Origin of the sequence: Longirhabdus pacifica, from assembly GCF_004115085.1 — a bacterium.
Classification (GTDB): Bacteria; Bacillota; Bacilli; order Paenibacillales; family DSM-105158; genus Longirhabdus; species Longirhabdus pacifica.
On record NZ_QXJP01000030.1, the window covers coordinates 1 to 41,194 of the forward strand.

General features: G+C 37.2%; 29 protein-coding genes, 1 pseudogene and 1 riboswitch. Of the genes and pseudogenes, 5 read left to right on the top strand and 25 right to left on the bottom strand.

Features of this window, described 5'->3' with window-relative positions; translation table 11 throughout:
• Positions 1-211: 211 nt before the first annotated feature.
• From D1Z92_RS15915 to D1Z92_RS15925, 3 genes are all read right to left on the bottom strand, one after another.
• On the bottom strand, positions 212-928 hold the full coding sequence (locus D1Z92_RS15915) for a hypothetical protein (RefSeq protein WP_128896674.1): 717 nt from the start codon (positions 926-928) through the stop codon (positions 212-214).
• A gap of 92 nt (positions 929-1,020) precedes the next feature.
• Positions 1,021-2,541, bottom strand: coding sequence for a PH domain-containing protein (locus D1Z92_RS15920; RefSeq protein WP_128896675.1), 1,521 nt, complete (start codon positions 2,539-2,541; stop codon positions 1,021-1,023).
• Entirely contained in the window at positions 2,528-3,013 is a 486-nt protein-coding gene (locus tag D1Z92_RS15925) for a PH domain-containing protein (protein WP_128896676.1), read from the bottom strand. The genes D1Z92_RS15920 and D1Z92_RS15925 overlap by 14 nt, the downstream gene beginning before the upstream one ends.
• A gap of 477 nt (positions 3,014-3,490) precedes the next feature.
• Between D1Z92_RS15925 and D1Z92_RS15930 the strand changes: the two genes are divergently transcribed.
• Positions 3,491-4,396 (top strand): DMT family transporter, encoded by a 906-nt coding sequence (locus D1Z92_RS15930; protein WP_128896677.1) that lies wholly within the window; start codon positions 3,491-3,493, stop codon positions 4,394-4,396.
• A gap of 173 nt (positions 4,397-4,569) precedes the next feature.
• On the opposite strand, the gene D1Z92_RS15935 is transcribed toward D1Z92_RS15930, so the two are convergent.
• Genes D1Z92_RS15935 through D1Z92_RS15945 form a run of 3 tightly spaced genes read right to left on the bottom strand, consistent with a single transcriptional unit; the run spans position 4,570 to position 10,522 of the window.
• Complete coding sequence (locus tag D1Z92_RS15935; protein ID WP_128896678.1) at positions 4,570-5,520, bottom strand: proline dehydrogenase family protein; 951 nt, start codon at positions 5,518-5,520, stop codon at positions 4,570-4,572.
• 12 nt (positions 5,521-5,532) lie between these two features.
• Positions 5,533-9,369, bottom strand: a complete 3,837-nt coding sequence (locus D1Z92_RS15940; RefSeq protein ID WP_128896679.1) for an amino acid adenylation domain-containing protein — start codon at positions 9,367-9,369, stop codon at positions 5,533-5,535.
• 16 nt (positions 9,370-9,385) lie between these two features.
• Positions 9,386-10,522, bottom strand: coding sequence for an acyl-CoA dehydrogenase family protein (locus D1Z92_RS15945; RefSeq protein WP_128896680.1), 1,137 nt, complete (start codon positions 10,520-10,522; stop codon positions 9,386-9,388).
• A gap of 399 nt (positions 10,523-10,921) precedes the next feature.
• On the opposite strand from D1Z92_RS15945, the gene D1Z92_RS15950 reads away from it, so the two are divergent.
• The 3 genes from D1Z92_RS15950 to D1Z92_RS15960 all read left to right on the top strand — a co-directional run bounded on the left by D1Z92_RS15950 (position 10,922) and on the right by D1Z92_RS15960 (position 16,538).
• Positions 10,922-12,118: an MFS transporter gene (locus D1Z92_RS15950; RefSeq protein ID WP_128896681.1), complete on the top strand. Its 1,197-nt coding sequence runs from the start codon at positions 10,922-10,924 to the stop codon at positions 12,116-12,118.
• 383 nt (positions 12,119-12,501) lie between these two features.
• On the top strand, positions 12,502-13,947 hold the full coding sequence (locus tag D1Z92_RS15955) for an amino acid permease (RefSeq protein ID WP_128896682.1): 1,446 nt from the start codon (positions 12,502-12,504) through the stop codon (positions 13,945-13,947).
• Positions 13,948-14,429: 482 nt separating this feature from the next.
• Complete coding sequence (locus D1Z92_RS15960; RefSeq protein ID WP_164931665.1) at positions 14,430-16,538, top strand: HelD family protein; 2,109 nt, start codon at positions 14,430-14,432, stop codon at positions 16,536-16,538.
• Positions 16,539-16,662: 124 nt separating this feature from the next.
• On the opposite strand, the gene D1Z92_RS15965 is transcribed toward D1Z92_RS15960, so the two are convergent.
• Both D1Z92_RS15965 and D1Z92_RS15970 read right to left on the bottom strand, forming a co-directional pair.
• Positions 16,663-17,952 carry an MFS transporter gene (locus D1Z92_RS15965; RefSeq protein WP_128896684.1) on the bottom strand — a complete coding sequence of 430 codons (1,290 nt, stop codon included), beginning with the start codon at positions 17,950-17,952 and terminating at the stop codon, positions 16,663-16,665.
• Between the two features lie 384 nt (positions 17,953-18,336).
• Positions 18,337-19,617, bottom strand: a complete 1,281-nt coding sequence (locus tag D1Z92_RS15970) for an NCS2 family permease (RefSeq protein ID WP_240666783.1) — start codon at positions 19,615-19,617, stop codon at positions 18,337-18,339.
• A gap of 356 nt (positions 19,618-19,973) precedes the next feature.
• A riboswitch (purine riboswitch) is annotated at positions 19,974-20,073 on the bottom strand.
• Positions 20,074-20,284: 211 nt separating this feature from the next.
• Between D1Z92_RS15970 and D1Z92_RS15975 the strand changes: the two genes are divergently transcribed.
• The gene (locus tag D1Z92_RS15975; protein WP_128896686.1) at positions 20,285-20,656 is read left to right on the top strand and encodes a hypothetical protein; all 372 of its coding nucleotides are present in this window, start codon (positions 20,285-20,287) and stop codon (positions 20,654-20,656) included.
• Positions 20,657-20,798: 142 nt separating this feature from the next.
• Here D1Z92_RS15975 and guaA read toward each other — a convergent pair whose 3' ends face one another.
• From guaA to D1Z92_RS16050, 17 genes and pseudogenes are all read right to left on the bottom strand, one after another.
• Positions 20,799-22,334: a glutamine-hydrolyzing GMP synthase gene (gene guaA / locus D1Z92_RS15980; RefSeq protein ID WP_370741315.1), complete on the bottom strand. Its 1,536-nt coding sequence runs from the start codon at positions 22,332-22,334 to the stop codon at positions 20,799-20,801.
• Positions 22,335-22,552: 218 nt separating this feature from the next.
• Positions 22,553-24,832: a DUF4129 domain-containing transglutaminase family protein gene (locus tag D1Z92_RS15985; protein ID WP_128896688.1), complete on the bottom strand. Its 2,280-nt coding sequence runs from the start codon at positions 24,830-24,832 to the stop codon at positions 22,553-22,555.
• Positions 24,816-25,982 (bottom strand): DUF58 domain-containing protein, encoded by a 1,167-nt coding sequence (locus D1Z92_RS15990; protein WP_164931666.1) that lies wholly within the window; start codon positions 25,980-25,982, stop codon positions 24,816-24,818. The genes D1Z92_RS15985 and D1Z92_RS15990 overlap by 17 nt, the downstream gene beginning before the upstream one ends.
• 5 nt (positions 25,983-25,987) lie before the next feature.
• Positions 25,988-26,968: an AAA family ATPase gene (locus D1Z92_RS15995; RefSeq protein ID WP_240666782.1), complete on the bottom strand. Its 981-nt coding sequence runs from the start codon at positions 26,966-26,968 to the stop codon at positions 25,988-25,990.
• A gap of 521 nt (positions 26,969-27,489) precedes the next feature.
• Positions 27,490-27,663 carry a hypothetical protein gene (locus D1Z92_RS17390; protein WP_164931664.1) on the bottom strand — a complete coding sequence of 58 codons (174 nt, stop codon included), beginning with the start codon at positions 27,661-27,663 and terminating at the stop codon, positions 27,490-27,492.
• A gap of 347 nt (positions 27,664-28,010) precedes the next feature.
• The gene (locus tag D1Z92_RS17395; protein WP_164931667.1) at positions 28,011-28,187 is read right to left on the bottom strand and encodes a hypothetical protein; all 177 of its coding nucleotides are present in this window, start codon (positions 28,185-28,187) and stop codon (positions 28,011-28,013) included.
• 230 nt (positions 28,188-28,417) lie between these two features.
• Complete coding sequence (locus D1Z92_RS16000) at positions 28,418-29,611, bottom strand: polysaccharide deacetylase family protein (RefSeq protein WP_164931668.1); 1,194 nt, start codon at positions 29,609-29,611, stop codon at positions 28,418-28,420.
• A 272-nt stretch (positions 29,612-29,883) separates the two neighbouring features.
• Entirely contained in the window at positions 29,884-31,893 is a 2,010-nt protein-coding gene (locus D1Z92_RS16005; protein ID WP_128896691.1) for an ABC transporter permease, read from the bottom strand.
• Positions 31,868-32,641: an ABC transporter ATP-binding protein gene (locus tag D1Z92_RS16010; protein ID WP_128896692.1), complete on the bottom strand. Its 774-nt coding sequence runs from the start codon at positions 32,639-32,641 to the stop codon at positions 31,868-31,870. The genes D1Z92_RS16005 and D1Z92_RS16010 overlap by 26 nt, the downstream gene beginning before the upstream one ends.
• A gap of 327 nt (positions 32,642-32,968) precedes the next feature.
• Positions 32,969-33,136 (bottom strand): annotated as a pseudogene (locus D1Z92_RS17895) (histidine phosphatase family protein); the annotation flags it as partial.
• Between the two features lie 31 nt (positions 33,137-33,167).
• Positions 33,168-34,181: a sensor histidine kinase gene (locus D1Z92_RS16020; RefSeq protein ID WP_128896693.1), complete on the bottom strand. Its 1,014-nt coding sequence runs from the start codon at positions 34,179-34,181 to the stop codon at positions 33,168-33,170.
• A complete protein-coding gene (locus tag D1Z92_RS16025) occupies positions 34,178-34,876 on the bottom strand; it encodes a response regulator transcription factor (RefSeq protein ID WP_128896694.1) in 699 nt (232 codons plus the stop codon). Before D1Z92_RS16025 ends, D1Z92_RS16020 begins: the two co-directional genes overlap by 4 nt.
• A 154-nt stretch (positions 34,877-35,030) precedes the next feature.
• A complete protein-coding gene (bcp, locus tag D1Z92_RS16030; RefSeq protein WP_128896695.1) occupies positions 35,031-35,498 on the bottom strand; it encodes a thioredoxin-dependent thiol peroxidase in 468 nt (155 codons plus the stop codon).
• A 63-nt stretch (positions 35,499-35,561) separates the two neighbouring features.
• On the bottom strand, positions 35,562-36,740 hold the full coding sequence (locus D1Z92_RS16035) for an MGDG synthase family glycosyltransferase (RefSeq protein ID WP_128896696.1): 1,179 nt from the start codon (positions 36,738-36,740) through the stop codon (positions 35,562-35,564).
• A gap of 457 nt (positions 36,741-37,197) precedes the next feature.
• Positions 37,198-37,977 carry a YheC/YheD family protein gene (locus D1Z92_RS16040; RefSeq protein WP_164931669.1) on the bottom strand — a complete coding sequence of 260 codons (780 nt, stop codon included), beginning with the start codon at positions 37,975-37,977 and terminating at the stop codon, positions 37,198-37,200.
• A gap of 303 nt (positions 37,978-38,280) precedes the next feature.
• A complete protein-coding gene (locus tag D1Z92_RS16045) occupies positions 38,281-39,798 on the bottom strand; it encodes a fibronectin type III domain-containing protein (protein WP_128896698.1) in 1,518 nt (505 codons plus the stop codon).
• Positions 39,799-40,165: 367 nt separating this feature from the next.
• On the bottom strand, positions 40,166-41,194 hold a 1,029-nt coding region (locus D1Z92_RS16050), incomplete at its 5' end, for an S-layer homology domain-containing protein (RefSeq protein ID WP_164931670.1).

Genomic DNA, 41,194 nt, shown 5'->3' on the forward strand with positions numbered 1-41,194 from the left:
AGAAGAATCTTGTTGGACTCGCTTGCGATTCAGTTTTCAAAGTGCAAATGTTGTGTGTTGCTATTTGCTTGTTTTGCTTGTTTTAGCGCCGCCTCAACAGCGACTTAATCAATATATCATATACCATTTGCTAATTGCAAGTATTATTTTTATTTTTTATTCATTTATTTTTATTTCCATAACTATTAGGACTAAAGTTGTTCATGTTCAATCACTCTGAGTAGTAGTAAAACGTCAACGTACTTTCTTCATGATGCGTCTCAAGATCATAAACGTTATAAACATCGTATGTCCACTTCACATCTATGCTTTTTTCTTTTTCAGTATGGTAATGCCCAATTGCAAAAATAACATCAAAAGTATCGTCGGTAGCGTCTAGTACAGCATTCTCGTATTTTACATCCGCTTGTGTAACAAGGTTTATATCGCTATTATCAAATATCTTAAATCTAGGGGATTTTTGCATGTACTGACGACTCCATTTTACTGATCTGATTGCATCACCAGGTTGTATATACGCTTCTATTGTTATATCCCCCTTAGAACCAATTTTGAAATTAGAGCTATTATCACTAATTACCTTATTGTCTGTATACGTTTTTTGAGATTGAATGTAAAGTTTGGTCATAAAATCACCACCACTACTATCCAGTGCTGAGGGACCACCAATGTATCTTCTTACTACCATTTCTTCATAAATGGTACCTATACTAGTATAGTAGGATATTTTATATACTTTATCCGAATAAACACTGTTTGAACCGTGTATCGGCGGGATTTCGTAGCTTTCCATTTTTGTAGGCTCCAGTACTTTTCCGTACCAAGCTTCCGTATCATTCGTATCAGAATATTTTATGTTTACTACTATAAATAAAAATAATAATAAAGCTGTTAATGAAAAAAGTTTGACCCAGTTTTTCGCACTCATATAAAACCCCCATTTTACAAATATACTTCAAGATAATTTTATATGAAAAATCACTGATGAACTAAATTAACTTTTTTATTTATCATCACCTTTTAGTTATTTTCACCCTTCTTAGACAACCAACCTCTCATTTCTTGAACGACATTTTCATCCACATGTTTCAGTAAGAAAGCTTTTTTCTTCTTATTCGATGTGACAGCAATACGAAAGCTTGCTAACTGTTTTTTAGCCTGCATCGGTGTTTGAAGCATACTATTCCATTGTACTTTATGTTTGCATATGAGCACTTTATTCTTCGTTAGCAAGTTATATCGCTGTAAACTTAACTGCTGATCATTTTCTATTTTCCATCCTGTATGCTTATAGTCTAACCAACTAGAAAGCACAAACAGAGGTATGATTACTACTGAGAACCACTTCCATATGTGAGGACCAAATAGGATTATACCCATGCATATAACCAATGACATGATGAGATAAGGAACAACGAAAAAACGCAACGCCTTGCCTTCCACACGATTCCATTCATTCGTATCGTGATACTCCGGAGCAAATTGTTTTAGAAATGACAATACTTCTTTCTTCTTTAAAGCAGGAAATAAGTAAGAAGATGCCACGCTTTCATTGCTATCCCCCCCTTCACCATATGTAGTGGAAATGACATGAATGCTCACTAATCCAAAAATTTTCTGTAGTACACTTTCACTAATTCTAATAGCTTGAATACTCTTCAGTGGAATCGTTATCTTTTTCCGTTCTAATAGTCCTTTCTCCACTTTTAATGCATCATCCGTGATTTTAATTGTAAATTTATATTCTAAAGCTAGCAGAAAAAGAGAAGCTAACATCCATAACACTACAAATAATCCAATGAATAAAACAACCACAACTGAAGTGGAAAGATGTTCGATATTCAACCATTTAAAAACAGTATGACTCAAAAAATCATCCATCACTCGATATAAAAAAGAAACAACAACGATAATGACAATAAACACTTTACTGGAAGTTGCAGCATGTAGTAAAGATTCAGACCATGTCATGCTTCGCTCACTTACGTTTTTCTTTTCATTTGTAGATACTGTAATAGGATTCATTTCTTCTTTCATCTCATTATCCACCACAGTATGACTTCCATTATTTTGCATGTTTTTATGAAGTAACTGCTGTATTCTTTCAGCTTCTTCTACTGTAATGGCATGTAATACGATATTTGCATTTTTATCTCCTACTCCCGCTGTCTCCACTTGGAGCTGTGTTACGTTACACCATTTCTGAAGCACGTTTGTAGAAGTATCTATGGAATGTATCCGATCATTAGAAATGAATGATTGTTTACGTACGAATACTCCTTGTTCAACGTAGATCGTATGATTCATCATATAATACTGATATCGAAACCACTTTAAAAAACCGATACCAATAATACTTACCAAGGATATCGTTACAATAAGCGATAACCACAAACCATTCAAAGAACCATCTAGTATGTTAACAACGGTATATATAGCTATTGGAACTAAAAATCTAATATAACTTATACTAAAAAATAAGATAGCAATCGGTTGTAACCTCTGTTTTTGCACAAGATCGATGTCATTAAATGTCTTCATTGGTCAACCTCGCTATAGTAATGATTTCTTCTAGTAGTTCTTTTGCCGTTTCTTCTTCCAGGTCAGGGATTTCATGTGACCCAGCCGCAGTTGCTACCGTAATCGTAGTCAAACCAAAACGCCTTGATATCGGTCCTTGTTTTTGATCCACATGCTGAATACGATGTATGGGAATGGTAGTTACTTTTCGCAAAAACACCCCTGATACTAGTTCCATTCGATCTTCGAATATACCATATCTCCAATTGCGGTAATGTTGAGGTGTATAGATAAAAATTTCAAATGTAAAACCTAGAACGCTCGCTATCGTTACCATATAAAAAATCCATAATGGCCAGTCAAACCGAATAGAAACAACGAGAAGTGCAGCACAAACGATCATCGTAATAAAAAAGGAAAACCACGAAGCGGTCAACGCAGCCTTCCTCACAGATTTTTTGTCTATTTTTTTCATAGGTTGTTGTTGTTCCATCAAAAAACCACCCCTATCTTTGTATCATATACATTACACCCTTTGTTTACCTCGTATTTCGTAGTATACCTTTATATCATCTTAATAACCATCGATTTATGTTACATCATCCCTTATTTATCTTACAAAAATGTCACTTTACTGCTTTCATGCACTGTCAATTTTAAAAAATGTATACCATTACACTACAATGTTTAATGGATTTCCATTTTGAATGAAATGAATGCAACACGGAAATGAATCAGATTTAGTAGAAAATATATGAATATATGTTATGGGACGTAACAATAGAATTTTTTTCTTCCAATGTATAAAGTGAGAATACTGCTCTATAGCTTCATTTATACTACATCATACTTTTCATCTTAAAATGAAATTATTGCTAATATAGTTATTTTTAAGTATAATTTCTTTGTGTACTTCCCACTTAGATCCAATATTTTAGTAAATCAATCTTATGGTATAAGGAGCGTGTACATGAAAACTATTGTAAAACTTACACTCGTTGCCCTGCTTTGGTCAGGTGTATATACGATTGGAGAAAATACGGTGAACGCTGTTCATCCACTTTCTGTGGCCTTTATTCGCTTTTTCTTAACGACATTATGTTTATTCCCTATTTTGTGGTGGAAAGAGAAAGAAACTTGGAAACTACAAAAACAAGAATGGTTTCCTCTCATTATACTCGGGTTATTAGGTATTTCTGTTTACAATGCTTTCTTTTTCCTAGGTTTAAAAGAATCTGGTGCCATTAAATCTTCTGTTATTATTGCTGCCATTCCTATGGTGACAACATTGTTTGCCTCCCTCCTTTATAGAGAGCGCATGACGATCAACCAAATCATCGGTGTGCTATTATCCTTTGGAGGTGTATTTCTCGTCGTTACGGAGGGTAGTTTGCAAAGCATTGCTGCTGTAACCAACGGAGATTTATGGCTCATGGGCTGTGTGTTCTTATGGTCTATTTACACCATATTCGGTAAAAAATATATGCAGCGAACGCCTCCTTTAAAATATACTTCCTATACCGCTTTCTTTGGCGCACTGTTTTTATTTCCATTTGCTTTATTTATGGGGTCACTGGGGACCATTTTTACCGCTTCACTAACGAACTGGTATCAAATTTTGTATTTAGTCATATTTGGAACGGTAATTTCGTTTTTTTGGTGGAATCAAGGGGTCAAAGAAATTGGTCCTGGAAAAACATCCATCTTCCTTAACCTCGTTCCCGTATTTACAGCACTATCCTTACTTGTCGTTGGACAGACGATACAATTAGTGGAGTGGATGGGTACCATTCTCGTTATCACCGGTGTAAGTTTAACCAATTTAAAATTAAGACAATCGAAAAAAACAGCGGTTTCAGACGAAAAAACAGTATAATTCCAACTTCATATCCACGGTATTACATAGATGGATACGTGCCCCTAAAATCCCAGCTCCTAAAAAGGTGCTGGGATTGATTTATTCCTTCATTAATTTACGTTTCATGCATTTCAATAGTACTTCAATATCCTTATGATAATGATATAGAGCAAACGATCCTACACTGTAATTTAATACGTTTCTGGTTCCGATTCTTGCACATTAGCAATGTCTAGAATAGCTTTGTATAAGTTTGGCGGATACTCTGCAAGTCGATGAAATACGTGCAAATGCCAATCATCCCCATAAGTAAGGTATACTCTTGCCTTCCCTCCTCTATCTTTCACAGAACGTAAAAGGTTAGGGCGCATTCCATGTAACATTTCAACTTCTACAAAAGAAAAGTCTAAATATCCTCTGTCAAAAGACGCATCGATAATACGTTCATCATGGGAAGCAATAGAGACATCATGCTCTGCTTTCACTAACCTATCGACAATGTCTAAATATCGTTCATTTAACATCTCATCATGTGGATAGGCAATGGAGTCTGATTCATGATAAACCCCTTTAACTACCCTTACTTTACCCGGGATTTGCATGATAGACTGCATATCTTGCATTGTACGCTTAAGATGCGCTTGCATGGTTATACCGACATTGCGAAATGACTTACTCATTTCAGTATATAGTTCTAATATTCTATCTGTTCTTGATGAATCTTCCATACTAATCATTACATCCATATTGGATCTTTGTGCTTGCTCTAGAATTTCAATCAAATGTTCTCTAGTTAATGCCGGATCAACCGCCAAGCCAATATGGGACAAATCCAATGAAACATTAGCATCATCAAAAGTACATTCCCCTGCAAAACGAACGATTTCGTCCTTTGCTGCAACACATTCCTCTGCTTGTAGTAAGTCTTCACCAATATACTCTAGTGATAGAGTATATCCTTTACTCGTTAAATACTTTCCTCTTTCTAATAAACTTGCAATATCTTCTCCTGCGATATATCGCTTTGCTGCTTTTAACAAACTTGCATATAACAGTGGATCATTTTTGATATGTGATTTAATGTCCGCACTCCTAGCAATTAATTTTATTGCATTCTCTACTCTTTCATCTGTGATCATCATAATATAACCCTCCTATTTGTTTACTTCTTTGAATTGTAAAGCGATAGGATCAATAATTTTACTTATGTGCTGTAACACGGTCTCTTCGTTATCTTGTAAGAAAAAGTGTCCTCCTTCAAACATGTTCGATTGACAGCGCTTTGCACTAACGTCAAACCATTTTTCCAATTGTTTTTGTGACAACTGATCTTCTTTTCCACCGTACACCGTGATTGGTACAACAATAATTTCTTCTTCCGTTACGGAGTAATGTTCCGATACAGCAACATCCGCACGAAATCTTGGAAACATGATGGACATCAGCTGTTGGTTATTTGCAACATCAGCAGGTATTCCACCAAACTTCTTTAATTCCACTAAAAATTGCTCATCGTTTAATTGACTTAATGCTGTGGGAGCTGGCATTTGAGGTGCTCTGGATGCAACGGCAAACAGATGATGTGGGGTAATGCCTTGATTTAGTAATTGTCTACAAGCTTCAAAAGCAATAAGCGCACCCATACTGTGTCCTAACAGAATAAGTGGTTTATCCGCCAATTCCACAAGTTCTTTCATGAGATGAATTACGATATCATGCGCATTATCCATGTGCTTCTCTTGTATTCTAGAACCTCTACCTGGTAGTTCTGGTAAAACGATTTCCACATGTTCTCCCATCATAGAAGACCAGTTTTTAAAAATAGAAGCGCTTCCACCTGCATAATGAAAACATACAAGGCGAACTAAAGCATTCGGTTTATGATCTATTTTTAACCAGGAAGCCTTTTCTGATTTTTCTTCACTTTCCAATTCATCTAATTCTTGTATTAATTGCATTCTTTCATTTTCTTGATGATGTTGACTTTTTTGAATCCAGCGTGCAAGATGCTCCACTGTTGGCTTTTCAAAGAAAGCACCCACAGGCACTTCAAGCTGGAATAACTCATGTAACGCAGAAATAACTTGAATGGCTTGTAACGAATCTCCACCTAGATCAAAGAAATTTGCGGTGACCCCAAATCCTTTTTGTCCAAGTAACTTCTCAAATATTTCATAGAGTACTTTTTCTTCGATTTCGTTTCTTGGTGCAACAAAATTTTCTTTATCGAATTCATTATTCAATTCAGCGGATGGTAATGCTTCTATGTCTACTTTTCCATTAGAAGTTAAAGGTATAGATGCTACTTTTATCATTTGTGAAGGAATCATGTATGCAGGAATGAAATCAGATAGAAACTCTCTCAATTGTTTGGCATGTAAATCTGTCGATTTCATCACCACATAGGCTACAATATGTTTTACTCCCCCATCATTTTCTGCAAGGGTTACATACGTTTGTATCATATTCGGATGTTTTAAAATCGCAGATTCGATCTCTCCTAATTCAACGCGATATCCTCTTATTTTTACTTGTCTATCCATACGTCCTAAAAATGATATGTTTCCATCTGGAAGCCACTTTACGAGGTCACCCGTTTTGTATAAGCGTGCATTAGGATCTTTACTGAATGGGTTTGGAATAAATCGTTCTGATGTCATTTCATCATTTTTCCAATATCCTCTTGCTAATCCTACACCTGAAATATGGAGCTCTCCAGGTACATCAACAGCTAGAGGTTGTAAGTTTTCATTTAAAACAAAAGCCTCGTGATTGGCAATCGGTTTTCCAATAGGAGGGTTTTTATCCCACTTCCCTTTGCACTCAAATAAGGTCACTGCTACCGTCGTTTCTGTTGGTCCATACCCATTAAAAAATTGACGCTGGTCTGAAGCCCAATTATTTACGAGATAACCTGGAAAACTTTCACCACCAACGGAAATGACTCGTAGATCAGGGAATTGCTCTGGTTCAAGTAAAGGTAATAGGATGGGAGGCAGCTCCGCAACCGTAACTTTTTCTTTTATCATCAACTTCGTTAAAGATTGAATAGATTTTCTATCTTCTTCATTCGCTATAACTAACTTCGCACCAATTAATAAAGAAGTAAAAATATCAAATACAGACACGTCAAAACTGATCGATGCAAATTGTAAAAAGGTATCCTTAGCATGCATGCCATAGGATGATGTAATGGAATATACAAAATTACAAACCGCCCCATGTTCAATGAGTACTCCTTTAGGTTGTCCTGTGCTACCTGAAGTGTATATCATGTAAGCTAAATCTTTTTCTGAAGCAGGCTTATTCGGCAAGCTCTTGTCCTGATGTTGTAACTTGCCCTTATCTTGATCCATGTAAATGATTGTTCCATGATGTTGCACATGATTTGCAAGTGATTTGTGCGTAATCAGTACACTCGACTCGCTGTCTTGTAAAATATAGTTCACTCTCTCCTCCGGGGATAATGGATCAATAGGAACGTAAGCAGCGCCTGCTTTTAAAATCCCCATGATAGCCACGATCATATCGATGGATCGGTGTACATATAGTGCAACCATCTTGTGTGGGCCTAAATCAAACGACAACAAATAATGTGCGAGTTGATTAGCTTGTTCATTTAATTGATGATAGGTTATGGATTGCTCTTCAAACGTAAGGGCTATGACATCAGGATGAAGTCTCGCCTGCTTTTCAAATACATGATGTAATGGTAGCAATATCTCGTCTCTCTTCTCCCCTTGCCCCCATGTATAAACCGTTTCTAAAAACTCAGCATCATTTAGTACTTTCCCAGCTTCCGAAAGTTTATCTTCATTTGAAAGCGCTTTCTCATTATTCTGCAAAGCAGTCTTCATCATGGTAATAATATGCTGCTTATCATCCTTTGCCAATCGTTCCATTTTCTCTTCGAATTTGAAAGAAGGCAAACATAAAGATTCTACCTCCTCTTCCTGCAATTCGGTTAACGCTTCCCAAAGCTTTGAAGAAGTACCGAACCGCATTGCTTCCAACGCTATTTTCTGATAATAAAAATGGATTTTTGCTTGTTTCGTTAAGCCAAATGCACCATGAAAATGAAGGGAGGATCGTGTAATATCTAATGCTAAATCGATCATCGTTGCTAAACAATCCGTTGCTTCATAGTAAACCGAGTGACCTGTTTCTTCTTTCCAGACAGCATAATCTATTTTAATTTTTACTGCTTCTAATGACGTTGCAAATGCTGCGAGTGTAAAACTAATATGCTGATTGTTTAATAGTGTTCGATCGAACTGTTTTCGATTTTTTGTATAATAAACGGCTTCATCCATCGCTCCTTTTGCTAGTCCATACAATATGGATGCATGTCGCAATCTCATTTTTGCTTCCATTTGCTTGAACGATGAATCATCTTTGTTGTAGTGATGGATACGATGAGATGGAGTAAGAGATAATTTCTCCATGGTTACGTTTGTGATATGATCTTGAGATATGTTCTCTATCTCTTGATAAGATAACCCTTTATGACTTTTTTCTATTAAAAAAATCTCTATTTGTTGCTCATAAGGAAGAATCACCATGACATGTTTGATTTGCTCTACCTGCCAAAAAGCATGAGGAAAGGAACCGTGAAGGATAATATTTTCTTTTGCCGTTTGTTGTTTGTACTCACACGATGGATCACGTAAATCGATCAATCCTACGAGTTCAGAACCGTCTAATATCGATTGTATTTGCTGTTTACGATCATCCGATTTTGCACTCTGAGCCAAACATTCTAATGCAAACATCGTATCTAAAACAGGGTAATGTACACGATGTTTTCCTAACTGTTCAAACATAAAGGAGAGAACCGATTCTCCCAACTCATATCCACCTAATGATACCGGATAAGATAATTTAAATATTCCGATATCTAATACACTTTTTATTTTGTCTTTTTGTTCATCAAGCATGCCTTCCAACGATTGATGGAATACACTTAACAATGAATCTGTTTGTAAATTCACTTTATTCCCACCTTTCTTATGCAAATGCTAATTTTGCTACCGTCTCTAACATCATTTCTGTGCTTCCAGCAGATATAGTCAAACCTGGTGTCTCTCGATAAGCCGATTCCAAACTACCTAAGTGTGCTGGATATCCATGATCCTGACACAAACTAGCCCCTGTACCACGTAATTCAAAACCTTTCCATACTACTTCGCAAGCCAGTTCACTGGCATACATTTTTGACATCGCTGCTAGGGATTCATCTACATTTCCTGTGCGTTCAAACTGATCTAATATTTTATACATAAGTAATCGACTACTTTGTAATTTACTTTTTAACTTTTTCAGCTCCACTTTTGCTGACACATCTGCTGTATTGGTCATTTGTGATTCCACCATATGAAACCACCGCAATGCGCGTATATAATAATCTAGCCCTGTACGCTCAATCGCAAGTGCTTGGTTGATTATCGCCCACCCTTTATCTAACTCTCCAATTCTATCCGCATCACTCACATTTACACCGTCTAATTTCACTTCAAAAAAAGATTCATCGGCCATACTGTCGATAGGTTTTATATAGACTCCGTCTTTTTTCAACGGCACCATAAATAAAGTTAAACCGTCATATTTAGACTGGGCATGTGTCGTTCGTGCAGCTGTAATCGCATAATCTGCAAGGTGCGTTTTCATACTATATACTTTTGTACCATATATGTTGTAACTACCATCTTCCATGCGCTTCGCTTCTGTTTTTAGCGAGCTAAGATCTGAACCTGCATGTGGTTCTGTGTAGAGTACAGCTGCATACTTTTCACCTGCAGCCATCGGAATCAGATAGCGCTCTTTTTGTTCTTCATTTGCAACCATATAAAGTAACATACCAACAATTTGAATGGAAATCACATGTAGGGCCTCCGGCACTCCAGCCTTGGACATTTCCTCTGATAAAATGGCTGCCTCCGTTAGCGTTTTCCCTTGCCCTCCGTAATGCTCTGACCAATTCACTGCGAGCCATTTCTTTTCTCCTAACATACGATAAATAGAAGTAGCATCAAGTTCTTTATGTTGACGAATACGTTTAACTTCTTCTCTTATTTCCTCGGATTGAAAAAAAGATGAAACTTGTTTTCTAAAAGCAATTTGCTCGTTCGTGAAACTAAAATTCACATTTTTCCCTCCTCATCTAACATGAAACGCCTTAATCCATCACTAACCTACTTCACCCTTCATATGAAAAAGCAGCAGCCAAGAACAACACTTGACCCCTGCTGAGAAGTTTTCCAACTATGTTTTAGGGTGAATTTTAAAAAATAGGTGTGAAGAATTAAATTGTATGAAATTATCTAAATTTTAGTATATTGAGATTATTTTTTCAATATTAAATTTTTAAACTATTATGTCTTATACCTATTTATATGTAAAAATAATGAAATGGCCTAACTTCGGAGGTGTAAAGTGTAAACTTATAGCTGATCATTTCTTCATGTTATAGATTTATGCTAAAATGACGTTGAACTACATCATCAAAAAAACGTACTTTTATATAGGAAAAGGTGTGGAGTTAAAATGAAATCAAACAAAAATGCTATGAAAAGAAACGCACTTATTGTCGTCATGGTTGCTATTTTCACGGATATGCTGATGTATGGATTAATTGTCCCCTTCCTGCCTAATTATGCTGTGGATTTAGGAGCTTCCGATGCTGAAATTGGATTCTTATTTGCCAGTTATGCCATTACTTTATTTTTAGGGACATTTTTATTTGGGGTAATTGGAGACCGTATAGGGAAGAAAAAGCTTATTATTTATGGTTTAATCGCCCTTGCTTTAACGACATTGTTTTTTGCATATGCTACAAGTTTTTGGTTGTTAATTCTCGCTCGTTCTTTACAAGGGTTTGCTGCTGCGATTCCATGGACAGCCGGTTTAGCTCTGATTGCAGAAGTGTATGACAGAAACGAGAGAGGAAAAGCCATGGGGCTTGCGATGTCTGGTCAGGCTCTAGGTATACTACTAGGCCCACCTTTAGGTGGATGGTTTTTTGACTTAGGCGGCTTCCAACTACCGTTCTTTATTACTGCTGCCATTGCCTTTCTTGCCGCTGTTTATTCTATCGTTGCCTTAAGGAATGTAGTAGAACATAAATTAGAAAGAATACAAATACCTTTTAGACTTATTACTCAACCGCAAATTCTCATTGTTGCAGGTTATGTGGCGATTGGCTCTTCTATTTTCTCTGCTTTAGAACCTACTCTACCATTACATTTAGAAGAAACTTTCAACATTACTCCCACCGTCATTGGGTTATTGTTTATGGCCATTTCCTTAGTATATGGCATCGTCTCTCCTTTTATAGGTGAATGGTCTACTAGAATCGGATATACAAAAATGTTAATGCTCGGTGTGCTCTTCCTTGCCGTTCTATTGCCCGTTACAACGTTACCTTCAACGTTATGGTTGCAAGCCGTTATACTTGCTTTATTAGGCCTAGGCCTAGGTGCTGCACTTACTCCAACTTTACCTTTGTTAGCAGATATTACACAAAGTAACGGTATCCAATCTCACAGCATGACGTTTGCATTATATAATATTGTTTATTCCATCGGGATGATCATCGGTCCTATTTTAACTACAGTGCTGTCGGGCTCTTTTGGATTAACTTTTGCTTATATCGTGTTAGCCGTTGTCTTTTTAATGTACCTTCTACCTTTAGCAAGATTAAAATATACAGCTTCTACTTCAACGGAGTCGGATTCCTTGTAAAATGAAACTTACACGATAAAAAAGTAAGCTGCCCTCGGACAAAGGTTGCAGCTTACTTTCATGAACTATGAGCCTTGCCCTTAAGGGCATATATTGCTACTCAACCACAAGTGTTACTAGCACTTGTGGTTTTTTACTGTGTCTTGATAACAAGACAGTTTTATTAATCTCATTATATCATAAAGAGCTGAAATTTCACATAATACTTTATTTAGCATTTATCGTCTTTCTTTATTATATCCAAATAAAAAATGAAATACACATAGCTGAAAGATAAGAATAAAAGGACATAGCCAATAAACTTATCAAGCAGCAGAATCACGACTGATAATCCTCATGTTGGTTATACTAACTGTACTTTCTAAATGAGGAGCTATCTCTACATGAGCAATCAAAAAGGTATTACTACATTTCCCTTAACGATGTTAGCGTTAGGCACGATTGTAGGTGGATCGTTTTTTCTCGGTACGACCGTCGCCATTCAAGCGGCTGGACCTTCTGTTTTGTTTGCTTTTTTATTTGGAGGATTACTAGTTTATTTTATTTTGCAATCTTTATCTGAAATGACGACTGCCGATCCATCTCCAGGATCATTCCGCACTTATGCACAAAAAAGCTTCGGGAAAGGTATGGGGTTTACGATTGGATGGGTGTATTGGACTGGTTTAATTTTGGCGATGTCAAGTGAGGCATTCGCCGTTTCGACTTTTTTAAGAGCTTATTTCCCCAACTTATCGCCGGCTCTAGTAGGCATTGTCATTATCATTAGTGTCACGTTAATCAACTTACTAGGTGCAGAAAAGTTAAGTAAATTGGAAAGTGGACTCGCTTCTTTTAAACTACTTGCGATTGTTGCCTTCATTATTCTTGGTATCCTGATTGTTGTAGGTTTAATCAGTGGCAATGCAAGTAACACAAATAACTTTTTCACTTCTGGTCAATGGCTCGTCGGCGGAATAGGCGGCATTGCTGGTAGTATGCTTATTGTGATGTTTACATACGCAGGATTTGAAGTGATTGGGCTTGCTGCTTCTGAAGCAAAAGATCCGAATTATACTATCCCTAGAGCAATTCGGTATACGTTATTAGGTCTTATTGGTTTATACGTGCTAGCGATAGGTGTCACTTTACTGCTCACCCCTTCTGCTGGCTTTGTGGAAGAAGAAAGTCCACTTGTGAGTGCATTAAATAGTCAAGGTTTTGCTTGGGCAGGTTCCATCATGAATATCGTGATGATTACAGCCATTTTATCTACAATGTTAGCATCTACATTTGCGCAAGGGCGCATGATTCGTTCCTTGGCGGCAGAAGGTCATGCTCCGTCTTGGTTGAAAGATAAACGTGACATTCCTTATCGCGGGATATTATTTTCTGGAGCAGGCATGCTTTCTGGCCTTGTACTCGGGCTTATATTGCCTGCTAGCGTATACTTATTTCTCATTAGTTCCAGTGGATTTTCATTATTGTTTACCTACTTAGTCATTGTCGCTTCCCATTATATGTTTCGCAAAAAGTTTGGATGCCAAAACAATGCATGCAGGCTTCCATTTTACCCGTATTCATCATGGTTTACGATGGTTAGCATTGTGATTATTCTACTCAGCATGCCGTTCATTGCTGGTCAAGGTGCCGGTTTAATTGCAGGTGTAACCTTAGTTGCCATCTATGTTTGTGCTTACTTCTTGCAGAAATTTTTACGTAAAAATAAAAAGGTACACCCTACTACTTCCTCCATGCAAGGAAACATGCGTACCTCCAGACAAGACCAGCTGCAAATGGAAGTCTCTGATGAATGGGATGAAAGAACAAAACAAAAAAATGATAATTGAATTGTAATACAACTTATGATATGATGATTTTCTCGCTTTTTTTACACATCATTTATTTCTACGCACATTCACTTTTACACAAAGGCTTTTTTATTCACGATGAAACTGCATTAGCATGGCTCATCTGCTCTAGCATTGCTTAAAGTTTACTTCACGTTGCTCTATACCACTTTAGAATGTACTACACATGCTCTTTCTCTAAAAATGTTTTGAAAAATGCACTACATATTGCTCTAGCACGATTACAAATAAAGCGAATATGATGTTGTGTTGTACCCTACTCTTCACGTTTCAAACTTTCATACCATGTGTATGACTTGACCTGCATGTACTTCTTATTTCTTCATGTTATTTTTGTTTTTTCATTATTCTTATTTTTACATTTCATTAATTTTTTATTTCACATTTTATTTTATCTCATCATTTTATTTTTTGATTGAGCCCATTTTATTTTGTTATTTACGTTTGGAGGAATGATGTTTATGCATGCTTTATTTGATGAAGAAAACAAGCATTTGCAAACCGTATTAGAGAAACTAAGGACAGCGAAAACAAAACTGGATGCAATCCCACCATATGAAGGAAAAGACGATGTAGAGATTATTATGGACAACATGCGGAGAACGAAACGAGACGGGTTGCAACGAAGTTTGAATGAACCGTATTTTGGCAGAATTGATTTTGAAGAGCAGTATCCAAAAAATGAAATGCAGCAAATTTACATAGGTAAATTTGGAGTGGAAGACGAAGAAACGAATAAGATTATTATCGTAGACTGGAGATCACCGATTGCCAGTCTATTTTATGCCTTCAGCGGCGGAGACGATCCCGTTACGTATCTCGCTCCAGACGGTCACATTGAAGGGTTAATGCATTTAAAAAGAAACATGATGATACGTAATCAAATTTTAAACCGAGTGGTAAACAGTTATGTCAGAGGGGAAGATAACCTTTCAGGGGTAGCAGATGAATTTCTTCTCTATAAGTTGCAAGACAATAAAGATAACAAATTAAAAGATATTGTCTCCACGATCCAAGCAGAACAAGATAAGATTATTCGCTCTCATAAAAACAAAGCACTCATCATTCAAGGAGTCGCAGGAAGCGGAAAAACAACCGTTGCACTCCATCGACTCGCCTACTTGCTGTATCAATATAGAGATCAAATAAAAGCAGAAAGACTGATGATCTTTGCACCAAACACGATGTTCCTCGACTATATTTCCAATGTCTTACCTGAACTAGGTATCGGCAATGTAAAGCAGCAAACGTTTTACGAATGGGCTGTAGATGTACTAGACATCCCAAGTACGTATACTGTCACAACATTACTGCAACAGCACAAAAACACTTTCGAGCTTCATACAGGTATGCTAACGAAGGACAACATAGAACGGTTCAAAGGTTCTGTCGCTTACCAGCAGCATATGCAACACATTTTAGACCACTATACAGCTAATGCCGTTCCGAAAATGGACATTACGATATGGGAAGGAAATAGTATCCCTTATGAAAAAATGCATACATGGTTTCACCAAGAATATCAAATATATCCTTTAATGAAGCGCCGCGAACGTGTCATCGGAAGAATACAACGATACATCAACAGTGAGTTAAAGGCATTTGAAAAACATGAGCAAAAAGAGTACAAAACAAAAGCGAACAAAGCGCTTAAACAGTACAGCAAAAAATGGCCGAACTACACCGCACTTTCTTTTTATATGGACATGTTTAGCAAACCATCATCGCTACTATCGCCATACACCGATTCCATACCGGAGGAGTTCAAAGCTAAAACGAAAAAGATGCTGAAAGAAAGACACATTCACTTCGAGGACATTCCGGCGCTCCTGTATATTCATCAAACATTGTTTGGGACAGAAAGTGAACGTCTATATGATCACATCGTCATTGACGAAGCACAAGATTACTCTCCTTTTCAAATCGTTGTACTGAAACAACACGCAAAAAATCAATCCTTCACCATTCTAGGAGACTTAGCTCAGGGCATTCATGCACAATATGGTATTTGGGATTGGAATGAGATGCAGACATTATTTCCCAATGAAGATAGTGACTATTTCGAGTTACAAGTAAGCTATCGTTCCACAGCTGAAATCATTCAATTTGCAAATCAGGTCATTGGAAAATCATCACAACCATGTGTGTTGGCAGAGCCTGTCATGCGAAGTGGGCAGGAAGTTCAAATACATGAAGCAGATGAAAAACAACTACCACAGCACATTAAACATATTTTGCAAGCAGACAATGACTATCAGACTTACGCTATTGTCACCAAGACAGAACAAGAAGCTATCGTGCTTCATGAAGCTTTACAGCAACTACAAGTGAATTGTAACTATATGACGGATAACTTAGATAAATACGAAGGCGGTATCTCTATTCTTCCTGCTTACTTAACGAAGGGGCTCGAATTTGATGTGGTCATCATTACACACGTAAATGAAACACAATATACCGAAGAAGAATTAGATATCAAACTACTTTATGTCGCCTGCACTAGAGCATTACATCAACTACATGTGATGCATGATGGTCACCCTTCTCCCCTCCTCTCTGTTACTTCTTAACATAGACAACATTAAAAGAGCTCTAAGCCATCATGGATTGAACTACCCCAGTGTGTGATGGCCTACAGCTCTTTTCTTTTTTAAAAATGTAAAAGTAAAATAGCCATAGCCTAGTATGTCCTGCTTACACTTGTTTTTGCATTACGTCATGTGTAGCTGGACTTAAATAAGGTTTAAATGTTTGATAGGAAAGTATCCCCACTATTGCAGATATACCACTACAAATCGCAGTGATCATATATACAAGCTGAATGCCGAACAAATCAGCAATCACTGTCATCAGCGCAATGGATATAGCCATTAACGCTGTGTTTATCGTATCTTTTGCAGAAATCACCTTCGGGTATAATTGCTGGTTTACACTTTGTTGATACAGTGTCGTTTGTGATATATCTCGCAATTGAAATGCTGGCCCCATAAATAGGGTCACAAACACAGCCAACCATGCTTGCGTACTAAACGCATATACCCACACTAGCCCAGAAAACAATGCAGCACCGACAACCATCGAAGACCATAAATTCAAACGCAGCTTCTTCATGATATAGCCCACAAACACACCGCCAACGATGGCTCCAACAAAATAGGCGGTATTAATAAATCCCCACCATACTTCAGCTTTTCCCAACTGTTCTTGCACGTAAATAAGCGTTAACGCTCCAATCCAAACACCACCGACAATCCCTTCTATCATATCCATCACCATTAATTTTCTCAGTAGTGCATGCTGAAAAATAGCCTTCCAACCTTCTAAAATGGACTGTATACTTGGAAGAGATTTTCTCTTAGCTTCATCGTTATCCACGTTTTCCGTTCCCTCTAGCTTCTCTACATTTGTTGGTTCTTTAATGAACAAAATTAAAATAAAGGAGATAGTATATAAACTAACCATGATCGTTAACAAAAGGGATATTGGTATGAGGACAATTAAAATACCACCTAATGCCCAAGCTGCTAGCTGTGCTATTTGATCACTAACGGACACCACGCTATTCGCTTTTACTAATGATGTCCTGGGAACTAACCTAGGAACTAAAGCTTGCTTGGCAGGAGAAGTCCAACCGTCAAGAAAACAAATGCATGCATAAGAAAGAAACAATAAAAAATAGTTTTCATGCTGTGGAAGATGAATCAAATAAAAACTCAATACGACATATCCTAAAAGCTGTAGCAGCTGAGACACGCTTAACAATCTTGTTAATGGAAATCGATCCAACAATAGTGGTGCTAACAGCCCGCTTAAAATGACAACCAACGTTCTTATTAATGGCACTAAACCGGATAATGCTGCAGATCCTGTTTGGTCATAAATCGTAAAAATTAGCGTCATGATGATCATTACATCTGCATAATTGGCAATGGCTTGCCCACTCCATAAAAACGTAAAATGAGACTTACTTGTATTGGATTTCATGTTTTCTGTCAAACCACCCTGTCTGTATCTTTCTATGAAAATACCAAAAAATAGAACAAAAGTTCTCTTTTATACCATTATACTTGCATCAACGCAAAGCTGTCAAAGGATCGACATGATCTGGATCGGCTACACTTAGCTATGCAACAAAAAAACTCAAGCTACTTGTAAGGAATCATGCTAAACAAGTACCTTGAGTTTAAGTTATATATAAGTTGAATTAACTTGTTCCACCAACTTATTACCATTAAGCATAAGATGAAGAAATCTCCACATTACACCTTTACGCCTGGCTACTGAGGCGTAAACTTGTATTAGATCATTTCTTCATCTTATATATATTTTATTTTCCAACACTAGTTTTTTAAGTGGGATGTGAAGTGTTTATGCTCCCGTCAAAAATATAAAGTAAGCAAGGAATACAAAGAACATGAGGTACATAATCCAATGTACTTCTTTCGCTTTCCCTCTTGCAACTTTAGTTAAAGGATACAAAATAAATCCTAACGCAATCCCATTTGCGATACTGAACGTAAGTGGAATCGTGACAACGGTAATAAATGCAGGAATCGCTTCTTCTATTTGATCCCATGAAATTTTCAATAAATTCGAAGCCATTAAGACACCGACCATAATTAATGCTGGAGCCGTAACTTCGGAAGTCACCACTGACAACAGCGGAGAGAAAAACATAGCAATAAAGAAAAACGCACCAGTAACAACCGCCGTGAAACCCGTTCTTCCTCCTGCCGCTACACCCGCAGATGATTCCACATATGAAGTTGTCGTTGAAGTTCCCATCGTTGCGCCCGCTATCGTTGCAATAGAATCTGCAGCTAATGCTTTTCCAGCGCGAGGCAGCTTGTTATCTTTCATTAAGTTTGCTTGACTTGCGACACCAACTAATGTCCCTGCCGTATCAAAGAAATCAACGAACAAGAAAGTGAAAATGACGATCAGCATCGTACTGTCCAGCATGACAGATAGATCAAACAATGGATCGAACAAAGCACCGAAAGCTGTTGCAGGTGGTGGTGTGCTCATCACGCCATCCGGTGTATTTACAATACCCATGAACATACCTACAATGGCAGTAATGACCATGCCGTAAAAAATAGCACCTTTAATTTTTCTTACCATCATCAAAGCCGTTACTACAATCCCAATCAAAGCCAACACCGTCGTTTTTTCATGTAATGATCCGATTTGCACGAGTGTAGCGTCACTGTTGACGACGATACCAGCACTTTTCAAACCTATAAAGGCAATAAATAATCCTATACCTGCCGCAGCGGCATTCTTTAACCCTTCTGGTATAGCATTAATAATCTTCTCTCTTACTTTAATTACCGTTAGAATCAAAAAGATAACACCAGAAACGAATACGCCTGCCAAAGCTTGCTGCCACGGTATACCAAATTGAAGGACAACCGTAAACGTAAAGAATGCATTCAAACCCATGCCAGGTGCTAAAGCTATAGGATACTTAGCCAAAAAGCCCATCACTAAACAACCAATGACTGCAGCAACCGCTGTTGCTGTATAAACAGCAGAAAAACTCGGAAATAAATATGCTAATTCTTCAGGCAGCTCTCCACCACTTAACATGTTCGGGTTCACGAATAAGATATAGGCCATAGCTAAAAACGTCGTTAATCCTGCTATCGTCTCGCGCCTGTAATTCGTCCCATGCTTTTGAAACTCAAAATACTTAGCTAAACCTCTTTCCCTCTTACTTCCATTCGGTTTTCCTGATTCTGTTTTTACCGATGTGTTTGTTGTGGACACGAACGATTTCCCCCTATAATGGTCTATAAAAGTAAAAATGAAAATACAAAAAAACCTAGGTGTATCATTCCCTAGGCTTGTCTCTGTCTCATTCATGAATCATCTATATGCTGTCTTTCTATCGATTGCTAGTTATTGTATTCTGTCATGTCAGACATAGTCCATTGTAATAGAACTAGAAAATAGACATCTCAAAAAATGACATGATAAAAGATACACAACACACAAAGATAGATGACATCGATTCATTTCGTAGTAAGGTCATTGCGGTGACCTCGTAGAGACTCTTAAGCCTATTCTTAAGAATATACGAAATTACTTTATTTGTATTATCAACGTTATCTATTCTAACACTTTTGCTACTTTTGTCAATAAAAAGACGAACAATTAATTAAGATCATATATTTATGTTCGTTTTTACCGTTTTTTTCTATTTCCTTTATGTTGTGCACTTATCCACTATCAAATTAAACCATAAATTACATATTTATAGTAACATTGTGATATGATAGAGAAGAGATTTTATGCAAAAGGAGGAGCTCTAATGTCAAATGAATCCCCTGTAAACGATTCAGATAACCCTCTGCTAAAAGATCCTTCCTCAACGACTTTTTCAACTGCTGATGAACTCATTAGCCAACCATTTTATTCCGTGTTATCTTTTATCTCTGCGCTTAAACAATGTAATTTGCATCATGGAAATATGACAGTAAAAATGGTGACCAACTACGGGTTAGTCATTGGCCAATTAGCACTCATCAACCATGACGTTTTATACCTTTCTCTTCGCAACGTACAAGTGATTCCTTTTCATCAACCTCATGAAAAAATTGTATTAGAATGCATGTCTCTCACTTCAGACCAAATTGTAAACATTTCACTTTATAAGCCTACGGGCACTGTATCTTCTTCATGACATTAGGTTCAACCATCCATGCAATCGTTTCCATCATCATAATCAAGATGTACATACATAAAGAGAAGCGGCATCTTCCTTCCGCTTCTCCCCTGTTTCAACCTAGATAAGTTGAATAAACTTGTTCAACCAACTTTATATATTACTCCCACTCAATCGTTGCTGGTGGCTTAGACGTAATATCATATACGACGCGATTCACATGATCGACTTCATTCACAATGCGCGTTGATATTTTCTCGAGCACCTCATACGGTATTCTTGCCCAGTCCGCAGTCATCCCATCAATAGACGTTACAGCACGAATACCTACTGTGTATGCATACGTTCGTGCATCCCCCATTACCCCGACACTTTTCATATTAGGGAGGGCCGTGAAGTACTGCCAAATCTCTGAATCCAAGTTATTTTTCGCGATTTCATCTCTTAAAACGGCGTCCGATTCCCTTACGATCGCTAACTTTTCTTCTGTTACTTCCCCTAAGACACGGATAGCTAAGCCTGGACCAGGGAAAGGTTGTCTCCATACGATTTCTTTTGGTAAACCGCACTGTTCTCCGACTTTACGTACTTCGTCTTTGAATAATGCATCGAGTGGCTCAATCAATTCAAAACGCATATCTTCTGGTAATCCACCTACGTTATGATGAGATTTGATCGTTTGCGCTGTGTCTGTGCCACTTTCCACAATATCTGTATATAACGTGCCTTGTGCTAAAAAGTCAAAACTTCCGAGTTGTTCCGACTCTTCTTCAAACACACGGATAAACTCATTACCGATAATTTTACGCTTCTGTTCTGGATCACTTACTCCAGCTAAGTTGCCTAAAAAGCGCTCTTTTGCGTCGATTTTAATGACGTTGATATCAAATTTACCGACGAATGTTTCCATGACACTTTCTGCTTCACCTTTTCTCAGCAGCCCATGATCAATAAACATACAAGTCAACTGATCACCAATCGCTTTATGAATGAGCATGGCAACAACAGAAGAATCGACTCCGCCACTTAGCGCACACAATACTTTTTTATCGCCTACTTGTTGTTTAATATCTTCTATACTATCTTCGATGAAGGTTTCCATGCTCCAATCGCCTTCACACTGACAAATATTGTACAAGTAGTTACGAATCATGTCATTACCGTACGTCGTATGCATCACTTCAGGATGGAACTGAACTGCGAACCACTGTTTATCCGCACGACTCATTGCCGCTATCGGCGCATGTTCCGTACTAGCATCGATGTTAAATCCTTCTGGTGGCTTCACGACTAAATCACTATGACTCATCCAAACTTGTTGATCATTTTCTAATCCAGCTGTCAACGGATAGTCATCTTGAAATTGAACGATCGCCTTCCCGTACTCTCTTTTATCTGCGGCTTGAACTTGTCCATCAAGCTGATGACTCATCATTTGCATACCGTAACATATGCCGAGTATCGGAATACCTAAGTCATATATTCCGGGATCTACTAATGGTGACTTCTCACCATACACACTTGCAGGTCCTCCAGAAAAAACGATACCCTTCGGCTTCTTCTCTTTAATCACTTCCAATGATGTATTGTATGGCAAAAGTTCACTATACACACCTAAATCACGAATTCTACGTGCAATCAATTGATTGTACTGACCTCCAAAATCTAGTACAACAATCAATTCACTTGGTTCCATTAACATGTATGCAGCCTCCTCTAATGTTTAAAACACAGCGACAAATCCTATCCATCATCTTTCAAATTAGATTTATTATATGATTAACTTACGAAAAGGTAAATAGCTGATCATGGAACAAAGCTAAAAAATACTACATGTCTATCATAAGCATCCATAATATAGTACTAAATGGTCAAATTAGGAATGACATGACGTTTAAGATGCATGCCTTTCGTTCAGTTCATCAATGATTTTTTCCATGCTTTTGCATCCCGAAGGGATAGCGTTTTTTTCGTTTTGGCATAGCGCTGTTGTTCATATAAAAATAGCAGCTCCGCCAGCTCTCTTTCTTTATGCGGCAACTTCTCTTGTAATTGCTGCACATACACTCTCAGTGGCTGATGACGAGAGAAAGCAATGCCTTGTTGCTTTAATAATTTCAACCAAATGAGCTCGATTTCATACATAGAAAGCTGCTTGCGATATGGTTTATGTAGTCGTATGCCATGATACTTTTTCCCTTTCCCCTTCCGAACTATGATTGTCAAGAGAACAGCGATTGAAATGAGGATGACAAAGGCTACACTATACGTCCAACTATGCTTTTTTATGTGTGGAAAAATATGGTTTGACGCAGCAACGATACGTTTCCACACTGGTGTGATGTATGCCATAATGTTATTGTCATTTTTCGAAGTTACCTCTTCACGATTGTCCATATCCGCACTTGCTAGAACAGCTTGCTCTGTCCGATCATAAAACCCAGGAGTAGGATCGACAGCAACCCATCCGATTTGATCCATATACACTTCCACCCAAGCATGAGCGTCTAAGTATCGAACAACGACCTCCAACATTCCGTCTTCCCCTCGTTCACCTACTTCACCTGGAGCGAATCCTTTGACCCATCTAGCTGGAATGTCCAGAGAACGAAGCATAACGGCCATTGCTGTAGAAAAATGGTTGCAGTAACCGCTATTTTGCTCAAACAAAAATTGATACACGAAGTCCCCTTCCTTACGAGGTTCTACTTCAAGCGAGTAACGGTATTCGTTTTGCAAATATTGTTGTAATGTGATCACTTTGTCCGCTATATCCTGATCATTTGCTGTGATGGTTTCCGCTAATTGTTGCACTTGTGAAGGTAATGTACTTGGCAGCTGCGTGTAATGCAGACGCTCTGTATCACTTAATGGTTCTGATGAATCTAACACATAAATCGCTTCTTCACGAAGCGGATGATCCCATCCTCCAGCGAGGTTCCAATCGACAAGCGGATCGGTAACTGTAAGTTGGTAAAATGCTGCTTTTTTGCTTGATGTCACTTTTTTTGTTTCTTCATTTACGTTGATTTGAGACAAAGGAATATGCTCCAGTTGATTGCTTTTCACATCAGCGATATCCATTACATTTCCACCTGCAAACAACGTATTGCCTATAGCATAACTAACATCTTTTATTTCTTGTACGTAAGATGACGGAGTAGTCATCTGTTCTGTTTGCTTATCTTCCCATGCTGTCACCTGCTCTGTAAAAAAAGGATTGGCTTCCCATCCTGAACCGGTATATACACTTTTCGCATCTCCACGCCAGTATGTATGTTTTTCTGTTCTCGCTTCAAAGGCAATTCTCTGACTTTGTATTAAGGAACCTCCAAGAAACTCATCGTTATCATCATACCCCGTTAATGTATACCTTTCACTTGCAGCTGTTTCACTAGTGTCATCGTTCATCCATGAAGATGGTTGCAGCTTCACCAACTGTTGTATATTGACTGGCGGAACTTCCCGCTCTAATGAACGTGTCATCAAATAGGGCAAGGCCAGCAGGAGCAAAATAATGACGCTCCCAATCATTAATATTTTCCACGGAAATTTCTTCCCTAACATGTTTTGTAATTTCATCATCTGCACAAGCAATAACAGAAAAAAGCCCCACCCACTCACTCGAATAAGGGATGAAAAACTATCCCAACCTGTAAAAAGCTGTACACTAAACAAATATAATAACGTAAAGCCTACTCCCCATAAAATGTAACGTGTGTGAAGCAAATATGTCAGGATAAAATGAAAAAAATATGCGACGCAAAGTAACAGTAACAACGATTTGTTTGCCGCGCTAAACCGGTGCCAGTTGCCTTCACTGATATGGATTAGATCTGTTTTCCACCATTGCATGTAACTTTGCCAACTACGAAGGTCAAAGAAATCCCCTATGGAAAATTGATAAAAAATAAACTGTACAATAGCTAACAACATGATGAGCACGGATGTCCATGGTGGGATCGAAACCAATGGCAACAGAAGAAAACAAGCAAGTAACACCACTACTGGAAGAGCAGGCAGGGATACGGAAGACAATGAAGATGCCCATGGCGGCCACTGTTGTCGTGTCATACCTTCGAATACAGGATAAAATGGGGAAAACCACTCCATTACGAGTACCATCAGTAATAAAGCACAGCCCATACGCAATAACCTTTGTTTTGGTTTTCTCCTTCTAAGCGCCCACATCATAAAACTCCTCTCTGAGCGGTTTCATTTGTTTATGTGTTACCATTTCTACTTTTGCATGAAGCTGTTCTAATTGCCTCTTTACTTCTTTCTCTTGTGACGTTAGTTCTCGACGGTTCGTGACCACGACAAAACGAATGGTGATCCCCGCATATTGTGCTGCCATGACCACCCACTTATGCTGTATGCTTGTCCCTATGACAATGACGGAGCTTCTACCTATTTGAAGTGAAGGCCATTCACTGTCGTTAGCATCCCGTTCTGGAATCGCGAGTGCAAGCATATGAAGTGCTGGTTCGATATCATGTGACGGTTTTACTTCACATTGTTGCGTGTTATGGTTTTGCCAATATTTCAAGTAAACATGACGATGAAGTGCATGATGTTTTGTAAGAAAAGAGGTCGCTATCTGAATACTATGTTCAAAGGCTTCCCTGTCTTGTGGCTGTTGCAACTCCGTATCCAACAGTATGACGGTCTTGCCTTGTTCTTGTGCATGAAATGCATTTACTTTCAAATCCCCCGTCTTGGCTGTTTGTTTCCAATTCATAAATTTCAGCGGCATGCCCTGTTCATAATTGCGTAACGAGCGATCTGCATAGTAATCCCGCGTAGCTTGGTACCCTTGGCTGATGACCTTCGATTCACTCCAACTACTCATCGTCGGTTTTGGATATACGACAAACGCTACTTCGCGCTGAATACTATATCGTTTCTTCCATACCCCGAAAAGATCACCTGTAATAAAGCAAACCGAACTGGAACGGTATACACCACGAGGTAAATCATGAAGATCATATCGATACGTTCCTTTTCTATTCCAAAATGGCGTTACTAACGTATGCTTTGTTTTCGTTTCTTGCTGTTGTTGACAATACCATTTTTCTTCGATAAGCAACCAGAGCAGAGGGAACACCGATCGATATGCTACTTCATTTACAACTTCTATTTTTTCCCCTTGTGTAATATGCTCTGCCCCCACGTATCGCTTTACATGCAATCCTTTTAGCACCGTATGCTGATAAAGGAATACCGTAGTGATCCAAAGCAAGAGCACTACCGCAATAAAGGACGCTGCTGCACTGGATGTGATTACTGCATAACTACTAATAGAAAGCAAAAGACCGATCATCACCACACGTTGTACCCACATGCTCATCACCTCACATACTTCAACGCAGGGATATGGACGCTTTTTAAAATATGATCCATCACCTGTTTAGTAGCGTTGTTTACGTGATCTGCTGTACCACCAAAGCAAAGTAGTCGATGAGGGAACACAAAGGAACACATGTGCTGCACATCTTCTGGCAAACAGTAACTTCTCCCTTTTACTAAAGCTCTAGCTTGCGAGGCCCGCATTAAAGCAAACGATCCTCTTGGGCTAATACCTAACTTTACCTCTGGATGATTTCTTGTTGCATGCGCTAAATCAACAATATATTTATAGATGGTTTCATCCACATGAACTTGAAACGCTTCTTTTTTCAATTTCAACACTTCTTCTTTAAATAGAGCAGGCTTAATTTTTCTGGCACTGTATTTTTCGGCTCTATGTTGCAGCATCGTCATTTCATCTGCATGCTTCGGATAACCTAATTCAATTTTCAGCATAAATCGGTCTAATTGTGCTTCTGGCAGTGGATATGTCCCTTCGTAATCCGCTGGATTTTGCGTAGCGACAACCATAAAAGGTCTGGGCAGTGCATGCGAAACACCATCCACTGTTACCGCACGCTCCTCCATCGCTTCTAGTAAGGCGGACTGCGTACGTGGCGACGTTCGGTTTAACTCATCTACTAAAACTAGATTGCTTTGCAAAGGACCGTGACGAAACTCAAACTCTCCGCTTTTCTGATTGTAAATGGTAATACCCGTCAAATCGGACGGCATAAGATCTGGATTGCACTGTATTCTTGTAAAATCACAATCAATAGATTGAGATAACGTTTTCGCAAGTAATGTTTTTCCTACCCCAGGTACATCTTCAATCATCACATGACCTCCACTAAGCATCGCGATGATCAAATGTTCAATGGCCTCTCTTCTACCAATAACGACTTTCTCTATTCGATCCATCCATTGCTGTATTAAAACGCTAGACTGCTGTATATTAGATAATCTAAAATGATTCATCATCGTAACAACCTCCTTTGCTAGTAGTGTTACCACGATAGAGAAGTTTTAGACGTATCATTCCCTATCATTTGTATGGAGAAGAGTAACGTATGGGCATGCAAAAAAAATTCAAACAATTTGAGAAATACCCTAGTTGAATGTTGGCTTTTTGCTAGATACGATGTATCTTTTTAACGTTTTTTGGCATAAAAAAAGCACCACCTAGGTGCTAGTTAAAGAGATCTGTATGTAGTAATTTCTTCATCTTATGTATAGTGGTAATAAGTTGATTGAACAAATTCATTCAACTTATTTATCATTCATTTTACGCAGCTCACTCCTTATTTGTAATAGAACAATAAAAATGGCGAACATCAAAATAAAATACACTTTAACCACCTTCTCAACATCCATTTTATTGAATATTATACCATTGTTACAATCTAGTCTGTCACACAAAAAAAGACTAATCGTAATCCATGAGTAGATTTCGGTTAGTCTTCCGTGCTATGAACATATAAGTCTCAGCATAAGCAAATTACTTAGTCAGAATTTCTAACAATGAGATAAGCAATCAATCCAATAGGACCTAGTGCAAAAACTACTAAAGTCCATAAACAACCAATATTCGTACCCTTTTTTCCAGAAGCATCGCTATAAACCCATATCAATGCAACAATACTGATGATGAACCATAAAAAAATAAAAATTTCCAAGTTTTCTTCCCCCTTATGCTACTTAATACTCACAAACCACCGATATATTATACACTTCAATGCAATACAATGGACTTACATCACAATAAGATAATAGTGGTAAATTATTCAATCCTTGTTTTCCTATATGTAGTTAGTCTTTTTCATTCCTATATAAGCCGTTTACAACAAGCTGTGATGAACCTTTTATTAATATCAATATTTTAACATATATTTGTATAATAAGATTAGTTGAATGGAGAGATCATTAACGTATGGACATACAAAAAAACTAATCGTAACCCATGAGTAGATTTCGGTTAGTCTTTCGTGCTATGAACATATAAATCTCAGCATAAACAAATTACTTAGTCAGAATTTCTAACCATGAGATAAGCAATCAATCCGATAGGACCTGTTGCAAAAACTACCAAAGTCCATAAACAACCAATATTATCACCTTTTTTTTGAGAAGCATCGGTATATACACATAATAGAACAACACTACCGATGATGAACCATAAAAAAATAAAAAGTATTTCCAAGTTTCCTTTCCCCCTTATTGTTACTTCATTTTACAAATATCTACTGTTCCTATATGTAGTTAGTCTTATGCATTCCTATATATGCTTCACCTTTTTATCACAAACTGTGATTTTGGCACTATCAATATATTAACATATATTTGTATAATATTGTATGTTAATTACACACCACCTTACCACCCTTATAGGTCGTTTGAAGTGGCGTTTAGTTCACTCTGAGTAACGGAGCATCAAATGCGTTTTAATTGCTGCCAGACTAACTGTATCTGCTGTGAAGGAAGTTTCATTCTACCATTTTCAATGGTTAAATCAGGCATGACTTCACGAAACAACGTACCTTGCTCCGTCTCTATTTGCACCAGCTTAGTCTCTATATTCCATTCAATTTTAGCCTGATCGATATAGGTCGTAGCCGTACCTGTGCTAGCGTCCCACGTCACATATCCGCCTCTCTCTTCCGAAACCAATCGTATAGGTTGAAATGTATCCATAGTACGGGATACAGCTTCTATACTATGATCTATCGTTGACTCCTTGTCCTTTATTCTGTCTTGTTCTATCTTCTCTGAGATCGTTGCAAATTGTTCTTTCGTCATCGTTCTATGCCACTTTTGCTTTCCAATGGAAAATTGAATAGGTTTTACGCTAGGTGTTAGGGGCTGAAAATCATAACCTAATGCACGAAAATATGCAATAATATCAGGCAATGCTTTCACCGTCTCCTCGTGACCACCACTGTCATGAAAGAGTACGTTCATCTCATGTTTTAGCGGACTATTTTTTACATTAGCAATGATTTCTGATGATGGTACGCCAATTCTTTTGGAATCTCCACTATCTACATTCCAATCAAATAATTGGTAGCCTGCTTTCTGTATGAAATAAAAGTAAAAAGCATCGAAGTTAGTATGTGTGCCTCCTGGGGATCTTACTAGTGTCGTAGACTCTCCTGTTAAGGATAGAATAACCGATTCTGTTTGCTTTATTTGGTCATAGTATAAAGTAAAATTGCTGTATAATGCTTCATATTGATGGTCATATGTATGATTTCCAATTTGGTGTCCTTCTTCGTGTATTCTCTTCATTGTTTCTGGATATTTTTCTGCTTGCTGTCCTAATACAAAAAAGGTAGCTAGTATTTCTTCTTGTTGAAGCAGATCTAATATTTTTTCCGTCCAAGGACTCGGTCCATCATCAAACGTTAAATACACCGTAGGTTGTTCAGGGATAATACCTGCCCATTGCTCTAAATCTACTCTTTCCCCATTCGATAGTCTATCAAAAATAGTCTCGTCGTTGATTTCGCATGCGCAATGCAAATCTAATGACGAATCCCCTTCTGTAAAAATATCTGCACTTGCGCTAACGCTAAACATAAATAAACAACACATCACGATAAATATAAGGATACTTTTTCTTCTCATTCCCATAACCTCCATCACTAGATAAGTTGAAGAAACAAGTTCAATCAACTTATTACCACTATGGTTAAGATGGAGAAATGACAATATCACAACCTTTTCGCCTGGCTACTGAGGCGTAAAACTTGGTTCCCATCTTCATCTTATAGATAAGTGGATTGAACTTACATAAAATGAACAATCTGTTTTACATACACGTAGTAGATTGTATGGGACAAGTTGAGAAAATATGAATATAAAAAAAAGCATTTCTGATCAAATCAAAAATGCTATGGTCATATTACACGCCGTAATACAGTGAAACACTTGTAGCGTAAGATGAAGTACAATACGACATGAAGCAAGAAAAACACTCCCAAGACACTAACACTAGAAACACACAGCAAATCGTAGTACACAGTTTGATACAAATTCAAAGCAAAAAACGTCAGTATGGTCGCCATTAGAAACGGAATAAAGCATAAGATAAACATTTGAATGCTGAATACGTTCTTCATTTCTTGCAACGTTACACCAATGCGAAACAACTTCCTATAATGAGTAGTGTCTCTCTCTAGCTCATTGTATATTTTAAAATACAAAATACTTCCACAAGCAATAAAAAATAGTAAACTAATAAACAAAGTAATGAAGGTACCCGTACCATTTAATTGCTTATTAACATAGTATTCTTCTGCTGTCGTTGTCACTTCAATTTCTTCTACTGCTTTGAATTGCTCCTGTATATACAATATGGTATTCAAATGACCAATCCAATTGTCTATATGAAAAATACTAACCCATTGTGTGCTTGCACCAGCTTGCTGTAACTGATCATATGTGTCATCATGAACAATAATTGTTTCAAATACATCGATCTCCAGTTTTATTACTTCCAATACATTTGCAATTGGAAACTCATTTAATACGATATCCTCTGTTACTCCTTTTCTCGTTAACGAAAAAGTTTGTTGACCTACCAACATATTGGCATGTTCAAAATAAACCCCTTCCATTAGCTTAGAAGAAACCACATCCTCTGTATAAGGGGGTGGCAAGAATTGAACATACTCTCCCTCTGACATGGTTATCTCATCTTTATCCAAAATTTCCGCTAATGTATTAAAATCGCTATGACTCATAACGCGAATCGTTTGAAAGTTATCTGGAAGAACGATTTTGTTATAATTGGCATCATATCCTTCGTAAATAACATGTAACAGATTCACGTGCTCTTTTATAAATTCCACTTGCTCATCTTTTAGCGTCTCTCCCACTATGTTGATGACTTTTGTCCATGATGCTTGATCTAAGTCATCAGCATGATTTAGCACTTCATTCGAAATTTGAATGGCTACGGGTGTCAATAATTTGACGTAGTTTTCTGTTGTCCATAAGTGTCCAAAGTTAACACACAGCATAATAAGAGAAAACAAATTAACCATCGTCAACATCAAGAGAACACGAGCGTTATCTTTTAGTTTATAGGCTAAATCAGAAATAGTCAGTAAGCTTATTTTACGATACATGAAAGACTTTCTTCTTTTCAACAAATAAATAGTCAACATGCAGAATTGTGTATACAAAAAATACGTCCCTATCATGGGCAAAATTAAAATCGGTATGCTATATAAAACAATCTCCACAAAATTAGATGTAAAGGCGAGTTTATAGACCCCAATAAAACAAGCTGCACTTAATAACATCAACCAAATCGAAAAGGTAGGAAACCTTCTCGGTTTTTTGTGTGCTTGTAGTAAATCAATGATTTGTTTATTTCGATTAGTAAAAGAGGTAATCAAGGAAATGAAAACAAACAACACAATAAAGACGACACACGTGATGACTATGCTTGTATAAGGCATGTAAAAAGAAAAAGACTGGTCACCATTTAAAATTTGGGACATGATCATAAGAAAAAGTTTAGAAAAGATAGTGCCACTGACGATCCCCGTAACGATAGACAAACATCCAATCATCATCGTTTCAATAAATATGAAACGATTTAATTGCATTTTTGTCATTCCCAGCATCATAAACATTCCAAATTCAACACTACGAGATTTAATAAACGTATTCATGGTATACCAGATAAACATAAAAGCAAACATAAAAATAAGAAATTCTGCTGCAATCATCAACACTTGAATGATTTTAACAACATTATTTATCACATCAGAGGGGTGAAGCATAAACAACAAATACACATAAAAGACTGCAATGACAAAAGTGCTACTGAGAAAAAAAGCCAAGTAACGTTTTTTACTTCGCCTAACATTGTTAAGTGTGAATCGTAGCAATGTCATTCATATGTCCTCCTAATAAAGACATCGTATCTAATACTTTCTGGAAGAAGGCTTGTTGATTATTGCCTTTATGGAGCTCTGTGTATGGCTTGCCATCTTTTATAATAATAATACACTGACAATAACTGGCGCAAAAAGGATCATGTGTCACCATAAGCATGGTTGTTTTTTTATGCTCATGCATTTGAGAAAACGAATGCATGACAGAAGTAGATGATTTCGAGTCCAAGTTGCCCGTTGGTTCGTCTGCCAAAATAAGTGATGGTTCATGAATCATCGCCCTTGCTATGGATACTCTCTGTTGCTGTCCACCAGATATTTCATACGTGCGCTTTTTCAAAATGGATTGTATCCCTAATTCTACTGCCACCTCTTGTACTCTGTCCTCTATATCTTTCACCGCAATTCCATCTAATACAAGTGGAAGAGCGATATTTTCTTCTATCGTTAACGTTTCTATTAAGTTGAAATCTTGAAATACAAATCCCAGCTGCCTGCGTCGAAATAAAGATAGTTTACGTTTAGATAAGGTGGTTAGCTCTTGTCCATGTAATGCGATAGAACCACTAGTAGGGATATCAATAGTTGCCAATATATTGAGCAGTGTTGTTTTGCCACTACCTGAAGGACCCATAATGCCAACAAATTCGCCTTCTTCTATCGCTATACTAAATTCATCTAATGCTTTATATACCGCCCCTTTATCGGATTGATATATTTTCGTTAGTTGTTCTGCTTGAAGTAGCATAAAAGGCCTCCTGTACGATATGTTAGTTGCTATAAAAAAAGTGATGAATACAGGTTAAGTTGCTCACTGAGTATTAGCACACCATAGTGAAGTGAAGAAAAAACTACGAATACTTTTGATTATAAACGTATTATTTTTTTAATACATCGATTTACCTTACAACGATGCAGCAAAACCTTACAATGTTGTAACACATTGCGTTTTACATTTTAGATGATTCATCCAAATGTGAAATATCTCCTTCCAATTTAATGTGAACCTGATCCCCATCGACTTCAATCATCGTTAAGCTCGTATCCGCGATGTAAGCATCCAGCCATAAATCATCTAGTGTATTTCTTTTAAATTGTTGTGGGTTATGAGTTCCATTTCTCTATCTCTTTTGATCAGATGTGCTGTATCGACTGCCCTTTGACTTGGACTACTGTAGATCGCATCAAAATGTGTCGTTTCTAACTTATCGCCTAATCTAGCGGCCCTTTCTTGTCCTCTCTCCGTTAATTTAGAGGCATATTTATTTGTTTATTTAATGGTTAAAATAAATAGATAGCGTAGTGCCCTTTCCTTCTATAGAAGTCAAATCAATGTGATGTCCAAGTTGTGTGCATATTTTTTTTGCTAAATATAACCCCATTCCCGTTGATTCTTGAACATGTCTTCCGTTCTCTCCTGTGAAAAAAGCATCAAATACACGCTTTTGATCTTGTATTGGAATACCCATGCCTTGATCGTGGATAGACCATACTATCGTTTTGTCTGGCAGTTTTTTGATTTCAAATCGGAGTTCACTTTCTCTCTTGTTACTATATTTAATCGCATTGGTAATAAGCTGATACATTATGAAAGCAAGCCATTTTGCATCGGATTCCGTTTGTATCGGTTGCTCTATTTCTATTTTAGGATAGATTGCTTTACGGATAAATGCCCTTTTGTGCTGATGGATGACTTTACGTGTTAGTTGCTGTAGATCTACTTGTTGTACTGTGAAATCAAGTTCGATTTGCGATATACGAGCATTGTACAGCACAAGCTCCAATCCGTTAGATAAACGCTCACATTCTTCGTAGATGGAATCTACCAACTGTTTATCTACTTGTTGTTTTACTTTATCGTCTTGCATCATCATGATAATGACAGATACAGGGGTTTTCATTTGATGTACCCACTGCACCATGAAAATGCGGTGTTCTTCTTGCTGTTTTTTGTACTGCATAATTTGTGTTGCATACAGCTGATATTGTATTTGAAATTGTTTCTGTATTTTTGAGAATAAAGGTGAGCTGTCCCATTTGGGAAGTATATCTTCTAATGTTTCTATTTTTTTGTTAACAAAAGCGAATACGGATTGATGAGTGTAAAATTCCCAGATGAAGAAGACGAACAGTAAAAAAAGAGATAAGATAACAATGTATATCATATTACTCCACTGCAACGATTGGTTTTGTGCGTTTAAATCTAGCTGAACTACCGAAAGTAATAAGACGTTATTGATAATAAGAAGTAGGATCACTCTACTATGTTGCTGAAGAAGTAATTTCATGAACCATCCTCCCAGTTTACAAGACGATAGCCGTGACCTCTAACCGTTTCTATTGCATGTTCAATACCTAGATCTTGAAGTTTTTTACGAACCCTTGTTACATTTACAGTCAACGTATTGTCATCCACAAAATCAATTTCATCCCACAACACTTCTAGCAACGCTTCTCTACTAATAACGTCTCCTTGATGCTGAATGAATGCTTTTAATAACCGTTTTTCATTTTGCGTTAAAGATACTTTTCGCTCGTTCCATTGGCATTCATTTCGGCCGTCTGATAATATTAAACCTCGATAAGATAACGTATCGGACGTAGTGGAAGTCGCGTATTGACCGAAAGAACGGCGCAATAAGCTTTTTATTTTTGCCATGACAACTTCAAAATGGAAAGGCTTCGTAATATAGTCATCTCCGCCGTATTCTACTGCCATCACTTGATCCATTTCACTACTTCTCGCAGAAATATACATAATCGGATTGTTGGTTATACTGCGTAATTGTCTACACCAATAAAATCCATCGTAATGCGGCAGATGAATATCTAGTAGAATCAGGTGTGGTGCTACACGTTCTACTTCTTCTTTAATATGTTTGAAGTCTTGCACGACATGAACCTCATAATCGTATTTTTCGATATGTGCTTTTAACATGCTTGCAATTTTGACATCATCTTCAATAATACAGATTTTATGCATGTCTTTTTCCCCTTTGATGTAACCATGCTCTGGACTACATTACATTTTAGTTGTTTCTCAGTTTCATGTGTTAAGAAAAACGCAGATGAAATAAAGCTTCATCTGCGTTTTTTTGTAACAATACGTTGATGTATACGTATCTACTCCCTTTAATCTAGCTTTCTTTTACAGCATCTAGTACTTCCTGTACGTGTCCTTTTACTTTCACTTTGCGCCATGCTTTAATAAGTATGCCTTGCTCGTCCAAAAGAAAAGTGGATCGCTCAATTCCCATGTATTCGCGGCCGTACATTTTTTTTAATTTCCACACGCCGAAGGCTTCACTCACTTGGTGATCTTCATCGGAAAGTAAAATAAATGGCAGTGTGTGCTTCTCGATAAATTTATGGTGTGATTTTATCGGATCTGGACTAATTCCGATAATTGCTGTATTATGCTTTTCAAAATCAGGATGAAAATCACGGAAATCACATGATTCTGTTGTGCATCCTGGTGTCATATCTTTCGGATAAAAGTAAATGACAACTTTTTTCCCTCGATAATCTGATAGTGAAACGGTTTCTTCATTGGAACTATGTAAAGTAAAATCAGTTACAACTTGTCCTTCTTGTATGTTCTCCATTGTTTACACCCCTCTATATGGTATGACCTTCTTTATTTTATCGATTTCTTATCTAAGTATATTTTACCATACGCTCTTCGATTCTTGAATATATGTGTTCTGCAAGATGGAACGGCGTTGCATAGGCTGTCGATACAGTTCCTCTACAATCACTTCTCCACATTGTATGGAAGGATGATGGTGTAATCTAAGTTCACTTCTTTTTTTAACGACTTCATCATATTCGTTCGCTAACTTATGAAACCAATTATGTATGACTTTTTCGGAATCGATTTTCATTGCTAAACCTAAATCAATAAAATGACGACTGTTGCTCTCCTCATGTCCTGGTATCACATCATAAAACAGCATCGGTAGTTGTTTTGCCATTGCTTCCGTACACGTCATACCACCTGGCTTGGTGACTAATAAGTCTGCTATGTCCATCAACACATCCACTTCAGATGTAAATCCTAAAATTTGAATATGAGGATGTTGAAAGGCGGGATTGGATTGTAACTTTTTTTTCATTGTCACATTGTTACCTGTACATATAATAAATTGCAACTTATCTTTCCAACAAAGTAGTTCCTTCAATTTATCACTTTTATCCAACATGCCCCATCCTCCACCCATGATTAAGACGGTTGGTATAGGTTTTAAATGATAATAATTTTTACATTCTTTTTTTAGATTTAAATTCCAAAATTTAGGGTGTATAGGAACTCCTGTCATTTTGATTTTTGCTTTCGGAACTCCTTTCATCATCAGTTGTTGCTTCACCTTTATAGATGGGGCAAAGTAAAGATCGGTTTCTTCACTAATCCACGTCTGATGGGCGGCATAGTCCGTAATGACAGTATGTAATGGCAAGTCTAAAGCACCACTTTTTTTTAATTTAGAAACGACGATATTAGGAAAAGGATGAGTACAGATTATCATGTCTGGATTGTATTCCTTCATGATGGAAAGCGTGTCGGCATATAGCACTTTATGTATAATGAAACTCCAATACCAGCGTAATGGGGAGTCGGAAGCATTGCTGTACATCCTACTATACCAATTTGGTTTCCATTTGATCATTTGCACATATATGCGAAGTAAAATGGAAGAGATCAAAGGATGTAGGTGGTTCGCAAGTTCTACTACGTATACTGTTATGCTTGGGTCTGTGGCTTTTAATTGTGCTTGTATCGATTCAGCTGCTTTGGTGTGGCCAGATCCAAATCCTTCAGACAATATGAGCACTTTTTTACTATTCATGTTACTCACCTCACTTTCTAAAATAAAATTTATATTAAACTGTTTTCATTTTCACATGATTGCTTTCATTGTAAAATAGACTTTGGTCTATTTCAGTACCTAGACTATAGTCGTGTAGTTTGTGTTTAAAATGACATATATTATTGTTAGCAAGAGTCTTTGAATTTTTTTAAAAATGATGTACACACTTGTACACCCTTTAGATCCCGTCTATGTAGTATTCCTTATAATGAAACATATATGCTATCGTTTAGATGATTCAAACATCATGATGTGATGAAAGAATTTAAATAATTGTAAGAGATGGAAAGACAGATATGGCAGAAGTGTGCATGTGGATACCGTGCAAACCATTCAAATACGTTATTTAAATAGTTCCCACGGTAAAAGTTTGAAATGAATCGAATAACGATGGAATGGGTGGACATTCGTTAATTTCATCAACATACTGATGCGGTTATCTTCTTCTATTTTTGTACCGCATAATTTTCCGATACATGTTCTTTCTCTTTAGCATGCGAAAAGGGTAAACACCTGGAGTAAAGTTTGGCTCAATAATCCACACTTTCCCTTGTTCATTCAGACCTATATCAAATCCTATGATCTTACAGTTTTTATGATGTTTTGCAATTTGTTTAGCACCAACAATGCAGGTCTTTTTAATTTGATTCATTTTCTTTTTACTCGCATTTAATCTTGAACGGCGAAGTGTAGATTTTAATGAACTTACTTTCCAAGCTAAATTTGTAATCACTTCATTTTTATAACCAATTCTAGTGAACATTCCTGTCACGACCCAAGGCGATCTCCTGTTATATCTCTGCACCATGACACGAATATCAAATTTTCTTCCGTTCACTTTAGCCAATCTAATATCTTTTTGTAAAATATATTTTTTACCTTTCATCCTTCTTTTTACGAAACGATGTGCGTTTTTTATTTTCCTAAATCTTTTGTAAACATGTTCAGATTTAACAACATACCTTCCATTCGTTTTAGAGACACGTAGTATGCCTCTTCCTAATCTACCGTAATACGGCTTTAACATGAGGGAACGATGTTTTTTTATACCTTTAGATAATCTTCTTTTATTGTATTTTCTTGTGTATGGCATTGCTGATTTTAACTTACCATTCTTTCTTAATATACGATATTGCACTAATTTATTACGGTATTTAGCGTGAACGTCTCTTTTCCTTCTGTTTTTTCTTTTTGTAGCATAACGTCGTTTTTTCATTTTTTTACCACCTTTCATCCCATGAAAGCTTACTCACTCCTTCTCAGTATATGTGTTGTACAAAATAAAGCTTGTGCTACTGTCCGAGCTAGAAGAACAATACAATAAAATGGTCGGGTATGCATAGTAACATGTATGACACTTCGTTTGCGTAAAAATCGTTGCATGATAAAAAAGCTGTCTCCAGTTCATGTAGAACGGAGACAGCCTATAGTGGATGTGGTATTTCATTTCATGTTGAAACAAGTTATACATGAAATACACATCTTCACCACATATCTTATTCGCTTTTTGTAATTACGATTAATATGAGTTCGGTGTTGCAGATACTACTTCAGATGCTTTGCTATCTGTTCCATTGAATACTACCATTTTGTAATAGTACGTCTTGCCGTTTTCTGCGTAATTATCGGAATAATATGTTGGTTGTCCTCCATAAACTTCATTTGTTGTAACGATTTCATATGTTCCATTTACTTCTTCCGCACGATAAATTTCATATACTGCTGCTCCTTCTAAATCTTTCCACGTCAAAGCTACTTTACTGTCTCCTGGATCTGCGTAAAGTACTGGAGTACCAAGCTCAACTTCATGTGATTCCAATGTTGCAGACACTACTGCAGATGCTTTGCTATCTGTTCCATTAAATACAACCATTTTGTAATAGTACGTCTTGCCGTTTTCTACGTAATTATCGGAATAATATGTTGGGTAGCCTCCATAAACTTCATTTGTTGTAACGATTTCATATGTGCCATTTACTTCTTCCGCACGATAAATTTCATATACTGCTGCTCCTTCTAAATCTTTCCACGTCAAAGCTACTTTACCGTCGCCTGGATCTGCGTAAAGTACTGGAGTACCAAGCTCAATTGGTGTTTTATCTTGAGACTCTAATGTTACTTCTATGACTTCGGATGCTTTTTTATCTGTTTCGTTTTTTGCAATCATTTTGTAGTAGTAGGTCTTGCCGTTTTCTACATTACTGTCGTGTAGCGTTGTCATGTAAGTACCAAATACTTCAATCATGTTATAAGTACCGTCTACTTCTTCCGCGCGATAGATTTCGTATGTTGTCGCTCCTTCAACATCTTCCCATGTTAAGATCACTTTGCCGTCTTGAGGATCTGCGTAAATCACTGGAGTACCAAGCTCAACTTCATGTGATTCCAATGTTGCAGACACTACTGCAGATTCTTTGCTATCTGTTCCATTATATACAACCATTTTGTAATAGTAAGTCTTGCCGTTTTCTACGTTATTATCGGAATAATATGTTGGGTAGCCTTCATAAACTTCATTTGTTGTAAGGAATTCATATGTGCCATTTACTTCTTCTGCACGATAAATTTCATATACTGCTGCTTCTTTTAAATCTTCCCACGCTAAGACTACTTTATCATTCCCTGGATCTGCGTAAATCACTGGAGTACCTAGTTCATATTCACCTGAATTCGGTGTTGCAGAAACTACTTCGGACGTACTACTTACGAATTTATATACGTTCAATTTGTAGTAATACGTCTTGCCATTCTCTACGTTAACATCTAATAAAGATGTAAACGTCGTATCGAGAATTTCGATCAATTGATATGTGCCGTCCACTGCATCGGAACGATAGATTAGGTATACATACGCTCCTTCTACATCTTCCCAAGTTAATTGTACTGCTCCGTCTTGTGGATCCGCATAAAGTACTGGTGTTTCTACCGCAGTACTATTCGCAGATGTAGCAGCAGGTAAAAAGCTCACTAAAAGTGCTAAAACAACAAAAATAGATGATAAATTCTTAAAATTCAGTATTTTTTTATTCAAATTCATTCACGCCTCTCATAATATGTTTAAAGTTATTAATTAAAAATTTGTTTACTACAAAATCAAAAATATCTACTATAACATTCCTCCTACCTCTATTAGATATAAGAAGTTATACTAATACTACTAGATAAAATAAAATTACCTGTGTACACTATGCACTCCTATCGAATCAAACCACCCCCTTTAAGTGTGTTGTCAATTAAACTATCAAAAATAATGTATGTTAATAACTAAAAAAGCAAAAATATTTCAACTGTTTGTTTTATACTTTATTTATCGGATTTCTGCTCCTTTTTTTTAAGCTTAAAAAAGTCACTCTACCTACTTATTTTAAATCGAAACAGGATAGAGTGACTTTTATGAACTAACGTTAATTTTTATTAATGTGTTTATTAAATGGCCATACAAGCAAGTTATAAATACCTTGAGCTGCTTCTTCCCGTGTCATGCTGTCTTTCGGTTTGAAGTTGTCATTCCCTTTTCCGCTAATTATTCCTAAGTCTTTTGCCTTGATGACATAATCTATTGCCCAGCTGCTTATTTCATCTTGATCTTCAAATGCATCGACTGCATCTGTGGATAGTTCGGCTTTCGTCATATACGTATATGCTTTCATCACCATCACTGCCATTTCTTCACGAGTGATGTCATCATTCGGAGCAAAAGTGTCTGCTGATTTTCCATTCACAATACCAGCTTGGAATGCTGCTGCTATTCCGTCCGCATACCATGCTTCATTATCTAGATCCGTAAAAGTAGATGCTTCGCCTACTTCTAGCTCTAATGCTCTTGCTACCATCACTGAAAATTCTGCACGTGTAACTTTATGTTGCGGCGCAAAGGTGTTTTCTGTTTTGCCGTTTAAGATGCCTACTGAGTATAATTCCATGATTGCATAGTACGACCAATCTGATTCATCGATATCTACATATGGATTAGTGTACGTTAGGACCGCATATGTTCCTGCTTTCGTTACTTGCGCCATGATTGTATCTTCTGTACGTGTTACTACTCCGGTAAAGGTATCTTCATCTAGATAATAAATCCATGTTCCTGGTTTACCTTCTGAAGTAAGTTCGATCGTTACAGGTGTAGCAAAAGTATTTAGTGCAATTCGTTCTCCATCTTTCGTTTCAATGTATACTTGGACATCCACTACGGTGCCGCCCAATTCTACATTATCATATTCCGCTACTACGTTTTGCTTGTCCTGCTTGTCCAAAGAAACGATGATTTTAGCATCACCTAACTCTTTTTGATCTACTAATGCCTGTACATCTTCTAGTACTTTCTTTGGAATATCGACCACTACATCTTCGTTATCGATGGTTAGCGTATCGATGTCTTCTAATGCTTTATCTGTTGCTGGTAAGGTAATCGTATCGACTTCTTTCTCTGC

What these genes read in the sequence shown, in the direction of transcription:
- D1Z92_RS16045 (WP_128896698.1), bottom strand. Translation starts at nt 39,798, where the DNA reads ATGAATTTGAATAAAAAAATACTGAATTTTAAGAATTTATCATCTATT.
- D1Z92_RS16020 (WP_128896693.1), bottom strand. Translation starts at nt 34,181, where the DNA reads ATGAAATTACTTCTTCAGCAACATAGTAGAGTGATCCTACTTCTTATT.
- D1Z92_RS15950 (WP_128896681.1), top strand. Translation starts at nt 10,922, where the DNA reads ATGAAATCAAACAAAAATGCTATGAAAAGAAACGCACTTATTGTCGTC.
- D1Z92_RS16010 (WP_128896692.1), bottom strand. Translation starts at nt 32,641, where the DNA reads ATGCTACTTCAAGCAGAACAACTAACGAAAATATATCAATCCGATAAA.
- D1Z92_RS15975 (WP_128896686.1), top strand. Translation starts at nt 20,285, where the DNA reads ATGTCAAATGAATCCCCTGTAAACGATTCAGATAACCCTCTGCTAAAA.
- D1Z92_RS15915 (WP_128896674.1), bottom strand. Translation starts at nt 928, where the DNA reads ATGAGTGCGAAAAACTGGGTCAAACTTTTTTCATTAACAGCTTTATTA.
- D1Z92_RS15985 (WP_128896688.1), bottom strand. Translation starts at nt 24,832, where the DNA reads ATGATGTGGGCGCTTAGAAGGAGAAAACCAAAACAAAGGTTATTGCGT.
- bcp (WP_128896695.1), bottom strand. Translation starts at nt 35,498, where the DNA reads ATGGAGAACATACAAGAAGGACAAGTTGTAACTGATTTTACTTTACAT.
- D1Z92_RS15995 (WP_240666782.1), bottom strand. Translation starts at nt 26,968, where the DNA reads ATGATGAATCATTTTAGATTATCTAATATACAGCAGTCTAGCGTTTTA.
- guaA (WP_370741315.1), bottom strand. Translation starts at nt 22,334, where the DNA reads ATGGAACCAAGTGAATTGATTGTTGTACTAGATTTTGGAGGTCAGTAC.
- D1Z92_RS15925 (WP_128896676.1), bottom strand. Translation starts at nt 3,013, where the DNA reads ATGGAACAACAACAACCTATGAAAAAAATAGACAAAAAATCTGTGAGG.
- D1Z92_RS16000 (WP_164931668.1), bottom strand. Translation starts at nt 29,611, where the DNA reads ATGAGAAGAAAAAGTATCCTTATATTTATCGTGATGTGTTGTTTATTT.
- D1Z92_RS15935 (WP_128896678.1), bottom strand. Translation starts at nt 5,520, where the DNA reads ATGATGATCACAGATGAAAGAGTAGAGAATGCAATAAAATTAATTGCT.
- D1Z92_RS15920 (WP_128896675.1), bottom strand. Translation starts at nt 2,541, where the DNA reads ATGAAGACATTTAATGACATCGATCTTGTGCAAAAACAGAGGTTACAA.
- D1Z92_RS16035 (WP_128896696.1), bottom strand. Translation starts at nt 36,740, where the DNA reads ATGAATAGTAAAAAAGTGCTCATATTGTCTGAAGGATTTGGATCTGGC.
- D1Z92_RS15990 (WP_164931666.1), bottom strand. Translation starts at nt 25,982, where the DNA reads ATGTGGGTACAACGTGTGGTGATGATCGGTCTTTTGCTTTCTATTAGT.
- D1Z92_RS16005 (WP_128896691.1), bottom strand. Translation starts at nt 31,893, where the DNA reads ATGACATTGCTACGATTCACACTTAACAATGTTAGGCGAAGTAAAAAA.
- D1Z92_RS15960 (WP_164931665.1), top strand. Translation starts at nt 14,430, where the DNA reads ATGCATGCTTTATTTGATGAAGAAAACAAGCATTTGCAAACCGTATTA.
- D1Z92_RS16025 (WP_128896694.1), bottom strand. Translation starts at nt 34,876, where the DNA reads ATGCATAAAATCTGTATTATTGAAGATGATGTCAAAATTGCAAGCATG.
- D1Z92_RS15955 (WP_128896682.1), top strand. Translation starts at nt 12,502, where the DNA reads ATGAGCAATCAAAAAGGTATTACTACATTTCCCTTAACGATGTTAGCG.
- D1Z92_RS15965 (WP_128896684.1), bottom strand. Translation starts at nt 17,952, where the DNA reads ATGAAATCCAATACAAGTAAGTCTCATTTTACGTTTTTATGGAGTGGG.
- D1Z92_RS15930 (WP_128896677.1), top strand. Translation starts at nt 3,491, where the DNA reads ATGAAAACTATTGTAAAACTTACACTCGTTGCCCTGCTTTGGTCAGGT.
- D1Z92_RS16040 (WP_164931669.1), bottom strand. Translation starts at nt 37,977, where the DNA reads ATGAAAAAACGACGTTATGCTACAAAAAGAAAAAACAGAAGGAAAAGA.